This window comes from Pseudomonas sp. PDM22 (genome assembly GCF_014851965.1).
GTDB lineage: Bacteria > Pseudomonadota > Gammaproteobacteria > Pseudomonadales > Pseudomonadaceae > Pseudomonas.
The window spans coordinates 285,474-342,222 of the sequence record NZ_JACVAR010000005.1; the positions used below are offsets into that span (position 1 = coordinate 285,474).

The 56,749-nt window shown below is 65.1% G+C and carries 49 protein-coding genes and 1 pseudogene (2 of these 50 only partly in view); 26 read left to right on the plus strand and 24 right to left on the minus strand.

What is annotated here, in order from left to right:
- The 5 genes from IB255_RS19230 to pedF all read right to left on the minus strand — a co-directional run.
- A protein-coding gene (locus IB255_RS19230) for a methanol/ethanol family PQQ-dependent dehydrogenase (protein ID WP_081519749.1) crosses the window boundary here: on the minus strand, positions 1-614 show its start. It extends 1,159 nt beyond the left edge of the window; the window shows 614 of its 1,773 coding nt (coding positions 1-614); it begins with the start codon at positions 612-614; its stop codon lies beyond the left edge, outside the window.
- A 315-nt stretch (positions 615-929) separates the two neighbouring features.
- Positions 930-1,859, minus strand: coding sequence for a quinoprotein relay system zinc metallohydrolase 1 (locus tag IB255_RS19235; protein ID WP_081519748.1), 930 nt, complete (start codon positions 1,857-1,859; stop codon positions 930-932).
- Positions 1,860-1,901: 42 nt separating this feature from the next.
- Positions 1,902-2,654: a quinoprotein dehydrogenase-associated SoxYZ-like carrier gene (locus IB255_RS19240; protein WP_081519747.1), complete on the minus strand. Its 753-nt coding sequence runs from the start codon at positions 2,652-2,654 to the stop codon at positions 1,902-1,904.
- A 7-nt stretch (positions 2,655-2,661) separates the two neighbouring features.
- Positions 2,662-3,561 (minus strand): substrate-binding periplasmic protein, encoded by a 900-nt coding sequence (locus tag IB255_RS19245; protein WP_081519746.1) that lies wholly within the window; start codon positions 3,559-3,561, stop codon positions 2,662-2,664.
- 5 nt (positions 3,562-3,566) lie between these two features.
- Entirely contained in the window at positions 3,567-4,004 is a 438-nt protein-coding gene (gene pedF / locus IB255_RS19250; protein ID WP_081519745.1) for a cytochrome c-550 PedF, read from the minus strand.
- Positions 4,005-4,272: 268 nt separating this feature from the next.
- Here pedF and IB255_RS19255 point away from each other — a divergent pair, with 268 nt between their 5' ends.
- Positions 4,273-4,707, plus strand: a complete 435-nt coding sequence (locus tag IB255_RS19255; RefSeq protein ID WP_081519744.1) for a carboxymuconolactone decarboxylase family protein — start codon at positions 4,273-4,275, stop codon at positions 4,705-4,707.
- Positions 4,708-4,974: 267 nt separating this feature from the next.
- Here the strand turns inward: IB255_RS19255 and codA are convergent, their stop codons facing one another.
- The 3 genes from codA to codB are packed head-to-tail and all read right to left on the minus strand — an operon-like array spanning position 4,975 to position 8,715.
- Entirely contained in the window at positions 4,975-6,216 is a 1,242-nt protein-coding gene (gene codA, locus IB255_RS19260; protein ID WP_081519743.1) for a cytosine deaminase, read from the minus strand.
- A 22-nt stretch (positions 6,217-6,238) separates the two neighbouring features.
- Positions 6,239-7,459, minus strand: coding sequence for a PucR family transcriptional regulator (locus tag IB255_RS19265; protein ID WP_081519742.1), 1,221 nt, complete (start codon positions 7,457-7,459; stop codon positions 6,239-6,241).
- A complete protein-coding gene (gene codB, locus IB255_RS19270; protein ID WP_081519741.1) occupies positions 7,456-8,715 on the minus strand; it encodes a cytosine permease in 1,260 nt (419 codons plus the stop codon). Before codB ends, IB255_RS19265 begins: the two co-directional genes overlap by 4 nt.
- A 462-nt stretch (positions 8,716-9,177) precedes the next feature.
- Here codB and IB255_RS19275 point away from each other — a divergent pair, with 462 nt between their 5' ends.
- The 9 genes and pseudogenes from IB255_RS19275 to IB255_RS19315 all read left to right on the plus strand — a co-directional run bounded on the left by IB255_RS19275 (position 9,178) and on the right by IB255_RS19315 (position 22,980).
- Positions 9,178-10,323: an amine dehydrogenase large subunit gene (locus tag IB255_RS19275; protein ID WP_151186973.1), complete on the plus strand. Its 1,146-nt coding sequence runs from the start codon at positions 9,178-9,180 to the stop codon at positions 10,321-10,323.
- A 22-nt stretch (positions 10,324-10,345) separates the two neighbouring features.
- Positions 10,346-10,885 carry a MauE/DoxX family redox-associated membrane protein gene (locus IB255_RS19280; protein ID WP_081519739.1) on the plus strand — a complete coding sequence of 180 codons (540 nt, stop codon included), beginning with the start codon at positions 10,346-10,348 and terminating at the stop codon, positions 10,883-10,885.
- Between the two features lie 4 nt (positions 10,886-10,889).
- Complete coding sequence (gene mauD, locus IB255_RS19285) at positions 10,890-11,522, plus strand: methylamine dehydrogenase accessory protein MauD (protein WP_081519738.1); 633 nt, start codon at positions 10,890-10,892, stop codon at positions 11,520-11,522.
- 17 nt (positions 11,523-11,539) lie between these two features.
- Positions 11,540-12,061 (plus strand): methylamine dehydrogenase light chain, encoded by a 522-nt coding sequence (locus IB255_RS19290; protein WP_045217996.1) that lies wholly within the window; start codon positions 11,540-11,542, stop codon positions 12,059-12,061.
- 17 nt (positions 12,062-12,078) lie between these two features.
- Positions 12,079-12,606, plus strand: a complete 528-nt coding sequence (locus tag IB255_RS19295; protein ID WP_192210708.1) for a c-type cytochrome — start codon at positions 12,079-12,081, stop codon at positions 12,604-12,606.
- A gap of 161 nt (positions 12,607-12,767) precedes the next feature.
- Positions 12,768-14,674, plus strand: a pseudogene (locus IB255_RS19300) (AAA family ATPase).
- 1 nt (position 14,675) lies between these two features.
- On the plus strand, positions 14,676-15,320 hold the full coding sequence (locus tag IB255_RS19305) for a 4Fe-4S single cluster domain-containing protein (protein ID WP_192210709.1): 645 nt from the start codon (positions 14,676-14,678) through the stop codon (positions 15,318-15,320).
- Between the two features lie 14 nt (positions 15,321-15,334).
- Positions 15,335-21,631 (plus strand): AAA domain-containing protein, encoded by a 6,297-nt coding sequence (locus IB255_RS19310; RefSeq protein WP_081519735.1) that lies wholly within the window; start codon positions 15,335-15,337, stop codon positions 21,629-21,631.
- Entirely contained in the window at positions 21,628-22,980 is a 1,353-nt protein-coding gene (locus IB255_RS19315; RefSeq protein ID WP_081519734.1) for a hypothetical protein, read from the plus strand. The genes IB255_RS19310 and IB255_RS19315 overlap by 4 nt, the downstream gene beginning before the upstream one ends.
- Before the next feature lie 140 nt (positions 22,981-23,120).
- On the opposite strand, the gene IB255_RS19320 is transcribed toward IB255_RS19315, so the two are convergent.
- Complete coding sequence (locus tag IB255_RS19320; RefSeq protein ID WP_081519733.1) at positions 23,121-24,164, minus strand: LacI family DNA-binding transcriptional regulator; 1,044 nt, start codon at positions 24,162-24,164, stop codon at positions 23,121-23,123.
- Positions 24,165-24,382: 218 nt separating this feature from the next.
- Between IB255_RS19320 and IB255_RS19325 the strand changes: the two genes are divergently transcribed.
- The 4 genes from IB255_RS19325 (at position 24,383) to IB255_RS19340 (ending at position 30,307) form a co-directional block, all read left to right on the plus strand.
- Positions 24,383-24,904 (plus strand): gluconokinase, encoded by a 522-nt coding sequence (locus IB255_RS19325; RefSeq protein WP_081519732.1) that lies wholly within the window; start codon positions 24,383-24,385, stop codon positions 24,902-24,904.
- A 93-nt stretch (positions 24,905-24,997) separates the two neighbouring features.
- On the plus strand, positions 24,998-26,350 hold the full coding sequence (locus IB255_RS19330; RefSeq protein WP_081519731.1) for a GntP family permease: 1,353 nt from the start codon (positions 24,998-25,000) through the stop codon (positions 26,348-26,350).
- A gap of 552 nt (positions 26,351-26,902) precedes the next feature.
- Positions 26,903-28,528, plus strand: coding sequence for an NADP-dependent glyceraldehyde-3-phosphate dehydrogenase (locus tag IB255_RS19335; protein ID WP_081519730.1), 1,626 nt, complete (start codon positions 26,903-26,905; stop codon positions 28,526-28,528).
- Positions 28,529-29,035: 507 nt separating this feature from the next.
- Positions 29,036-30,307, plus strand: a complete 1,272-nt coding sequence (locus IB255_RS19340) for a RidA family protein (protein ID WP_192210710.1) — start codon at positions 29,036-29,038, stop codon at positions 30,305-30,307.
- 145 nt (positions 30,308-30,452) lie between these two features.
- On the opposite strand, the gene IB255_RS19345 is transcribed toward IB255_RS19340, so the two are convergent.
- A complete protein-coding gene (locus IB255_RS19345; RefSeq protein ID WP_192210711.1) occupies positions 30,453-30,926 on the minus strand; it encodes a Bro-N domain-containing protein in 474 nt (157 codons plus the stop codon).
- A gap of 413 nt (positions 30,927-31,339) precedes the next feature.
- On the opposite strand from IB255_RS19345, the gene IB255_RS19350 reads away from it, so the two are divergent.
- Positions 31,340-31,747 carry a hypothetical protein gene (locus IB255_RS19350; protein ID WP_192210712.1) on the plus strand — a complete coding sequence of 136 codons (408 nt, stop codon included), beginning with the start codon at positions 31,340-31,342 and terminating at the stop codon, positions 31,745-31,747.
- A gap of 198 nt (positions 31,748-31,945) precedes the next feature.
- Here the strand turns inward: IB255_RS19350 and IB255_RS19355 are convergent, their stop codons facing one another.
- Positions 31,946-32,332 carry a hypothetical protein gene (locus IB255_RS19355; RefSeq protein ID WP_192210713.1) on the minus strand — a complete coding sequence of 129 codons (387 nt, stop codon included), beginning with the start codon at positions 32,330-32,332 and terminating at the stop codon, positions 31,946-31,948.
- A 162-nt stretch (positions 32,333-32,494) separates the two neighbouring features.
- Positions 32,495-32,929: a DUF6678 family protein gene (locus IB255_RS19360; RefSeq protein WP_192210714.1), complete on the minus strand. Its 435-nt coding sequence runs from the start codon at positions 32,927-32,929 to the stop codon at positions 32,495-32,497.
- Positions 32,930-33,390: 461 nt separating this feature from the next.
- On the opposite strand from IB255_RS19360, the gene pstS reads away from it, so the two are divergent.
- The 7 genes from pstS (at position 33,391) to IB255_RS19395 (ending at position 39,948) form a co-directional block, all read left to right on the plus strand.
- A complete protein-coding gene (gene pstS, locus IB255_RS19365) occupies positions 33,391-34,422 on the plus strand; it encodes a phosphate ABC transporter substrate-binding protein PstS (protein WP_081519725.1) in 1,032 nt (343 codons plus the stop codon).
- A 74-nt stretch (positions 34,423-34,496) separates the two neighbouring features.
- Positions 34,497-35,462 carry a phosphate ABC transporter permease subunit PstC gene (gene pstC / locus IB255_RS19370; RefSeq protein WP_081519724.1) on the plus strand — a complete coding sequence of 322 codons (966 nt, stop codon included), beginning with the start codon at positions 34,497-34,499 and terminating at the stop codon, positions 35,460-35,462.
- Positions 35,462-36,355, plus strand: coding sequence for a phosphate ABC transporter permease PstA (gene pstA, locus IB255_RS19375; protein ID WP_081519723.1), 894 nt, complete (start codon positions 35,462-35,464; stop codon positions 36,353-36,355). Before pstC ends, pstA begins: the two co-directional genes overlap by 1 nt.
- Positions 36,356-36,431: 76 nt before the next feature.
- Complete coding sequence (pstB, locus tag IB255_RS19380; protein WP_054911197.1) at positions 36,432-37,193, plus strand: phosphate ABC transporter ATP-binding protein PstB; 762 nt, start codon at positions 36,432-36,434, stop codon at positions 37,191-37,193.
- A gap of 49 nt (positions 37,194-37,242) precedes the next feature.
- Positions 37,243-37,941 (plus strand): hypothetical protein, encoded by a 699-nt coding sequence (locus IB255_RS19385; protein ID WP_081519721.1) that lies wholly within the window; start codon positions 37,243-37,245, stop codon positions 37,939-37,941.
- Positions 37,942-38,000: 59 nt separating this feature from the next.
- Positions 38,001-38,546, plus strand: coding sequence for a hypothetical protein (locus tag IB255_RS19390; RefSeq protein WP_192210804.1), 546 nt, complete (start codon positions 38,001-38,003; stop codon positions 38,544-38,546).
- Positions 38,547-38,919: 373 nt separating this feature from the next.
- Positions 38,920-39,948 (plus strand): sterol desaturase family protein, encoded by a 1,029-nt coding sequence (locus IB255_RS19395; RefSeq protein ID WP_192210715.1) that lies wholly within the window; start codon positions 38,920-38,922, stop codon positions 39,946-39,948.
- A gap of 25 nt (positions 39,949-39,973) precedes the next feature.
- Here the strand turns inward: IB255_RS19395 and IB255_RS19400 are convergent, their stop codons facing one another.
- From IB255_RS19400 to IB255_RS19420, 5 genes are all read right to left on the minus strand, one after another.
- The gene (locus tag IB255_RS19400) at positions 39,974-40,258 is read right to left on the minus strand and encodes a type II toxin-antitoxin system RelE family toxin (protein WP_081519719.1); all 285 of its coding nucleotides are present in this window, start codon (positions 40,256-40,258) and stop codon (positions 39,974-39,976) included.
- A 10-nt stretch (positions 40,259-40,268) separates the two neighbouring features.
- Positions 40,269-40,550 carry a type II toxin-antitoxin system prevent-host-death family antitoxin gene (locus tag IB255_RS19405; RefSeq protein ID WP_081519718.1) on the minus strand — a complete coding sequence of 94 codons (282 nt, stop codon included), beginning with the start codon at positions 40,548-40,550 and terminating at the stop codon, positions 40,269-40,271.
- 187 nt (positions 40,551-40,737) lie between these two features.
- Positions 40,738-40,980, minus strand: coding sequence for a DUF2790 domain-containing protein (locus tag IB255_RS19410; protein WP_081519717.1), 243 nt, complete (start codon positions 40,978-40,980; stop codon positions 40,738-40,740).
- Positions 40,977-41,537, minus strand: a complete 561-nt coding sequence (locus IB255_RS19415) for a cytochrome b (RefSeq protein WP_218189950.1) — start codon at positions 41,535-41,537, stop codon at positions 40,977-40,979. The genes IB255_RS19410 and IB255_RS19415 overlap by 4 nt, the downstream gene beginning before the upstream one ends.
- A complete protein-coding gene (locus tag IB255_RS19420; RefSeq protein WP_081519715.1) occupies positions 41,537-42,583 on the minus strand; it encodes a catalase family peroxidase in 1,047 nt (348 codons plus the stop codon). The genes IB255_RS19415 and IB255_RS19420 overlap by 1 nt, the downstream gene beginning before the upstream one ends.
- A gap of 162 nt (positions 42,584-42,745) precedes the next feature.
- Here IB255_RS19420 and IB255_RS19425 point away from each other — a divergent pair, with 162 nt between their 5' ends.
- Together IB255_RS19425 and IB255_RS19430 are read left to right on the plus strand one after the other, a co-directional pair.
- Positions 42,746-43,255: a sigma-70 family RNA polymerase sigma factor gene (locus tag IB255_RS19425; RefSeq protein ID WP_081519714.1), complete on the plus strand. Its 510-nt coding sequence runs from the start codon at positions 42,746-42,748 to the stop codon at positions 43,253-43,255.
- Positions 43,252-44,010 carry an anti-sigma factor family protein gene (locus IB255_RS19430; RefSeq protein WP_081519713.1) on the plus strand — a complete coding sequence of 253 codons (759 nt, stop codon included), beginning with the start codon at positions 43,252-43,254 and terminating at the stop codon, positions 44,008-44,010. Before IB255_RS19425 ends, IB255_RS19430 begins: the two co-directional genes overlap by 4 nt.
- A gap of 157 nt (positions 44,011-44,167) precedes the next feature.
- On the opposite strand, the gene IB255_RS19435 is transcribed toward IB255_RS19430, so the two are convergent.
- Positions 44,168-45,079: a LysR substrate-binding domain-containing protein gene (locus IB255_RS19435; protein WP_081519712.1), complete on the minus strand. Its 912-nt coding sequence runs from the start codon at positions 45,077-45,079 to the stop codon at positions 44,168-44,170.
- Between the two features lie 215 nt (positions 45,080-45,294).
- Between IB255_RS19435 and IB255_RS19440 the strand changes: the two genes are divergently transcribed.
- Both IB255_RS19440 and IB255_RS19445 read left to right on the plus strand, forming a co-directional pair.
- The gene (locus IB255_RS19440) at positions 45,295-45,858 is read left to right on the plus strand and encodes an AraC family transcriptional regulator (RefSeq protein WP_081519711.1); all 564 of its coding nucleotides are present in this window, start codon (positions 45,295-45,297) and stop codon (positions 45,856-45,858) included.
- Between the two features lie 189 nt (positions 45,859-46,047).
- Complete coding sequence (locus IB255_RS19445; RefSeq protein ID WP_081519710.1) at positions 46,048-48,774, plus strand: cation-transporting P-type ATPase; 2,727 nt, start codon at positions 46,048-46,050, stop codon at positions 48,772-48,774.
- 194 nt (positions 48,775-48,968) lie between these two features.
- Here the strand turns inward: IB255_RS19445 and IB255_RS19450 are convergent, their stop codons facing one another.
- The 6 genes from IB255_RS19450 to IB255_RS19475 all read right to left on the minus strand — a co-directional run.
- Positions 48,969-50,336, minus strand: coding sequence for an OprD family porin (locus tag IB255_RS19450; RefSeq protein WP_081519709.1), 1,368 nt, complete (start codon positions 50,334-50,336; stop codon positions 48,969-48,971).
- 138 nt (positions 50,337-50,474) lie between these two features.
- On the minus strand, positions 50,475-52,031 hold the full coding sequence (gene garD / locus IB255_RS19455) for a galactarate dehydratase (RefSeq protein ID WP_081519708.1): 1,557 nt from the start codon (positions 52,029-52,031) through the stop codon (positions 50,475-50,477).
- A 32-nt stretch (positions 52,032-52,063) separates the two neighbouring features.
- Complete coding sequence (locus tag IB255_RS19460) at positions 52,064-53,428, minus strand: MFS transporter (protein WP_081519707.1); 1,365 nt, start codon at positions 53,426-53,428, stop codon at positions 52,064-52,066.
- A gap of 542 nt (positions 53,429-53,970) precedes the next feature.
- Entirely contained in the window at positions 53,971-55,410 is a 1,440-nt protein-coding gene (locus IB255_RS19465; RefSeq protein ID WP_081519706.1) for an aldehyde dehydrogenase family protein, read from the minus strand.
- 13 nt (positions 55,411-55,423) lie between these two features.
- Positions 55,424-56,335: a 5-dehydro-4-deoxyglucarate dehydratase gene (kdgD, locus tag IB255_RS19470; RefSeq protein ID WP_081519705.1), complete on the minus strand. Its 912-nt coding sequence runs from the start codon at positions 56,333-56,335 to the stop codon at positions 55,424-55,426.
- 138 nt (positions 56,336-56,473) lie between these two features.
- Positions 56,474-56,749 carry the 3' end of a FadR/GntR family transcriptional regulator gene (locus IB255_RS19475; protein WP_081519704.1) on the minus strand. It continues 465 nt past the right edge of the window, so 276 of the gene's 741 nt are visible here — the last part of the coding sequence; its start codon lies off the right edge, out of view — the gene reads right to left on this strand; its stop codon occupies positions 56,474-56,476.

Sequence of the window (56,749 nt, forward strand, 5' to 3'; positions counted from 1 at the left end):
TCGATCTTGCCGACCACGCCGAACTCGCCACCGGCCACGCCGGTGATCAGCTTGCCCTTGGCGATCAGCGGCGCGGCGGAGATGGAGTAGCCGGCCTTGTAGTCCGCCACGGTCTTCTTCCACACCACCTTGCCGGTGTCCTTGTTCAGCGCGACCAGCTTGGCGTCGAGGGTGCCGAAGATCACCAGGTCGCCGTACAGGGCCACGCCACGGTTGATCACGTCGCAGCAGGGCATGATGCCGTCGGGCAGGCGCGCGTCGTACTGCCAGAGCTTGCGACCGGTGCGCGCGTCGGCGGCGAACACCCGCGAGTAGGAGGCGGTGACGTACATCACGCCGTCCTTGATCAGCGGTTGTGCCTGCTGGCCGCGCTGCTTCTCACCACCGAAGGACAGCGCCCAGACCGGCCGCAGTTCTTTCACGTTGTCGCTGTTCAGGGTATTGAGCGGGCTGAAGCGCTGGCCCTGCTGGTTGATCCCGTTGACCACGACCTGGTCGGTACGCTTGGCGGAATCGCTGATGTCCTGGTCGGTCACCCCGGCGTGGGCGCCCAGGGAGGCCAGGCTGATGGCGGTGAACAGCACGGTGCGGGCGAAAGGTTGAAGCTGTCTCATGGCGGTGCGCCTCTGCGATTGTTGTTGTACCCGGGGAATTTCCCCGGTCTGTCGCAGATTCTTGGTTTGGTGGGCCGCACCAACAATTGAACGCAGTGCCGAATTTCCTAGTTCCTTGGTAGCAATACCGGGCCGCGAAGGCGCGGAAATAGCGGCGTGCGTAGGAGCGGACTTTGTCCACGATGGCATCCGGCGCGATGCGGACCTTTCGCGGAAGGAGTCCGCTCCTACGTTTCCGGAAAGCTGGGCATTTCCTGCAGGAACGGGCGGCCCCGCAGCGGAGTTGTCAGCGAGCGTATGGGTACGAAAGCGCCGTCACTGCTCGTCGACGCGCGGCAGCGCCTTCTGCTCGTAACGCGGATAGAGATGGCTGACGCTGCGGATCAGCTCGTAGCGCGTCAGGCTGACACCGGCGAAGCGCTCGGGGATGGGCGTGCGCAGGAGGTCGTTCATGTCGGCGCCCTGGGCGATGCCGTCGCGCATCACGCCATCGAGCCAGCCGAGGTAGTCGCGCATCTGCGCAAAGGGCGCCGCATCGGTGGCGACGGGGCCGTGACCGGGAACGATGAGCTTCCAGGGCAGTTCCTGCAGCGTGTCGATATCGCCCAGCCACACATCCAGCCCCGGACTGTTCGGCGTGGTCAGCGCGCGCTGGTAGAAAACGATATCGCCGGCGAACAGCACGCCGGTGGTCTCGTCGAGTATCGCCAGGTCCGCGCCGGTATGCCCGCGCAGGCCGACCAGCCGAAACCGGTGACTGCCCATCTGCACGATACCCGGCTCCACGGCCTCGGTGGGCAGCACCACCTCCGTGCCGCGCATCCAGTCGCCGACCAGGCGGTACATGTTCTCCGCCATGGCGTTGCCCTGCTCTTTCAGCAGCTTGCCGGTGCCGGCCAGCGCACCGATGGGTACATCGATGAAGGCCTGGTTGCCCAGCACGTGGTCGGGGTGGTGATGGGTGAGCAGCACGCGCCTCACCGGCTTGCCGGTGGTTTGCTGGATCAGCGCACGCAGGGCTTCGCCGTAGCGTTTCGACGGGCCGGTATCGATCACCAGTACGCCGTCGCCAGTGTCGATGAAGGCGACGTTGACGATGGCGCCACCGTTGTCCTTGGCGAAGTTGTCGGTACTGCCCTCCACCAGCCAGGTGCCTTCGGCGATCCGCCGGGGTTCGAGGTGGTACTGCAGGTCAGCGAGTGCCGGCAGGCACAGGCAGGCCAGGGCGAACAAGAGGAAACGCATGGGCACCTCGTCAGCACAGGGCGGCGGCAACTCGGTGCGGCGTCAGCGCAGAGCGGCCTGGAATTCGTTGCCGTTGTTGTCGTGCAGCCAGAGCTGCGTGTGCGGATGACCGCGCACCTCGAAGGTGAAGGTGGGGTTCTCGCTCACCGCCGGGAACAGGTCCAGGCGGGCGAAGATTTCCCCGTCCGGCCCACGCAGCTCGGCGTGATCCAGGTAGAACTCGGGGATGCCGCCGACCAGCCCGTTGTCCATCGGGTGCGAGACCGACAGGCGCACCCGGCTGTATTCGCCCCTGGCGAAGGACTCACCGTGCACCTGGCCGAGGCGGTCTTCCCAGCCCGGCTGCGCACGCACCACGCTGGGCGCGGTGCAGCCGCCACCGGCGGCATCGATCCAGGCCGAGCCGACATGCCAGACACCCTTCTCGTCCCGCAGCGCGGCGCGGATCGGCGTGGCCTGCTCGATGCGGATGCGCACCGCCAGCAACGGCTCCAGATGCTCGCCCGGATAGAGCGTCAGCACATGGGGAATCGGGTTCAGCTCGGCCCACAGCAGCAGCCGATCGAAGCGCCCCGGCAAGGCGCGGGCGTCCACTTCCACCGGTACCTGGCGGGCGTCCTCGGCGAACGGCGGCACGCCCAGTTTCACCCGCTCATCGAAGACGTAGGGTTCGCCATCGAGCAGACGCTTGTGGTGGTACTCCCACATCACCGAGGGCATCGGGTCGCCCTCCACCGCCGCCGCCAGCAGCGGCAGCGCGCAGATCCCGAGCAGCAGTTCGCGCCTGTGCATCATCTCTCCCTCACTGCACGTCCTGGTAGAGCCCCGGCAGTTCGTAACGCACGCCGTAGGCCGCGTAGAGCTTTTCCATCTCGCCGCTGCGCACCAGCTCCTCCAGCTCGCCGTCCAGGGCGTTGGAGAGCTGGCGGTTGCTTTCATGCACGGCCATGCCGATGTCCCACTCGGGCTGACCGAGGTTGGGATAGGTGTTTTCGGCGTTCTTCAGGTGCTCGTCGGCGGCCTGCGCGCGCATCCAGTCCAGTTCGCCACGCAGAGCCATGACTGCATCCACCTTGCCCGCGCGCATGCCGTCGAAAGCTGCCTGGGTACTGGGGAAGTGCACGGTCATGCGGCTGAGCTGACCGCCCAGCACCGAGGTCAGGTAGAAGGACGGCACGCTGTCCAGCTCGACGCCGATGGGGTGTTCGCGAAACGCCGCGATGGTGTCCACCTCAGGCAGCCGGCGATCGTCGCTGACCACCTGCCAGCGCTCGCGCTGGTAGGGGCCGAACATCACCACCTGTTCGTTGGCGAATTCGCCGACATCGTTGCGCCGGTTGGCGTACTGGCGGTCGTAGGGCACACGCAACATCACGTCGGCGACCACGCCGGGGCGCAGGTAGTGGCCCTTCCAGATGAAGTTGCGCAGGTCGTCATCCAGGCGCTCGCCGGGCGTGACCCAGAGGAACTCCGCGCGCAGTCCCAGGCCGCTGGCCAGGTGTTTTGCCAGGTCGATGTCGACCCCGCGCGGCTGCCCGCCCTGCATGAAGCTGTAGGGCGGGAAGTTCTCGTACACGGCCACCCGCAGCACGCCGCTGGTGACCATGTCCTCGTAGGGGCGAACCCCGGCCTGCGCCTGCCCCAGCAGCAGGCACAGGGCCAGGCTCAGGAGTGCGTCGATCAGCAGAGTGGGCAGGCGCATGGCGGTCACTCTTCCACGTGCACGCTGTCCAGGTAGGTGCGGATCGCCCAGAGGCCTTCCTGGCTGATGTAGTCGGCCATCTTCGGCATGTACACGGCGCCGTCGCGCACCGCGCCGTTGATCACCCGCTCCTTGAACCACTCATCCCCTTCGGCGCCGACGTCGAGCATGCGCAGGTCGGGGGCGATGCCGCCGGACTTGGCCTCCAGGCCGTGGCAGCGCGCACAGTTCTGGTTGTAGGCCGAGGCGCCGATCTCCACCGCCTTGGCGTGGTTGGCATAGGGCTCGCGGTAGGGGTTGGTGTCGCGCCATTCCTTGCCCAGCGGTTCCAGCCCCGAGGTATCCACTGCCTGGGGCGTCACATTGCCGTGGGACAGGGCCAGACCCGAAACACCCAGGCCGGCCACTAACAGCAGGCCACACAGCACGTTCTTGTTGTTCATCACTTCATCCTCTCATCGAGATGCTTGGCAAGGCACGGCGCCCGGAACGACGCCTGTGATGAGATGGTAAGAACGCGCGGCCGGCGGCCGAATCCTGCTTTGGATGCTCCCGCCTACTCCCTTGGTACTAGAACGGCGGTCGGCCATGACCGTTGAATGGCCGCCATTGGTCTGCCGCTATTGCCGGGAATTGGCTATTCGAAGGTAGCGGCGCGAGGGGTAACTTAGCTCCATTCCCGCACTAGCGCGGGCCCTACTGGAGATCGCCATGAGCGCACGAATCGAATGGCCCAAGGCCGCCCCTGACGCCTACAAGGCCATGCTCGGCCTGGAGCAGGCCCTGGCCAAGTCCGGGCTGGAAACCTCGCTGCTGGAGCTGGTGCGCCTGCGCGCCTCGCAGATCAACGGCTGCGCCTACTGCGTGAACATGCACGCCAATGACGCACGCAACGCCGGCGAGACCGAAGCGCGGCTGCAGACCCTGAGCGTCTGGGAGGAAACCCGCTTCTTCACCGAGCGCGAGCGCGCCGCGCTGGCCTGGGTGGAAAGCCTCACCCGTCTGCCGGAAAAACACGCCCCGCAGGACCAGTTCGACGCCCTGCGCGAGCAGTTCAGCGAAGCCGAGATCGTCAACCTGACCCTGGCGATTGCCACCATCAATGCGTGGAACCGCTTTGGCGTCGGCATGGCGATGGTGCCCTGAGCAAGTTCGTGCCACTGCTGTCCCTCACCCCCGCCCTCTCCCAGAGGGAGAGGGAGCTGTCCGTGCCGGCTGACGCCATGGCCTCACACTGCACCGGGCGGTCCCCTCTCCCCCTGGGAGAGGGTTAGGGTGAGGGCAGGCGCCGCGCAGGAATTCGTGAAGATTCCACGCTCGCATCGCGCGGTACGAACGGCGTTTCCCCTGTAGGAGCGGGCCATGCCCGCGATCGCGCCCATGGGGCGCTCCTACAGGGGAATCCGTCGCTTATCAGCCTTCGACCAGCTCCACCTGCTCCGGCTCGCGCTTCATCAGAACGCGGCCATTGCGGATCGAGTACAGCGCCTTGGTCTGCTGGCGCACCGCTTCGTAGTCACTCTCCACACCCAGCACCAGCAGGTTGGCCGGACGGCCGGCGGCGATGCCGTAGCGAGCACCCAGGTTCAGCGCACGGGCGCTGTTGTCGGTGACCAGGTCCAGCGCGCGCTGCAGGTCATCGAAGCCCATCATGTGGCAGATGTGCAGGCCGGCATCCAGCACGCGCAGGATATTGCCGTTGCCCAGCGGGTACCACGGGTCCTTGATCGAATCCTGGCCGAAGCAGACGTTCATGCCGGCGCGGTCGATCTCGGCCACGCGGGTCACGCCGCGGCGTTTCGGGAAGGTGTCGAAGCGGCCCTGCAGGTGGATGCTCTCGGTCGGGCAGGAGACGAAGTTGATGCCCGAACGCTTGAGCAGGCGGAACAGCTTGGAGCAGTACGCATTGTCGTAGGAGCCCATCGCCGTGGTGTGGCTGGCGGTGACGCGACCGCCCATGCCGCGCACGCGGGCTTCTTCGGCGAGCACTTCGAGGAAGCGAGAGTTCGGATCGTCGGTCTCGTCGCAGTGCACGTCCACCAGGCAGCCGGTGCGTTCGGCCAGGTCCATCAGGAACTTGATCGAGCTGACGCCCTGCTCGCGGGTGTTCTCGAAGTGCGGGATGCCGCCAACCACGTCGGCGCCCAGGCGGATCGCCTCTTCCATCAGCTCGCGGCCGCCCTCGTAGGACTCGATGCCCTCCTGCGGGAAGGCAACGATCTGCAGGTCCACCAGGTGCCGCGCTTCTTCACGTACCTCCACCATGGCCTTGAGCGCGGCCAGGGTCGCATCGGTCACGTCGACGTGGGTACGCACATGCTGGATGCCGTGGGCGGCCAGCATGCGGATGGTGGTGTGGGCACGGGACTTGGTGTCATCAAAGGTAATGGTTTCCTTGCGCTGGGCCCAGCGCTCGATGCCCTCGAACAGCGTGCCGCTCATGTTCCATTCCGGCTCGCCGGCGGTCAGGGTGGCGTCGAGGTGGATGTGCGGCTCCACCAGCGGGGCGATGGCCAGGTTGCCGCGTGCGTCGATGTCGTCGCCGCAGGCCTCCACGGTGCCGGCTTGCTGCACGACCTCGGCGATGACGTCGCCTTCGCAGCGGATGGTGAACAGGCCGGTCTGCTTGCGCAGCGAGGCGTTGATGATCTTCATGGGCTCGTAGGTCCTCTTCAGGCTATTCGTGGCGCGGCGCATTGGACATGCGCCAGATGAGCAGCGCCACGGAGGTATTCAGGCGGAACTGCGCGTCGTCCAGGGACTGGCCGCTCAGGGCCTCGATGCGCGCGATCCGCTGGTTCAGGGTATTGCGGTGGATGCCCAGGCGCTGTGCCGCCCGGAGCGCGTTGCCGCCTTCCTGGACGAGCGCGTCGAGCGTCTCGATCAGCAGGTGCGGCTGTTTGCGGCCCGCGTCATTGAGCGGGCCGAGGGTGTCCTTCATGAACTGCTCGACCACCGCACGATCGGGGATCGCCCGCAGCAGGCGCAGCACGCCCAGCTCACGGTAGTCGCAGAAGCCGGCGGGCGCCTGCATGCCTTCGGCGACGTCCAGCGCCTGGCGGGCCTCGAGCAGCGCGCGGGGAAACTCGGCGCAGGACTCGGCGCGGGCGGACAAACCGAGATAAGCACGCAACGGCGCGAGTTCCTGCTGCAAGCCGGCGGCCAGGGCGTGCAGTTCGGCGCGCTCGGCACTCCTGGAATCATCCAGCAGCAGGACGAACAGGTCACCCTGGATCACCACCGGCAGGCGCTCGGGGCGCTCCTGCTGCCAGTTCTCCAGGTGGTCGAGCAGGCGCTGGCGGGTCAGTTGCAGCGCGCGCTCGGCCTCCTCCGGTTCCTGCTGCTGGAACAGCGTGTCGACGCCAGACAGCCGCAACGCCACCAGGCGCCGTGGCGTCTCCACTGGCAGTTCCAGGTGCTGGGCGCGACGGCGGACGATCTCCAGGCTCGGGTAATCGCCGCTGAGCAGTTGGCCGAGGATGTCGCGGCGCGAGGTCTTCACCTGGGTCATCTGCACCAGCGCCGTGCCGATCAGGTGGGTGACGATGACCATCTTCAGCGCGTAGGGCTGCTCGATCAGCGGCAGCCCTTGAGTCTCGGCCAGATGAACCACAGACAGAGGGATGCGCTGGATGAACTCGTCGCCGGTGAGGATGACGATGCCGGCGATGCCGCTGGCGACGCCTTCGCGCACCAGCTGCAGCAGGTTGGCCTCGTCACGGCTGTGGTTGATGCCGGTGACGAACACCAGCTCGCCGCCCATCACCCAGTCGGCGATGCCGACGTTCTCCGCCACGTAGGACCAGCGCACGCTGCGATGCACATTGCGCGCGCCGGCCCGCAGCGCGAGGCTTTCCAGCCCCGGCAGACGGAGGATTTCCTCGACGCTCAGGCTCAAGCGCGCGGCTCGGTCACTGGCGCACGGGCGCGGGTGACTTCGGTGAGGACGATGTAGCAGATCGCGGAAGCGGCAATACCCACCAGCGGTGCGATCCACGGCGAGGCGCAGGCCAGGCCTGCTCCGACCGCGTAGGACACCAGGCCGGTGACGTTGAACGCCGGAATGTGGCTACCCACCAGCGCCGGGTATTCACCCCGGTTGCGGTACCAGTAGTCGGCCATGATCACGCCACCCAGCGGCGGGATGATCGAGCCCAGCAGCACCAGGAACGGGATCAGCCATTCGTACATGCCGCCGATGGCGAGGATGATGCCGATGCCGGCGGCCAGCAGGGTCATGGTGCGGCGACGCTCGCTGCGCACCAGGTGGCAGGCGGCGGCGGATACGTTGTAGATGGTCGGGCCCTGGATGGTCCACAGGTTCAGGCAGAGCATGATCACCGCAGCGAAGGACAGGCCCTGCAGCACCATCACTTCGACGATGTCGGCGTTCTGGTAGACGATGGCGCACCAGGCGCCGGCGACGATCATCAGGCCGTTGCCGATGAGGAACGCGACCACGCTGGCGATCACCGCGATGCGCCCGCTGCGGGCCATGCGGGTCCAGTTGGTGGCCTGGGTCGCGCCGCTGGCGAAGGTGCCGAAGACCATGGTCACGGCGGCGGAGAAGGTCAGGGTCTGGCTCGGCTCCTTCGCCAGCAGGCCGCTCCAGCCACCGGCGTGGTTGGTCGCGATGACCATCGATGCCACCAGCAGGATGAACATCAGCGGCACCGACACGCGGGACATGATGTCCAGGCCCTTGAAGCCGATGATCGCAGTGATCGAGAACAGCAGGCCGAAGACCACCATCAGCGGAATGTTCAGCCACTCCGGCAGGGACAGCATCTTCACCAGCACGATGGCCACGGTGGCGGTGCCCCAGGCGTACCAGCCCAGTTCGGCGAAGCCGAGGAGGAAATCGGACAGCTTGCTACCGCGCTCGCCGAAGCAGAAGCGCCCCATCAGCACGGTGTTCAGACCGCTGCGCGAGGCGATCAGGCCGAGGGCGGCGGCGTAGATGGCGAGCAGCACGTTACCGATGAAGGCGACCCAGAGCATGTCGACGAAGTCGAAGGCCATGCCGATCTTGCCGCCGGCGAACATGGTGCCGGTGAAGAAGGTGAAGCTGAACAGCACCATGGCGATGGGCAGCAGGCCTTTGCGCCCTTCCCTGGGCGTGGCGCTCAGGGGGAACTCACTGGGGGAACTCATCGAGGGGGGATCTCCGCGAGGATTGGTTGAGGACTCCCGGCACAACGCAAATAGCGGGCCGGAAAAGCCAATCAGGAACGACGCGGAAATTTTGAGCATGTCGAACATTGTGAACTGTTCACAATGCACACTTCCGGTGGGTGTTACGGCGTTTCAAGATAGCTCAAATGTGCATTGTGCGGATTTTCGGGGCACGATGCAGCTTTTTCGCACCAAAACCTGACGAAGCCTTGATCCATGTCTGTGCCGTTCGGCGGATTTCCCGCCTCCAAACGCAACGGCAGTCTGCACTTTCTCCCTGCGACACCCTGTCACCCCCAGACAAGGAAATGGCACGGACAACAAGTCCGCTGCAAACCGACGCAGGCAGACTCTCCTCAATGTTCCGTCCGCTGTCCGCCCCTGGCAGACGGCCCGATAACAACCGATAGCCCGCCAACAAGAAAAAGGGAGTACCCGCCAATGAGCGTCGCCAGGTTCCTCGCTCCATCGGTCCTCGCGCTGAGCACGTGCCTCGCGATGGGCGCAGCGCACGCCGAGCTGCCGACCGAGAGCATCGGTGAGACAGTCTTGCCGTTCCCGCCCTCGCCGCACCGCGCCTACATCGTCGACGTGGAGTTCGAGAACTTCATCGCCGGCCGCGTCACCGTGGTCGACCCCGAGCAGAAGAAGATGCTCGGCATGGTCAGCACCGGCTTCGTCGCTCCGTCCACCCTGAGCCACGATGCGAAGACCCTGTACTCGGCCGACACCTTCTACTCCCGCGGCACCCGCGGCGTGCGCACCGACGTGCTGACCGCCTGGGACACCTCGAACCTGCGTCCGAAGTGGGAAGTGGAAATCCCGGCCAAGCGCGCCTCGATCCTGACCCAGAAGTACGCCCTGGGCGCGAGCTCCGACGATCGCTTCGTCTACATCTACAACTTCACCCCGTCCACCTCGGTCACCGTGGTCGACACCCAGGAGAAGAAGGTCGCCAGCGAAATCGCCATCAGCGGCTGCGTGCTCAACTACCCGGTAGGCAAGCGCGCCTTCGCCTCGCTGTGCGGTGACGGCCAACTGCAGATCACCAAGATCGGTGACGACGGCAAGGAAACCGGCCGCAGCCAGACTCCGTTCTTCGACCCGAACAAGGAGAAGCTCAACGAACGCGGCCTGGCCGTGGGCGAGACCTACTTCTTCGTGACCACCGACGGCATGGTCAAGCCGGTGGACGTCTCCGGCGACAAGCCGAAGATGCTGCCGAGCTGGTCGCTGACCACCGACGAGGAACGCAAGAAGGGCTGGGGCACCGGCGGCTGGCAGCTGATGGCCGTAGCGCCCAAGCTCAACCGCATGTACGTGCTGATGCACGAAGAGCACAGCGCCGGCAAATGGGAAGACCCGAGCCCGTTCATCTGGGTCTACGACCTGAAGACGCAGAAGAAGATCGGCACCCTGGAAGCGCCCAAGCCGGTGTGGAGCCTGCATGCCACCACCGACGACAAGCCGCTGCTGCTGGGCACCGACATCGAAGGCGGCCTGCAGATCTTCGACCTGAAGACCGGCAAGTACAACGGCGCCATGGACAAGATCGCCAAGACGCCGATCCTGGTCCTGAGCCACTAAAACCACCCCGAGAGGTACGGATATGTTTTCCGATCCGATCCTGATCATCGCCAGTGCGGTGGCCGTTGCGGTGCTGCTCGCCAGCGCCGCCAGCCACAAGCTGCGCGCGCCGATGCGCTTCGCCCGCCAGGTCGAAGACTACGGCCTGCTGCCGGCCTCGCTGGTCGGCCCGGTGGCCCGCGTGCTGCCGGTGGTCGAAGGCATCGTCGCCTTCGCCCTGCTGGTGCCGGCGAGCCGCCACGGCGCGGCCCTGGTCGCCACGGCGCTGATCCTGTTCTATGCCGGCGCCATCGGCATCAACCTCTGGCGCGGGCGCCGCGACATCGACTGCGGCTGCTCCGGCCCCGGCCAGATGCAACCGCTGCGCCCGGTACTGCTGCTGCGCAACGCGATCATCGCCGCGCTCGCCCTGATCGCCTCCTGCGCTCCGCAGGCTCGCGAGATGGGCGTGTTCGACGCCTTCGTGATCCTCGCCGCCAGCGCTGTCGCCCTGCTCCTGTATGCCGCGGCCGATGGCCTGCTGGCCAATCATCCCCGCCTGCTCAAACTCATCGGAAGGTGAACAAATGGAAGGTCTGATCGTTTCCAACATTCTTCTCTGGGTGCTGCTCATCGCCCTCGCCTTCACCGTCATGGCGCTGGTGCGCCAGATCGGCGTCCTCCACGGCCGCATCGCGCCGGCCGGCGCGCTGATGGTCGACAAGGGCGTGGCGGTCAACGAGCCCGCGCCGAAAGTCACCGCCGCCGACCGTCATGGTCGTCCGGTCAACTTCGGTTATGAAGGCGAGCGCGGCCAGCTGCTGTTCTTCCTCTCGCCGACCTGCCCGATCTGCAAATCACTGCTGCCGGCGATCAAATCCATCGCCAAGGACAAGGCCGGCGAGCTGGAAGTGATCTACGTCAGCGACGGCGACATGGCCGCCCAGCAGGCGCTGATCGCCGAGCACGGCCTGGAGAAATCCGCCTACGTGGTCGGCCCGGAAGTCGGCATGACCTACCAGATCGGCAAGCTGCCCTACGCCGCGCTGATCGACAGCAAGGGCATCCTGCGCGCCAAGGGCCTGGTGAACTCCCGCGAGCACCTGGACAGCCTGTTCGAGGTCGAGCACCTGGGCAGCGCCACCCTGCAGCAGTACATGAATGGCCACAGCCACAACGGCGTGCACACCCACGACGCCAGCCACGGCCACAGCCACTGATCACGGAGAGAACAAGAATGAAATTCCTCGACAACCTGTTCGAGCGCTCCTCCCGCCAGGTGGCCAACGTCACTTCGCGGCGCAAGCTGCTGGGCCGCTTCGGCTCGCTGCTGGTGGCCGGCGCCGCCCTGCCGATCATCCTGCCGATCGACCGCACCTCCAAGGCCCTGGCCGCCGAGGCACCGAAGGCCGGCGATCCGGGTGACCCGAACAGCTGCGACTACTGGCGCTACTGCTCCATCGACGGCTTCCTCTGCACCTGCTGCGGCGGCACCACCACCTCCTGCCCGCCCGGCACCGATGCCTCGCAAGTGACCTGGATCGGCACCTGCCGCAACCCGGCGGACGGCAAGGACTACATCATTTCCTACAACGACTGCTGCGGTAAGCACAGCTGCTCCCAGTGCGCCTGTACCCGCAACGAGAGCGAGGAACCGCTGTACCGTCCGTTCAACAACAACGACGTCAACTGGTGCCTGGGTGCGGAATCGCGCATCTACAACTGCACCGTCACCATCATCCGCGGCGTCGCGGTCTGAAGTCGGGAGAAAAGCCCATGCGCAGTCTCGTTGTCGGCGCCCTGCTCTGCAGTCTGGTCGCCCCCATTGCCCAGGCCCGTGCGATCCCCGATCCGCACCAGCGACCGGCGCCCGGCAACGAGGAGGTGCAGAAGCCGATCTCCCAGCAGAGCTACAGCCCGGCCACCAACTACCAGCTGCAATGCGCCGGCTGCCATCTCACCGAAGGCAGCGGCAGCAAGGTCAACGACACGCCGCGCCTGCACGGCTTCGTCGGCAACTTCCTGAAGGTGGACGGTGGGCGGCAATTCCTCGTGCGCGTGCCGGGCATGTCCCAGTCCGCGCTGAACGACGCGCAACTGGCCGACCTGCTCAACTGGCTGCTGCGCAAGGAGGGCATGGCCGGCGACAGCATGCCCGCCGAGTTCAAGCCCTACACCGCCGAGGAAGTCAAAGCCACGCGCTACCAGGCCCTGCTCAACCTGCCGGGCACCCGCGCCGGGTTGATCCAGGAAATGCGCAAGCAGGGCATCACCATCACCGATGGGATGAGCGATGCGTATTGAGTGATTGCTTCGGCGGCCTGCCCGCCGGTACGAAGATTTGCCTCCGCGGCTATCCCGCGCACAACTGCCCGCTGCTCCTGCGGGCTTTTTTATGCGAGTAGGAAAACTGGCGCTGCGTATGACTCGTCGGCGCAGATTGACTGAACAGGCCCAATGCAGGAATTTTCCAGGTTGGAGACTTCGCCGTTTCGGCCATATGCTGGTGCGGTTAAGTAGGAATAGTGAGACGCCAACCATGCCAGGGACTGCAACTTTCGAAAAACCGCGCTGGTTACGAGATCTTCTGCGCTTCTTGCCGCTGAAGAGCCAGTTCGTCCTCTCCGGCAATATCCGCGACCTGCAAGCCTGCGAGATCGCTGCCGGTACGATCACCCCGCAAAGTTTCAACCAGAGCCTGGGCGATGCCCTGCTCGATGCCGGTTATGCGCATGTGCTGATCTGGGACCCTCTGGCCGGCTTTCGTACCCTGGGGCGTCCGGGCAGTGGCCCTGGCGCTGGCCAGCAGGTGCTCTCGGAACTCGGTTTGACCGTCGTGGAAGGTGCAGCCCCTGCTGGCATCGACCTGTTGAGCGCCACGCTGCGTCGCCTGGTGAACCGCGCCGGCGACCCCATCGCCCTGATCGTCGACTTCGCCTCGCGCCTGGCGGTACGCAATGACTCGCTGAGCGCCGCGGAACACCAGTTGTTCACCCAAGCCCTGGTGCTGTCCCACCAGGCCCGCAGCCGCCCTGCCGGCGAGCTGCGCAAACCGTTCTTCAACAGCGTGCTCTGGGTCGTAGAGAAGGAAGGCGACCTCCCTGACTGGCTGCTGGTGGATAATCCGCGCCTGCGCCACATCCCGGTCTCCAAACCCGACCAGATGGCCCGCCGCGCACTCGCCCCCGCCCTGATCAAGGGGCTGGCGGGCAGCCAGGACAACAGTGCCGTCACCCTGCAGGAGGCGGTGGCCACCTTTGTAGAGAATACCGAGGGCTTGCTGCTGCTCGATCTCAGCGCCATTGCGCAACTGGCGCGGGTAGAAGGCGTGGCCATGGAACGCATCGCCGATGCCGTGCGTCGCTACAAGATCGGCGTCACCGAGGACCCCTGGCTGAAGATCGACCGCCAGCGCATCCGCCAGGCGGAGGACTTCGTCCGCCGCCGGGTCAAAGGCCAGCAGCATGCAGTCACCCACATGCTCGATATCGTCAAGCGCGCGATGACCGGTGTGGGCGCCAGCCGCAAGGGCAACCGCCCCCGTGGCGTTGCTTTTCTCGCCGGCCCTACCGGGGTGGGCAAGACTGAACTGGCGAAGACCATCACCAGCCTGTTGTTCGTTGACGAAAGCGCTTATATCCGCTTCGACATGTCGGAATTCAGCGCCGAACATGCCGATCAGCGCCTGATCGGAGCACCACCGGGTTATGTCGGCTACGACGTCGGCGGCGAACTGACCAACGCCATCCGGGAGAAGCCCTTCAGCGTGGTGCTGTTCGACGAAATCGAGAAAGCCCACCCGCGCATTCTCGACAAGTTCCTGCAAATCCTCGACGACGGCGTGCTCACCTCCGGCCGCGGCGACCGGGTGTACTTCTCCGAGGCGCTCATCGTCTTCACTTCCAACCTGGGGATATACCGGCAAGGCGAGAACGGCGAACGCATGGCCAACGTGCTGCCGGGCGAACCCTTCGATGCTGTGCAGGGCAAGGTCCGCAGCGAAATCGACCGCTACTTCAAGCTGGTGCTCAACCGTCCGGAAATCCTCAACCGAATCGGCGAGAACATCATCGTGTTCGACTTCATCCGCGAGGACGTCGCCGAGCAGATATTCACACAGATGGTCGACGGCACCCTGGCCGACCTGCGCGAACAGCAGCTGACTCTCGAGATCGCTCCCACTGCGCGACAAGTCCTTCACGATCTATGTCTTGCCGATCTGTCCAATGGCGGGCGCGGCATTCGCAACCAGCTCGAGGCCCGTTTACTCAACCCGCTGTCACGGGCGTTGTTCGACCAGGACGCACAGCCTGGTGAACGGTTCCTGATTACCGAACTGCATACCAGCGGGCTGATCCTGGAACGCCGCTGATATGAAGCTGAGCCTTTCCCGCGTGCACTTCCCGGTCACCACCCTGGGGCCAGGGCAACGCCTGGGCATCTGGTTCCAGGGATGCAGTATCCGCTGCCCTGGCTGCATCTCCGCCGACACCTGGGGGCCGGGCCAACAGCGCATTGCGCTGGAGCAACTGCTTGCCGACATCCAGCCCTGGCTGAACGAGGCGCAAGGCATCACTCTGTCCGGCGGCGAACCGTTCGATCAGTTCGACGCCCTGTTGTTGTTGCTGCGCGAACTGCGCCAGCGCAGCCAGGCCGACATCCTGGTGTACAGCGGCTATCCGCTGGAACAGCTCGAAGCGCAGCTGCAGGCCGCGAACGGCCTGATCGACGTACTGATCAGCGACCCTTACCAGCAACACACCGAGCAATCACTGGCCCTGCGCGGCAGCGACAACCAGCGCCTGAACCTGCTGACCGATCTGGGCCGAGCGCGCCTGGCCAGCTATCAACGCTCGCTGGCCGCCACCGACAAGGCCCTGGACCTGATGTTCGACGCCGACGGCAGCGTATGGATGGCCGGCATACCCCGGCGTGACGACCTGCTGCGCCTTCAGGATCTGCTGCGTGAGCAGGGCCACCAACTTCAAGTCAGCGCCCACCGGCCGCGACCTCGCTGAATGGATCGATAGCGATGATACGTTTCTGCCCCAACTGCCAGAGTGAACGTCCTCTTTCGGAAATATTCTGCGAAGGATCGGTCCAGGGCCAACCATGCAACTGGGACCTCTCTGCCGAGGCTATCCACCCCAGCGGATGGCGCCCCCAACCTGTGGTGACCCAGGCCGCCATCGCCGAGCCCTCTGCCACCGCAACCAGTGCCAGCCCCGTCTGCACCCAGGGCCACCCGATGGACCCTGGCGACCTGATGTGCCTGGAGTGCGGTAGCCCACCTGCCGACGGCAACGATATGGCCACTGTTGACGCAGCGGCTACGCCAGAGACCGAGACGGAAACGCTGATCGATGGCTGGCGGTTGCTGCGCCAGATCAGCAATACCGGCGGCGTCCGTGAGCGTTACCTGGCCGAGCAGGAGCAAACCCATCGGCGTGCGGTGCTCACGCTCTATCGCCCCGGTGCCGAGCCGGACCCGGCGATCTATGACGTGATCCGCCGGCTGCCGCGTGAGCACGTGCCCGAGATCATCGCCACCGGGCGCTGGGACGAGCGCGCCTACGAAGTGGCCGAGGAGCTCACCGGCGGCACCCTCGCCGAACTCGGCATCGTGGTCAGCGACGAACAGACAGTGCGCCATGTGGTCCGCGAGCTGGGCCAGGCGCTGCATGCATTCAATGAAGCAGGCCTGCGACATCGCGACCTGCGCCCCGCCACCCTGCTGGTGCGCAGCCGAGAGCCGCTGGACCTGGTGATCAGTGGCTTCGGTTCGGCGCGGCTGTCGGAATTCGACCTGGACATCGTCTCGCCGCTGGAGACCAGCCGCTACATGGCACCCGAGGCGATTGCCGGCGGTGTGGCTGCAGCCTCCGACTGGTGGAGCCTGGGCATGATCCTGCTGGAGCAGATCACCCAAGGCGCCTGCTTCGAGAATGTTCACGCCAACGCGTTCCTTATCCACGTCCTCGCCAACGGCGTGCCCCTGCCCGATGACCTCGACCCGCAGCTGAACCTGCTGCTGCGCGGCTTGCTGGCCCGCGATCGCCACCAGCGCTGGCAGTGGCCGCAGGTGCAGGCGTGGCTCAACGGTGAAGCCGTGGAGGCACCCGCCTCTGCCAGTGGCGAGAAGGATGATGACGAAGGCGCCAGCATCGCCCTGGGCAATCAACGCTTCCGCAAGCCCTCGGTGTTCGCCCTCGCTGCTGCGCAGGCGGAACACTGGGCCCAAGCACTGGATCACCTGCTGCGCGGGGTGATAGTCACCTGGGCCGAACAGATCGGCCTGCCCCCTCGCCTGCTCGCAGGCTTGCGCCAGGTTGCGCAGCATGAAGGGCTGGAGGACGACTTCCGACTGATGCTGGCGCTCAAGCTGCTCAACCCGGAAATCCCCCTGATCCAGCGCGGCGAAATCGTCACTCCCGGTTGGCTGCTGGAGCACCCGCTGGAAGGCTACCGCCTGATCAGCGGCTCGGTACCCGACCTGCTCGAACAGCTGCAGACCGAAAGCTGGCTGTCACGCCTGAAATCCCGCGCCGAGAACGTCCGGCAGCGCGCGCTGCACCAGCACATCGAGCTGGTCGAGGAACAATTGCGCATTTTCCTGCTGTCCACCTCACGGGCCAGGCTGGCGGCGCAGTGGCAGGAGCGTCAGCGCCTGCTGCCGGACACCGAGCATCCGGGCCTGCTGGCCCTGTCCGAGCGCCGGGTGATTGCAGAAGAGGACCTCATCGTCCTGCTCAGCGCCAACCTCACCCAGTTCCGTTCGGCCGACAGCATCCTCGCGGAAGCGGCCCAGTTGGCCAAGGACGCCGATGTCCAATGGTTCGATGCCGACTCGGCCAGCAACCTGTTGCAGCACGCGAGGCAGGAGCTATACCGCAGCGTCGACGAGCGCATCAGCGGCTTTGCACGCAGCGGCGTTGCCAGGGTGGATGAATGGGCAGAGCAGTTTCGCCTGGAGCGCCGCATGCCGCTGGCCCAAGTGCTGGTCCTGCTGGCCATCCCGCCCGAGCAGTGGCTGGAACCGCAGAAGCAGCAGTACGTCTCGCAGATCCTCGATTTCTTCGAAAAACGTGTGGTGACCGCCGTGATGCGCGGCCCGCTGGTTCGCATGAGCATCGGCAAGACCACCGCGCGCATCGACCTGAACGAACTGAACAACGATCGCCGCCCTGCCGAAGCACTGCTGGATCACCTGCTGCAGCGCAATGCCCGTTCGGTGAGCCTGGACCCGGCCAGCTTCCTGGCCAACCCTCAGCTTGAGGGGCGCCTCAACTCACTCAACCGGCAAAGCACCCTCTACAAGCGCGATACCGGTATCGACGGCTTGTACCTGGGCTTCCCCTTCCTGCTCAACAAAGACCCACGCGGCAACACCAGGACCCGCATCGTTCCCCTGCTGCTCTGGCCGGTGAAGCTGCTGCAGGAAGTCGGAAATCGCGGGCAGGTGGCGCTGGCCTTCGATGGCGAGCGCGAGGAAGTCCGCCTCAACCCGGCGCTGGAAAGCGTGCTTGGAGCCGAAGCCTGCAAGCGCTGGCGCGGTACCGCCGACGAACTGCTGGGCCGCTCCGCCATTCGCGCTGCGGACGTCATGGATGCCTTCGGCACGCTCGCCACTGCCCGCTCACGCGTGCTCAGCGCGCTGCCACCAACCTCTACCGAAGTCATCCCCTTCCAGGACGAACTGGCCTGCGCCGCCGTGCTGTTCCACGTCACCTTCATGGGCCAGGCGATTGGCGAAGACCTGCGCCAGCTGAAGACCCTGCCGCCGTCGGGCACCGGCCTGGAAACAGCGCTGCGGCTGCGCGAGACCGATGCTACCGGCAGCCCCGAAAACGCCCCCGAATTGCAACGTTTCTTCACCGTGGCCAGCGACCCCTCCCAGGAAGCCGCCGTGCTCCAGGCTCGGCAAAGCCCAGGCCTGCTGGTAGAGGGCCCCCCCGGCACCGGCAAGAGTCAGACCATCGTCAACATGGTCGCCGACGCCATCGGCCGCCAGCGCAGCCTGCTGATCATCTGCCAGAAGCACGCCGCCCTGGAGGTGGTGCACAAGCGCCTGGTGGCCGAAGGCCTGGGCCAGCGGATCGTCATGCTCAATGACGTCAACCGCGACCGCGAGCCGGTGATCCGTACGATCCGCGAGCAGCTCGAATCACTCTTCCTCGCTGGCAGCAGCACCCAGGGCTGGGAACGCCAGCGCGAGCGGCTGGCGGCGCGCATCGAGTCCCTGGAAGGCGAGCTGGACCGCTTCCACCAGAGCCTGCATCGCCAGGACGAGGCTACTGGCCTGAGCTATCGAAGCCTGCTGGGCGAGCTGATCGAGCTGGAAAAAGGCCCGGCCCCGCTGGAGTTCCCCGCGCTGCGGCAACGCCTGGCGAACCTCGATATCGCCAGCCTCACGCGCCTGGAAGAGAACTGCGCACCGCTGATCCGGCTCTGGCTGCCGGCCCGCTACGAAGACAGCCCGCTGGCCCAGCTGCAACCATTCGCCGCCGACCAAGCGACCCTGCAGGCCTTTGCCCAGAGCCTGAAAGACTTTGCCGAAGCAGAGATCGCGCGCAACAAGACCCTGGAGCAACACCCGAGCAGCTTCGAAGTCGAGGACCCCACGCCCTTCCGCGAGTGGCTGACCAGCCAGGTTGGCACCTTGCTCAGCCTCACGCAGGAACAGCGCCAGCGCCTGGCGCATTGGCTGCCACTATTTCGCGGCAACGAACCGGGACAGCAAGTCCAAGGTGATTCGCTGCTGGCGGAATACGCGAGCCTGGACCAGCAACTGGGCCAGCTGCCGACAGTCCACCCAGCACCACTTCTGTCCCTCGCACTCAGCAAGCTCGATGAAGCAGCCCTGCGGCGCTATCAGACACAGGCACAGCAGGTCCTGTCGGCGAAGTCCTGGCTGGCGCGCATCAACCCGCTGCACCTGTTACGCCGCAGCCGTCTGCACAGCTTCCTGAAAGCTCACGGCGAGGCAGCCGATGACGCCCGTCTGACGGCCTTGCTTGCCGCCACCGGCCTTGAGCACCAATGGCGGCCGCTACGCCAACGATTGGCGGTAGTGCATCAATCCCTTGGCCTTGGCGAAGTCGCCAGCGATGCCGGCCCGGAGCTGGCGGCACTGACCAGCAGTGGCCTTCAGCACCTGCGCGAGACACAGCATCTCGCCCGCGCGCTGGCTCAGGCACCGCGAGCCGGGCAATTGGACGCGGTGATCCTCACGGGCGAAAAGCAACGTTTCGAAGCCCTGCTGGGTGACATCGATGCCGCGCTGATTCGCCATACCGCTCGCCAACTCAGCTTCGACAAGCTCAAGACCCTGGCCGATTGGCTGGGCAACGAACTGCTGGAGCAGCTGCACAAGGCCGTCGCCGATAACCAGAGCAATCTGCCGGTACTCGGTCGTTTGCGCGATGCATTCCCACACCTGGCCGCTTACCAGCGCTTCCGTGGGCGTGCCGCTCAACTCCAGCCAGCAGATCTGAAGCTCCTCGCCCTGCTACGCCAGCTGGAAAGAACCCTGGACGCCATCCCTGCCGAGCAACTCGAAGCCACCGTTCGCCGCCTGCTCAATCGCGAAGCACGCTTGGGCTGGAAGCACCGCCTTGAACAGGCAACCCCGGAATTGCTGTTCAGCCAGGACGAAGCCCAGGCCAGGATCGCCAGCCTCGCCGACGCCGACGTGCAAATGCGCAAGCTCAACCGCGAACTGCTGGGCCAGGGCATCGACACCTCACGCCTGGGTAGCCGCAAGCAATGGGAAGACGTCACCCGCCTGACCGGCAAGCGCTCGCGACGCCTGCGCGAGTTCATCGAGATGGGCGCCGCACTGGGCCTGATGAGCCTGCGCCCGGTCTGGCTGATGAACCCCGACGTTGCCAGCCGCGTGCTGCCACTCAAGTCCGGCCTGTTCGACATCGTCATCTATGACGAAGCCTCGCAGATGCCGGTGGAGTTCGCCTTGCCCACGCTCTATCGCGGCCGGGTGACTGTCGTCAGTGGTGATGAAAAGCAGATGCCGCCGACAGCGTTCTTCTCCAGCAAGATCGAAAGCGACGAAGCCGAACTCTTCGATGGGGAAGCACCAGACAAGGACGCCGACGAAGAACAGCGCGAAGCCTTCGAAGACACCTGGAACCGCCGCGAGATCAAGGACTGTCCGGACTTGCTGCAACTGGCGCGAAATGCCCTGCCCAGCACCACCCTGCAGATTCACTATCGCTCGGCCTATCGCGAACTGATCGGCTTTTCCAACGCCTCCTTCTACGGCAACCGTCTGAGCGTGCCGGTACGCCACCCCCAGGCCAACCTCCTGCGGATCAAACCGCTGGAACTGATCCAGGTGAATGGCCTGTACCAGAACCAGAGCAACGAGCAGGAAGCCGAACGGGTCGTCGACTACCTGGCGGAGCTCTGGCAACGCCCCTACGCGGAGCGCCCTTCAGTGGGCGTAGTTACCTTCAACCGCAAGCAGGCCGACCTCATCGAGGAACGCCTGGAACTGCGCGCCGAGCAGGATGACGCCTTCCGCGCGGCCTACAGCGAGGAGCGCGACCGCGACGAGGATGGCGAGAACATGGCGGTGTTCGTCAAGAACGTGGAGAACGTACAGGGCGATGAGCGCGACATCATCGTTTTCTCCTCTACCTTCGGCCGCAACGGCCAAGGTACCTTCCGGCGCAACTTCGGCGTACTCGGGCAAAAAGGTGGTGAGCGGCGCCTGAACGTGGCCGTCACCCGTGCGCGGCGGAAAGTGGTGATGATCACCTCGATGCCGATCGCCGATATCTCCGACATGCTCAACACCCAACGCTCCCCCAGCAGTCCACGTGACTATCTGCAAGGCTATCTGGAGTATGCGCGCGCACTGTCGGCCGGCGAGTTTGGCGGCACTCACAACCTGCTGGACCGCCTGCAAACCGACCGAAGTGATAATCGCCGGCAGCAATACCTGCAGCGCGACGGTTTTACCGAGATCGTCGGCGAGTACATTCGCTCGCTGGGCTGGAACGCAGCTCCTGCCAGCGAGGGTGATGCCTTCGGCCTCGATTTCGCCATCGAAGACCCCAGCACCGGCCTCTATGCCATCGGCATCGAGTGCGACGCGCCGTGCCACCCCCTGCTCAGCAGTGCCCGCGCACGGGAGATTTGGCGCCCGTCGGTGCTACGACGCGCCATCCCCTGCATCCATCGGGTCTCCTCGCAAGGCTGGTACCACGATGGCGACAACGAACGCGCACTGCTTCGCGCCGCCATCGAGAGGGCACTGGTTCCTGCCAGGGAAACCCTATCGACAGCTTCAGTGGAAACCTCGCCATGAGCGGCCCGAAAGTCGTACGCATCGTCACCCGGGAAGAAGTCCTCGCCCTCTGCGAGCGAGATCTGCAACGACTGCAGACCGCCATCCAGCATTGGCAGGAGCAAGCCCACGCCATTGGTGAGCTCGACGCCAGCGAGCTGGCCGCAACGCTGGCCCGCCGCGACCGGTTGCGGGCATTGATCGGCGAGGACCGCCTGGTCCAGCTGCAGAAGGAAGTCGTCATAGAAATCGACTTCCTCAAACGCGACCTGCGCGAGCGCGAAGAGCGGGCCATCGCTCGTCTAGCCCGGGCTCGTCAGCAGCAGCGGCGCCTCAAGGAAAACGCCACTACCCTGCTCCGAGCGCTACGGGAAAGAGATGACCTCGCTAACACAGAATTGCTGGACGCCATTGCCCAGCTTGCCAATGGCGGTCAGCGGGAAAATGCCGAGGCCCTGCTGGCCCAAGGCTTTGCTGCCCTCTCCCAGGCGCCGGCAGCGGAAGCACTCAGCGACACCCAACAGGCGCTCGCCCAAAGCCTCAGAACCGATGAGGTGTTACCCACCCTCCAACAGTGGACCGCCGCCCAGCAGCAGGACGCTCCACGCGAGGAGCGACTCGCGCGAATCGACCGGCACATTGCCGAACTGCACTTGCTGCAAGGCGCGGGCAGCACGCACGAATTCCTCGAGAAACTGGCCCGGGCCGAAGCCGAGCAGCGCGCGCCTCAACGCAACCTCCTGCTGGATAGCCTGGTCCTCGACCTGGCGGATGCCACGCGCGCCTACCAGCAACAGCGATCGCGCCTGCAGGCATTGCAGGATCTCTCCACCGAAGTGGCTGCCCTGGAGCGTTCCGAGCACGCCGAGCTGCTCCAGAGCATCGCCGCCTGCGCGATCACCACAATCGCCCAGGAGCTCACCGAGCTAACCGAACAGTGCAACGCCATCCTCGCAGCGCACCTGCAACAGCAGGCTGCTCTGGCGCGCCGCCAGGCCGTGCTCCAGGGGCTCGCCAGCCTCGGCTACGAAGTTCGCGAGGGCATGGCCACCGCCTGGGCAGACACCGGCAAGGTCGTACTGCGCAAAACGGCCACTCCCGGGTACGGCGTGGAAGTTGGCGGCAAGGCCGACAATGGGCGCTTGCAGGTGAGAGCGGTCGCCCTCAGCCCAGATCGTGACACTCAGCGAGATCGCGACATCGAGACCATCTGGTGTGGCGAGTTCAAGCGTCTGCAGGCATTGCTCAAGGACAACGGCGGGGAACTCATCATCGAGCAGGCCCTGGCAGTGGGTGCAGTGCCACTCAAGGAAGTAGCGGCCGAGAGCACCTTGCAAAGGCCTGAAGCGACCTCGACCAGGACCCTCTGAGAAGGAATGACAGACTTACATGTAGGAGCGCCGGAGCCCCGCCCCGTAGGGCGCATAACCTGGAACAGGTTATCCGCAGCTGACCTCCGATGGCGGATAACGCTGGCGCGTTATGCGCCCTACGATCCTTGCGGCGTGCGTCAGCTGCTCTCGCGAACCATCAACTCGAACCCCAGGTCCATCACCGGCGCATTCACCGGTTTGTCGTTGATCAGGTCCAGCAGCCGCTCGGCCGCATGGGTACCGATGGCCTTGCGCGGGGTGCGGATGCTGGAGAGGCGCGGGACCATGAACTCGGAGCTGGGCAGGTCGTTGAAGCCGAGCACTGCCACCTGTTCGGGGATGCGGATGCCGTGGCGCATGGCCTCCAGCAAGGCGCCGTGGGCGAGGTCGTCGTTACCGAAGAAGATGCCTTCCACCTGCGGATGGCTGGCCAGCAGTTGGCGGAACAGCTCGCCGCCGAGGCCCACTGAGGATGGGCGCGGCGTGAGGACTTCCAGCGCCGGGTCGTAGCAGCCGGCCTGCTGCAGCGCGCGGCGGTAGCCCTCGCCGCGCAGCAGGGTGCGCTGGTCCAGTTGCGCGCCAATGTACGCCAGGCGCTTGCGCCCGCTCTTGAGCAGGTGCCTGGCTGCCGCCTCCCCCGCGCGAATCTGCGAGAAGCCCACGCAATGCAGCCCCGCGCCGGGGTCCAGGTCCATCATGTAGACCGCCGGCACGCCGCTGCCCTCGATCATGCGTCGGGCGCTCTCGGTACGGTCGAAGCCGGTCAGCAGCAGCCCGCGCGGCTGGTACGCGAGGTAGTTGCGCAGCAGGTTCTCTTCTTCGTCACGGGAGTAGTGGTAGTTGCCGATCAGCACTTCCAGGCCGCGCGGGTGCATCACGGCATGGATGGCTTCGAGGGTTTCGATGAACAGCTGGTTCGCCAGCGAAGGCACCAGCACCACGATGTTGTGGCTCTGCTTGGAAGCCAGCGCGCGGGCGGCGGGGTTGGCCACGTAGCCCAGGTCGGCGGCGGCCTGGCGGACCTTTTCCGCCAGTTCCTCGGCTACCGTGCTCACTCCGCGCAGGGCGCGCGAGGCCGTGATGGGGCTGACGCCAGCACTGCGTGCCACGTCGTTGAGGGTGGGTTTGCCGGTGGTGCGAGAGCTTCTGTCGTTTTTCTTATCGTTCTTCTGAGCGGTCATCGGGCGGCTTGCCAAACAAAAATCGAGGCACTAAGGTAGCGCTGTCTCGCAGCCAGGGCAATTGCCTGAGGCCGGCTCCCGCCGCCCCTCGCCCGCCGGTGAAACATACTCACCGAGAGCACCGGGACACACCGACTAGAATGACAAGAATACGGAGGCAGCCGATGCTTTTCGTTACGCCCACCAAAGATAGCGCTGTCTCAACACCGAGGCCCTGCATGCTCCCCGCCATCGATGCCGTGCTCATCATGGGTGTCGCCGGATGCGGCAAGTCCAGCGTCAGCGAGGCCCTGTGTCTGCGCAGCGGCGCGTTCGCCATTGAAGGCGACTCCTTCCACCCCGAAGCCAACATCCAGAAGATGAGCGCCGGCATCCCGCTGACCGACGAGGACCGCGCCGGCTGGCTCGACACCCTCGCCGCCCAGCTGCAGAAAGCCATCGCCGCCGGCCAGCGCCCCGTGCTCACCTGCTCCGCGCTCAAGCTCATCTACCGCGAACGCCTGCGCCGCGCCGTGCCCGGCCTGGGCGTGGTGTTCCTGGAACTCACCCCGGAAACCGCCGCCCAGCGCGTCGCCACCCGCCCCGGCCACTTCATGCCGGCCAGCCTGATCGACAGCCAGTTCGCCGCCCTCGAAGTGCCGACCAGCGAACCGCTGACCCTGCGCCTGGACGCCACCCGCCCGCTCGACGAACTGGCGGAAGCCGCACACCTCTGGTGGCGACAGCACTCCAACGACTGACGCAATAGCGCCTGCCATCGAAAGATAGCGCTATCTCGATTAATCCAAGAAAGAAGAGCCGCTCCGGCACAAAGACAAAAACAGGAGAGACCCATGCTCGGCATGTCCCACAACACCTATCTGCTGCTGGACGCGGTGGTCACCATCATCGGCCTGATCCTGCTGATCACCCGCTTCAAGATTCACCCCTTCGTTGCCCTGATCATCGCCGCCGGCTTCCTCGGCCTCACCTCCGGCATGCCCGTGGCGACCATCGTCAAATCCTTCCAGGACGGTTTCGGCGGCGTGCTCGGCTTCGTCGGCATCATCCTTGCCCTGGGCACCATGCTCGGCAAGATGATGGCCGAGTCCGGCGGCGCGGATCAGATCGCCCGTACCCTGATCCGCGCCTTCGGCAAGGAACGCGTGCACTGGGCCATGATGCTCGCCGCCTTCCTGGTCGGCATCCCGCTGTTCTTCGAGATCGGCTTCATCCTGCTGGTGCCGCTGGTGTTCATCGTTGCCCGCCGCAGCGGCGTCTCGCTAATCAAGATCGGCATCCCGCTGCTCGCCGGCCTCTCCGCCGTACACGGTCTGGTGCCGCCGCACCCGGGCCCGCTGCTGGCCATCGGCGTGTTCGGCGCGGACATCGGCAAGACCATCTTCTACGGCCTGCTGGTCGCCCTGCCCACCGCCGCCATCGCCGGTCCGATCTTCGGCAAGTTCATCGCCCAGTACATTCCCGGCCAGCCCAATGAAGAGCTGGTGGCGCAGATCGCCCACGAGCCGGACACCAGCAACCTGCCCAGCTTCGGCGTCACCCTGCTGACCGTGCTGCTGCCGGTGTTCCTGATGCTGCTCAAGACCTTCGCCGACGTCATGCTCGCCGACGGCCACGTGATCCGCGCCTGGCTGGACATGATCGGCCACCCGATCACCGCCCTGCTGCTGGCCCTGCTGCTGTCGCTGTACACCTTCGGCCACGCCCGCGGCTTCGATTCGAAGAAGATCCTCAAGCTGCTCGACCAGAGCCTCGCGCCCACTGCCGCCATCGTGATGATCATCGGCGCCGGCGGCGGCTTCAAACAGATGCTGGTCGCCAGCGGCGTGGGCGACGTGATCGGCCACATGGCGGTGCAGGCACAGATCTCGCCGATCCTCCTGGCCTGGCTGGTCGCCGCAGTGATCCGCATCGCCACCGGCTCCGCCACCGTCGCCACCATCACCGGCGCCGGCATCGTGGTACCGGTCATCGACCTGATCCCCGGCGTCAACCGCGAACTGCTGGTCCTCGCCACCGGTGCTGGCTCGCTGATCCTGTCCCACGTCAACGACGCCGGTTTCTGGCTGGTGAAGCAGTACTTCAACATGAGCGTGATGGAGACCTTCAAGACCTGGACGGCGATGGAAACCATCCTCTCGGTGGTCGGCCTGCTGTTCATCCTGCTGCTGTCGCTGTTCGTCTGATGCATTAGCCGATGGGTATCGCTGCGCTCCACCCATCCTACGAACTGCCCTGCCTGGGAGCCCCCGTAGGATGGCGTGGAGCGCAGCGATACCCATCAAGCCCAGCGCCCGATTACCCGGCGAGCATCACCAACCGCCCGCCCCGGATTCCTGCAACGAGGTATCGCCCGTGACTTCCTCCGCAACTCCGAAAGCCCCCACCCAGCCCGCCTGGCCCCGTGATTTCGACATCCGCGCCCGCTACGCCGAGCAGCAGGAACTCCTGCAGCCCGCTCCAACACCACAGCCACCCTCGCACCCGTAGGGCGCATAACCCGGAACGGGTTATCCGCCGCTGCCACCCGCCCCCCATGAAGCCGGCGGATAACCGCAAGCGGTTATCCGCCCTACGCACTGACCTTCAGCATTCATCTGTAGGAGCGCGCCATGCGCGCGATCGCGGGCATGGCCCGCTCCTACAGGACCTGTCGCACCATTTGCTGAATCGATTAATCTGAAGACAGCTACGATCTAAAACAGACCAGTCGCCCACCTTCCCCCGAGGGATGAGTCATGCCCGACAACAACAAGCTCGACCATCTGTTCCCCCGCCTCACCGACATCCCCGACGCCTGGCGCCCCGACGCGCCCGTCGAGCAGCGCGAGTACCTGGTCAACGGCGAACTGCGCCGCTGGGACGGCCCGCTCGCGCCGGTACGCAGCCCGATCTTCCTCGCCACCGACCAGGGCGATGAACAGGTCATCCTCGGCAGCACGCCGCTGCTGGATGCCGACGCCGCCCTCGCCGCGCTGGACGCCGCCGTGGCCGCCTATGACAACGGCCAGGGTGCGTGGCCGAACCTCCGCGTAGCCGAACGCATTGCCCACGTCGAGCGCTTCCTCGCCCGCATGCGCGAGCAGCGCACCGCCGTGGTCAAGCTGCTGATGTGGGAGATCGGCAAGAACCTCAAGGACTCGGAGAAGGAGTTCGACCGCACCTGCGACTACATCGTCGACACCATCCAGGCGCTCAAGGAACTGGACCGCCGCTCCAGCCGCTTCGAGCTGGAACAGGGCACCCTCGGGCAGATTCGCCGCGTGCCGCTGGGCGTGGCGCTGTGCATGGGCCCGTACAACTACCCGCTGAACGAGACCTTCACCACCCTGATCCCGGCGCTGATCATGGGCAACACGGTGGTCTTCAAGCCCGCCAAGTTCGGTGTGCTGCTGATCCGCCCGCTGCTCGAAGCCTTCCGCGACAGCTTCCCGCCGGGCGTCATCAACGTCATCTACGGGCGCGGCCGCGAGACCGTCAGCGCGCTGATGGCCAGCGGCAAGGTCGACGTCTTCGCCTTCATCGGCACCCACTCCGGCGCCGCCGACCTGAAGAAACTCCACCCACGCCCGCACCGCCTGCGCGCCGCCCTCGGGCTGGACGCCAAGAACCCCGGCATCGTCCTGCCCAGCGTCGACCTCGACAACGCGGTCAGCGAAGCCATCACCGGCGCCCTCTCGTTCAATGGCCAGCGTTGCACCGCGCTGAAGATCCTCTTCGTCCACGAAGACGTGCTGGACAGCTTCCTCGCCAGGTTCAGCGCCAAGCTTGCCGAACTCAAACCCGGCATGCCCTGGGAATCCGGCGTGGCGCTCACCCCGCTGCCCGAGCCGGGCAAGGTCGACTACCTCAACGGCCTGCTTGAAGATGCGCTGGCCAAGGGCGCCAGGGTCATCAACCCCGGCGGCGGCGAGAGCCGCGAAAGCTTCTTCTACCCCGCGTTGCTCAGCCCGGTGCGCGCCGACATGCGGCTGTACAACGAGGAGCAGTTCGGCCCGCTGGTGCCGGTGGTGCCCTACCGCGAGCTGGACGAGGTGATCGACTACGTCCTGCAGTCCGACTACGGCCAGCAGCTCAGCCTGTTCGGCGACGACCCCGAGCAGATCGGCCCGCTGGTGGACGCCTTCGTCAACCAGGTCGGCCGCATCAACATCAACGCCCAGTGCCAGCGCGGCCCGGACAGCTACCCCTTCAACGGCCGCAAGAACTCCGCAGAAGGCACCCTCTCGGTCCACGACGCCCTGCGCACCTTCTCCATCCGCACCCTGGTGGCCACGCGCTTCACCGACGCCAACAAGGCGCTGATCAGCCAGATCATCCGCGACCGCGATTCGAGCTTCCTGACCACTGACTACATATTCTGATAGGCGGCCGGAAAGCGCCCTCTCCCTGACCCTCTCCCTGAAGGGAGAGGGGACCGTTCGGCGCAAGGAGAACCCACATTTTCAGCCGGCACAATCGGCTCCCTCCCCCTTCGGAGCAGGGCGCGCAGCCAGGGCTGGGGAGAGGGTCCTACAGGATAAAACCAAACTGCCAGCCGGCACAGACTGCCCCCTCTCCCTCTGGGAGAGGGCTGGGGTGAGGGAAAGCCCAGGCACCGGACCTCCACAAAAACCACCACCCCCACTTTCAGAAATCCCTTTCGCAATATCCCGACACCCTCCCATCGCCAATTGAAACAACCCGGTAAGAAGACCCCACTACGCTTGCCTTAAGTCAAAGGGGTCACCCTTCAAGACTCGATAGTCTGCGCGCCTCTCGACGAGCTTGATATCCGTCGTCTGAACCGATAGTGGCAACGACCGATATCGCAATGGACGAAGCGTTTGCCACCCAATCCACGGATTCCCAGCGAACAAGGGAGCACCAATATGAGTGGCTACAACGCAGTTCTGGCACGTAATACCGACAAGGCCCCGCAAAACCTCGGCCCCTATGCCCAAACCGTCGCCTTCTCCCACTACAACAACCTTTCCGCCCAGCTTCCGGTCGACCCGAGCAGCGGCAAGCTGGTGGCCGGTGGCGCCAAGGAACAGGCCGAACAGTGCTACAGGAACCTCAAGGCCGTCGTCGAAAGCATCGGCCACAGCCTGAACGACACTGTCCGCATCTCCATCTTCCTGACCAACATCGCTGACGCCGAAGCCGTCGCCAAGGTGCACGCGGCCTTCTTCCCCGACTACCTGCCGACGCTCACCACCGTCGGCGTGGCAGCCCTGCCGCTGGGTGCCCAGGTGCAGGTCGAGGCACTCATCACCTGCGGCGAAGGCACCATCCCCAACGCCCCGCAGGCCGGCGACCTGATCAAGGTCGAACGCAACACCGAGAGCGCGCCGCTGAGCCCGCTGTCCACCCAGACCGTCGCCTTCTCCCACTACAACAACCTCAGCGCCCAGCTGCCCATCGACCCGCGCACCGGGAAGCTGGTGGCCGGCGGCGTCGAGGAACAGACCCGGCAGTGCCTGCGCAACATCAAGACCATCCTCGAAAGCATCGACGTGCCCTTCGATGACATCGTGCGCATCACCGTCTTCGTCAAGAACCTCGCCGACATGCAGGCCGTGAACCAGGTCTACACCACCTTCTTCCCCGACTCGGCCATCGCCCGCGCCGTCGGCTACGTGCCGGCACGCACCGTGGTGCAGGCGCAAGCCCTGCCGATGGATGCCCTGGTGCAGGTCGAAGCCGTGGTCTCCCACGGCGACGGCACGCCCCCGCAGGCCGTCGAAGACCGCCACGGCATCGTCATCAAGGCCCACAACACCGACGCCGCGCCGAAGTGCCCCTACTCCACCCAGACCGTCGCCTTCTCCCACTACAACCACATCTCCGCCCAGCTGCCGCTGGACGTGAAGACCGGTGAGCTGGTGGCCGGCGGCATCAAGGAACAGGCCGGCCAGTGCTTCAAGCACCTCAAGGCCATTGTCGAAAGCATCGACCACGCCCTGGCCGATGTGGTGAAGGTCAACCTCTACCTGAAGAACATCGACGACATTGCCGCCGTCGATGAGGTGTACGCCAGCTACTTCCCCGGCGGCGTCCCCGCCCGCCGGACCGTAGCCGTAGGCGCATTGCCCAAGGGCGCGCTGATCCAGATCGACGCCGTGGTCGCCAACGCCGAAGGCACCCCGCCGGCTGCTTGATTGGCAAACGCCAATCAAGCCCTATCCGGCTAACACCACTGCATGACTCACACCTGACGGTCCCCTCTCCCGCTCGCGGGAGAGGGGCTCTTGCTCTATGTAGGAGCGAGCTTGCTCGCGAACCCGCCCCACTCCAAACCAACAATCACTCCCTCCGCCACCATCTCCCGCGCCTTTCCTCACGCATCAACCTCGGCACCTCCCCCATCGGCACCCAGTACTCCCCCTGCCAATCCAGCACCGCCAGCGACCGCCCCTCGCCTTTCGCCAGCATCCGCCTCGGCAACCCTGCCGCCACCCGCTCCTGATCCCTGAGCGTTGGCAGCACATGGCCGGTGATCCACATCCGCAACTGCCGATGCTCCGGATCGCGATAACGGTGCAGCACATGGAAGGTGCCGAAGTCATTCACCAGCAACACGTCCTCCTCGCCGCCACCCGTCACCAGGCGCGCCTCGCGAAAGAGGTCCTCATCCAATCGAAGAACATAAGCATCGACCCGCTCGCGGATCAGATAACCCAGCTCGCGGGCGACCAACCAGGGCTGGTTGTCGATCAACACGCCGCGCAGGGAACGGTTGTAGCGGTGGAAAACGGTGGGAACGTAGATGTCGTCCATGGAAGCTGACCCAGATGGTTGTGTATGGAAACCTCCTCATCCGTCGCCAAACGGATTGGGAGGCGAAACCGTGCAGGGTTGGCGAACCGGCAACCATCACCCGGCAGACCCGAAGGTCTCCCTGCACGGCCCGCCATAGCACGGCACTGCGGCCGCAAAGGTACGGCGCAGAGCCTGACAACGCAGGTCGCGTGATTGGTTGAGGTGGGTCGCCAAACCCTTGCCCTGTCGCTTTCACAGGGGCGTCGGGAGGTTATGGGGAAGAGTTACAGCGGTCAAGCTAGGCCGGTTGGTAAATGCAAATTACGTTGCTGTCGATGGCAGCTACCGACTCATAGCGGACGCCTAATGAGTGCTTTCAGATCAATGCCGTAAGATATGATTTCTATTTTCGCGTGTATGGAAGGCAGGAAATGGAGGGATTTTCAGACCTGTTATGGCAATGGTACGGCGCTGAGCAGGAGGGGAAAATTGCTGCAATTTCCAGACTCGTTGGTGCGCTTGAGTTTCTTGCAGCGGACGCAGCGGCGCAGAGAGATATTATTCCCGATTGCCCCGTATGTGAGGCATGGTCGTCGCACATGTTGCTCATTCAAGATGCGATCAGTATCTGTGGAGCTACTTTGCCCGACGAGATCAGGAGTGAACTCGATCGAGTCTGGGAACTGTGCTCCGCGATACACGAGCTAAACCTCCCCTGCCATGATCGAGATGTCTTTGAGCAGCAGCCATGGCAGCCGTTACGTGCGGCGGCCGGTTACATGCTTCTCTCGATGGGGGCGGTTGAAGTAAAAAAATGTCTGGCCGAATTGTCCCCGTGATCTTTCAGTCTATCGGTGGATGATCGTGTGTTTAGACGTCCGCTTCTGGCAGGTTGCTGCCCCTGGCGAGAGGCCGCTACCGACCCATTGCAGACGTTCGCTGAGAGAGGTCGTGGGTAGTCCAATTTGGTGTGCTTTACCCGTTACACTGCACTCCATCCATGAGCAACGTTCGATGCTCCAACAGAACACAGGACCTTATGCACGGTGCAGGCCCAGGGCGTCACGCCAAAACAAGGTGCTCTCATATTGGAAGGACAGGATGAAGTACGATGAGCAAACGTCTGCAATAGACTCGGCTATTTTCTCCAACTCGCTCATCGATGACTCACCCTCTGGCTCTGGGCCTTTTATTCTGATGTAGCACCGCATACTGACCTTAAAATCAAGCCCCTTTTTATCTTCGGCATACAAAGTGAAATCCGTATCTTCAGCGTCCGCGCTCAACCGCATCCCAGAAGCAAAGTGAGCCTCTACCGTATCCTTTACAGAATCGATTTCAATTGCACCGCTCCTTTGCAGCGCGATGCTCAGTGCCGCAGATGTCAAGCCATCATCGGCTTCTATGTGGAGATCGAGACTCACTCAATACCTCGCCTACGCTGCTAATCAAGCTTTAGTCTCAAGCATATCAGGGAGCCAGATCCGACCGGTTGAATCCACAACCCATAGCGGACGTTCAAGAAGCAAGGCCGAATATCCAGATCAGCCGAGCAAACAGACTGCCATGCAGTCACTCTCTACTTGTTATACAGGTGGAAAGTCTTCGTACGATTTTGGGAGGTATCCCCAGACTCTTAGTACGTCAGCGCGCACTTCAAACTCGAATCCAATCTGTGCGATGACCTCCGAAATTTCGTCCGTATGGTCAACGGTTGTTTGTGGCAGCAGACGTCCACCAGACGGAGCGACTTCTGACAAGCCAATATCGAACCATTCGACCGACGCAAATGGATACGGTAGGTGATAGAACCACTCGACATCCCAGCCTGAGACATTTCCAGTGACAGACTTGGACCGATAGGATGGACGCCAGCCTTGGCGTTTTCGGAAATGATCAATCAACTCATTCCACTTGGTATCGTTCGATGCACTTGCCAGGTTTCTCGCAACGACTGCGGCATGGATTTTCTTACGAGTCGCATCATCATGGCCGGCGCCGGCCCCAGGCAATTCATTCATGTTCAGCTCTTCGATTTCTGACATCCAAAATTAAGCGATCGCTCTTCGCCGATGTGTGCCGGTCATGACCGATTTTCCGGTTGGACAGTGTCTCCTAACGAGCGAGCGATATCCGCTCTTGGCCGATAGCACTCCCTGGCGATTGGCCGCGCCCCGACAATTCATTGGCGGCAACCGAACGCATCTGCATCCCTTGGCACTGCCGAGTGACCGTAACTATTTATTGCGCAGCGTGCTCATCGAGTAGGCGGGAGATCCCCCGCCCTGAACCTCCGCCCCTGCCCCGAAATCGCCGCCAGCCAAGGCGCGCAGCCGCGGCAAATTAACCTGACGCGCATCGCAGAAGCCCGGAGATAGACCAGTCGAGCCGGCGAGCCAGAGCGCTTGCCACCGCGCTGTCATAAAAATTTCACAGGACCCGATCACAGTATGGCAGCCCGATATCAAAAGGATTGCCCTCGATGAAAAGCTTTGTGAAATCTGCTGCGATCGCCGTAACGCTGTCCATGTGTGCCTCTTCCGTCGTCTTTGCCGACGAGAGCGTCCGCCTGACCGGCTCTGGCGCCAGCTTCCCCGCTCCGATCTACCTGACCTGGTTCAAGGACTTCAGCAAGAAGACCGCTGGCGTCACCGTGGATTACCAGTCCAAGGGTAGCGGTGCGGGTGTACAGGATTTCCTCAACAAGACCGTCGACTTCGCGGCCAGTGACTCGGCCATGAAAGACGAGGACATCGCCAAGGTTGCCGAAGGCGTGCAACTGCTGCCGATGACCGCCGGCGAAATCGTCCTGGCGTACAACCTGCCGGGCAGCCCCAAGGGTCTGAAACTGCCGCGCGACGTTTACTCCAACATCTTCCTGGGCAAGATCACTCAGTGGAACGACCCGCAGATCGTCGCGGCCAACCCTGAGCTGAAGCTGCCGGCCCTGCCGATCACCGTTGTCGTGCGTGCGGATTCCAGCGGCACCACCGCTGTGTTCACCAAGCACATGTCGACCATCAACCCGGAGTTCAAGACTGCCCTGGGTGAAGGCAACACCGTCAACTGGCCGGCCAGCGACAAGTTCATCAAGTCGCCGAAGAACGATGGCGTGACCGCTACCGTGCGCCAGACCCCGGGCGCCATCGGCTACATCGAGTACGGCTTCGCCAAGCTGGCCAAGGTCGACTTCGCCCAGCTGCAGAACAAGGCCGGCCAGTACGTCGTGCCGAACGCAGAAAGCGGTGCCGCGGCGCTGGCTGCCGTGAAGTTCCCGGAGAACCTGGTGGCCTGGCTGCCCGATCCGGACGGTGCCCAGTCCTACCCGATCACTTCCTACACCTGGATGATCTTCCGCAAGCACAACGAGAACCCGGCCAAGGCCAAGGCCATGCGTGAAATGGTCGAGTACGGCCTGACCGAAGGGCAGAAGATCGCTGATTCGATGGGCTACATCCCGCTGCCGCAAGCAGTCGTCGATCAGGTTCGCAAAGCTTCCGCCAACATCCAGTAACGCCTGCGAGTCTTCATCCGGCGGGGGCTGTCGGCCACGCCGGATGAGATTTCCACCTGTTCCGGAACTCTCCCATGACCCAACCTTTTGTCGTACCGGTAAATCCGGACTCTGCCTGCCAACCGCCATCCGCGAAGGATTTCCTGGTTGACCGGACCTTCCGTGCCATTGCACGCCTGGGTGTGGTCCTGATTCTGGTGCTGGTCGTTGCCCTCGTGTTCGAAGTCGGCCGCAAGGCCTTTCCGGGCATGGAGAAACATGGCCTGGACGTTCTCCTGGGTTCGGTCTGGGACGTCAACCAGGGCAAGTACGGCATTCTGCCGGCCATCTGGGGCACGCTCTACAGCGCACTGATCGCGCTGCTGATCGCCGGCCTGTTCGGCGTCAGCATGGCGATCTTCCTGACCCAGGATTTCCTCCCCGCCAGGCTTGCGGCGGTGTTCCGTACCATCGTCGAACTGCTCGCCGCGATCCCCAGCGTCGTTTACGGCCTGTGGGGGATCTACGTGGTGATCCCGGCCATTCGCCCGCTGACTGCGTGGCTGAACAGCGAGCTCGGCTGGATACCCTTTTTCGGCACATCGTTGAGCGGGCCTGGGTTGCTGCCCGCCTCTCTGGTGCTCGCCATCATGATTCTGCCCACCATTGCGGCGGTCTCGCAGGACGCTCTCGCCAGCGTGCCGATGAAGACCAAGCAGGCCGCCTACGGCATGGGCACCACCCATTGGGAAGCGATCCTCAAGGTGATGGTGCCCTCCGCTGCCACCGGCATCTTCGGCTCCCTGGTGCTGGGCCTGGGCCGCGCCCTGGGTGAAACCATGGCCCTGGCCATGCTGGTCGGCAACGCGAACACCATTTCCCTGTCGCTGTTCGCACCGGCCAACACGCTGGCCGCCTTGCTGGCGCTGAACTTCCCCGAAGCCGGGCCGAACGAGGTTGAAGTGCTGATGTATGCCGCACTGGTGCTGATGTTCATCACGCTGATCGTGAACGTACTCGGCTCCATGATCATGCTTTACGCCCAGCGGGGGACCAAGTAATGACCAGCCTCACTCCCACCGTTTCTGCCCTGCCGAGCCTGCAGCGCAAGCTTGAGGGCCGCGCCCTGCGCAGCCTGGTGCTGACCACGCTGGTCTGGCTGGGCGCCCTGCTGGCCAGCGTGCCGCTGATCTCCGTGCTCTACATGCTGATCACCCGCGGGGGTGCGCGCCTGAGCCTGGAGGTCTTCACCGAACTGCCGCCGACCGGATTCGAGACGGGCGGCGGCTTCGGCAACGCGCTGGCCGGTACCTTCGTCATGGTCGGTATCGCCGCCGCCATTGCCGTTCCGGTTGGCATCATGGCCGCCGTCTTCCTGGCTGAACTGGGGCCGGACAGCAAGCTGGCGAGCGCCGCGCGCTTTGCCGCCAAGACGCTCACCGGCCTGCCCTCCATCCTGGCCGGCGTCTTCGCCTACGCCCTGGTGGTGATGACCACTGGTACCTACTCGGCACCGGCGGGTGGCGTGGCACTGGCCGTGCTGATGCTGCCGATCGTCGTGCTCACGGCCGAAGAGTCGATGAAGATGGTGCCCAAGATCATGAAGGATGCCGCCTACGGCATGGGCTGCACCCGCGCCCAGGTCATCTGGAAGATCGTACTGCCCACCGGCCTGCCGGCGATCCTCACCGGCGTCATGCTGGCCGTGGCGCGCGCCGCTGGCGAGACCGCGCCGTTGCTGTTCACCGCGCTGTTCAGCAACTACTGGATCTACCACGACGGCAGCCTGGCCGTGATGAACCCCACGGCCTCGCTTTCCGTGCTGATCTACAACTTCTCCGGCATGCCCTTCGACAACCAGCTCGAGCTCGCGTGGGCCGCATCGCTGGTGCTGGTGATGATCGTGCTGATCGTGAACGTCATCAGCCGCATTTTTGGCAAGCCCAAGTTTTGAGATACGGAGCATCCGAATCGTGAACACAGCTACTGCACAGAAAGTTGCCCCGGTTGGCGCCGAGACCCAGGTGGTCATGGACTGCAAACTGGACAAGATTTTCTACGGCAACTTCATGGCGGTACGTGACAGCCACGTGCCGATCGAAAAGAACAAGATCACCGGTTTCATCGGCCCTTCCGGCTGCGGCAAGAGCACCGTGCTGCGCAGCCTGAACCGGATGAACGACCTGGTGCGCGGCTTCCGCTTCGAGGGCCATGTGCATTTCCTCGGGCAGGACGTCTACGGCAAGGGCGTGGACCCTGTCGTGGTGCGCCGCTACATCGGCATGGTGTTCCAGCAGCCGAACCCGTTTTCGATGAGCATCTTCGACAACGTCGCGTTTGGCCTGCGCCTCAATCGCTACAAGGGCGACATCGGCGACCGGGTCAAGCATGCCCTGCAGGGCGCCGCGCTGTGGGATGAAGTGAAGGACAAGCTGAAGGTGAGCGGCCTGTCGCTCTCCGGTGGCCAGCAGCAACGCCTGTGCATCGCTCGCGCCATCGCCACCGAGCCGGAAGTCCTGTTGCTGGACGAGCCGTGCTCGGCACTCGACCCGATCGCTACCCGCCGTGTCGAGGAGCTGATGGTCGAGCTGAAGAAGGACTACACCATCGCGCTGGTCACCCACAACATGCAGCAGGCCATCCGTGTCGCTGACACGACGGCGTTCTTCTCGGTGGACATTTCCCAGGGCACCCGCACGGGCTACCTGGTCGAAATGGGCGCGACGAAGCAGATCTTCGAAAGCCCGCGGGAAAAAATGACCGAGGACTACATCAGCGGCAAGTTCAGCTGAGTCGAACCTGCATCGTATGAAGCCACACACCTCTTTGTCAGGGTTGCCCATGCCTGCCACGCGCCGTCTTGATCTGCGAGCGATTGAACGTGCGCTGCGTGAGGTGCAAGGCCGTTTCGGCGAGCTCAGCCAGTGCTTTACCGAGCCGCGTGATCCGTTCACCGATGAAGTGCTGCACAACGTGCTGGAAGGTTACGCCCTGATCGACGACTACGTCGCACGGGGCGTCGACCTGTTCGATCTGCAGCAGGTCAACCTGATGCTGGAGATCAACGCCACCGTGCTTTGCGGCCGGGACCCTGCCCGTCGGCTGGAATTCGCGCCGCACTTGGCGGCCACCGAGGCGCACTTCTTCAACAACGTCGAAGGCGGCATCAAGGACCTGTACAACTGGTACTGCGCGTATCACAGCGAATCGGTGTGGAAGCGCGCTGCCGGTGTCTACGTGCGGATTCTGAGCAAACCGCAGTTGTTCATCGAAGGCAACCATCGCAGCGGCTCGCTGATCGTCAGCTATCTGCTGATACGCGCCGGGCTGCCGCCGTTCGTGCTGACCCTGGACAACGCCAAGGGTTACTACAACCCGTCATCGGTCATCCGCAACTCCGCCAAGCATGGCGTAAAGGCGCTATTCGAATTGCCCAAGATCAAGAAAAAGTACGCCGCCTTCCTCGAAGATCATTCACCGGATCCGGACCGTTTTTTCCTTGGCGAGAAGCACGCCTCCGCCTGTCAGGGAGGTGCCTGATGAGTACGCAACCCATGCTCGCCACCTGCCTGGCCATCAAGGATCAGCTGTGGGACGCCATGAAGGGTTCCCTTGCGCCTTATCGCTTCGGACGCCCGCGCATTCGGATTTCGTTCGATATCGATGACACCCTGGCCTGCCTCCCCCACCACAGTGACGTCGAACCCAGCAGGCTGCCGGTGTTCATTCATCGCTGGCTTGGCGAACCGCTGCGTATCGGCACCCGCTCCCTGACCCGGGAACTGCGCCGCCAGGGCTGCAGCATCTGGGTCTACACGTCCTCCGGCCGCACACCCTCCTATATCAGGCGCTGGCTGCTGCTGTACGGCATCCACGTCGATGGCGTGGTCAACAGCGTTCGGCACAACCAGGCGCTGACCGAGCGCGGGCTGGCGAACGCCCCCTCGAAACTTCCGCCGGCATTCGATATCGACCTGCATGTCGATGATTCCGAAGGCGTGAAGAGCGAAGGCCATGACCACGGCTTCCGCGTCGTTGTCGTGCGTCCGGACGATGATCGCTGGGCGCAGCGAGTCCTGGATTCAGTGGCTGAACTCCAGGAAACGCTGGATCGACAGCAGCAGCCATTGGCTACAGCAGCCTGAGCCGTCAACCACGCGGCTCGTTGCTGACTGGCAGACGTCTCCACCCTGCCCGTCGCCCGGAACCTGCAGCTTCGCGGATGTCGCTCCTTTGCCGACTCCCTCAAGGTTGCGCCCCGGCTTAATGCACCGTGCGGGCGCCCCCCCACTTCATCGATGCCCCCGCTTCAGGCCAATCCAGTCGCCTCCGCACATCAGGCTGCTGACGACCCCCTGTCGAATTGCTCCGCCCCGGCACCGCTGGACTTTGACAGCGTGATCCCCCAGGTTCCATGCTGAGCGAACGCGTAACACCCCATGAGTCGCTGGCTCCTCAGCGCCGTGGGCGGTCACTCGACGTAGAAGCCTGTTCACCTGACTCCCGGCGCCAGCGCCCATGCCTGACCTCTCGCACCTCCACCGCCACTTCACCGAGTGGGTGATCAACCCCATCACCCATCAGGTCGCCGGCCTCTTCGACCTCAGCGGCCGCGTCGGCGTGGTGTTCCTGCTGTGCTCCTATGCCATCGCCTACGCGCTGTTCCGCTTCCGCCGGCAGCGCGGGCTGACGCAGGCGGCGTCGTTCTGGCAGTTCATTGGTGGCAGCCGGGTGAACCTGCATCGCTCGGCGCTGCTGGATTACCGCTACTACCTGGTGCGCGGCATCCTCAATGTGGCGTTGCTGGTGCCCATCGTCGGGCTGGTCGATCCCTACATCCTGCGCTCGGGCGACTACATCGCCTTCTTCACCAATCTCTGGGGCGCGCGGCCGCAGGTGGGGACGAACCTCGGCCTGTCGCTGCTCTACGGGCTGGGGGTGTTCCTGGTCAGCGACTTCAAGAACTACTGGGTACACCGCGCCTTCCATTCGCGCTGGCTGTGGGCGTTCCACAAGGTGCATCACTCGGCGGCGGTGCTGACGCCGATCACCGCGAGCCGCGTGCACTTCGTGGAGAAACTGGCGGCGCAGCTGGCCGGCGCCTTCGCCCTGGGCGCCTATGCCGGCGCCTTCTGGTACCTCTGCGGCGGAGAGATCAGCGCCTACACGCTGTTCGGCGTGACCTACATGATCCTGCTGTTCAACGTGCCGGCGACGAACCTGCGCCACAGCCACGTGTGGCTGTCGTTCGGCCCGGTGGTCGAGCATGTGCTGAACAGCCCCGCCCAGCACCAGATCCACCACAGCGACGCGCCCCGCCACTTCAACAAGAACTTCGGCATCAACCTGTCGCTGTGGGACTGGATGTTCGGCACGCTCTACGTCACCCAGCGCGCGCCGGAGCCGATCCAGTTCGGCGCCGGGGAGCAGGATGACGAGAAGTATTCTTCGCTGTGGAGCCTGATCGTTACACCGTTTGTGGAGACGGTGCGGAAGGTGCGGAGTCACGCCGCAGTTCCAGCGAGTTCCCAAACACGGGCTAAATGAAAACCCCGCCGAAGCGGGGTCAGGGTCAGACTCGGCGGGTCGCGGCCACATAAACCTCGTCGTCACGGCGGGCACCGATGCAAAGGACAAGCACGATCTCGGTGCCATTGATCCGGTAGACGATACGCACATCACCAGTCCGAATCCTGCGCAGGCCCGCCAGGGCCCCGCGCAACGGTTTGCCGATCTTGTCCGGCTCACCTTCGGCAACGCGCTGGCGGATGACTTTCAGCACCCGAAGTGCTTCGGCACTTCCCAGTAGCCTGAGATCGTTCTCGACCTCAGGGTGAAACCGAACGCTCCATTTCATGGCTTGACGCCTAGCTGAAGCGAGCCTCCATGTCCTCGAGGCTCACGGTGGTTTTTTCATCCAGGGTGGACAGCCGCTCGATGGCCAGCCTCTCGGCACGCAGGTCTTCAAGCTCGTCCTGCAGCGCCTGGTAGGCCTCTACGCCCACCAGCACCGCGGCCGGCTCGTTGTCCTTGAAGATGACCAGGTGGGTGACTTCCCCACTGCTGACCTCCTTCAGTCGCGCCCCGAAATTACGAACCATGGCGGTAGCGGACACTGCCTGTTCAGCCCGGTTTAGGAGTGCACTCATTTCGCAGCTACCTCAAATGTTCGCCGTGGATTTAGCACATCCGGAGCGTTCAACGGCCACACTGAAAATGAAGGCCCTGATGATGGTCAGATGTGTGCAGTGGTGGTCAGATGCAGATTGGCTACCTAACCAGTATTACGCACCATAATACGCAAAACAATACACACCATTAAGCACAATAATCGCCTCAATTCTCATTCCCACACCCCTGCCCCCAAACCGGATACCGCAACGTATGCCGCTGCCCGGTGCTGTCCTCGTAGGTCATCTCCACCTCGCGAATTCCGCAGAAATCCAGGTCCGGCTGTTGCACCACGCGCTTGATGTCGAGCTTCTGGCCGTAGTGGTAGTCCTGCACCGGAGGAACCTCCTGCGCGGCGAGGGCCGCGCAGGAGGTGAAGAGGCAGGCAGCAGCGAGCAAGCGCTTCATGGCCGTTCTCCGTTGGAGCTACGCGGCATGGGCGCGCCGGTCATGCTCGGGAGGACTTCGTCGCGGCGGATGAGCCCGTGGAACAGCGCGGCGGCGAGGTGCAGGAGGATGGCTGCCAGTAGCGCGTAGGCGATGAAGGTGTGGGCGCTACGCAGGATTGCGTGGAGCTGTACCGAGGGTGAGACCAGCGCGGGCAGTTCGAAGCCGCCCCAGAGCACGACGGGGTAGCCGCCGGCGGATTGCATGGTCCAGCCCACGAGCGGTTGCGCCAGCAGCAGGCCGTAGAGCGCCAGGTGCGAGAGGTGCGCGGCGCTGCGTTGCCAGCCGGGCATGTCGCTGGGCAGTGCGGGGATGCGCTGGGTCAGGCGCACAACGATGCGCAGCAGTACGAGTACCAGCAGCGCCGCGCCCAGGGGTTTGTGGATGGCAACCAGCGCGGCATGGCGCGGGGAGACGCTGGCGACCATGCCCAGGCCGATCAGCAGCATGGCAAGCACCAGCACGGCCATCAGCCAGTGCAGCACACGCAGGGAGAGCGGGAAGTAAGTCGGTTTCATCAGTGGGTCTCCTGGGCCTGCTCGCGGGTACGACGGTTGAAAGATTCCGAGTAGGCGGCCGAGCGAGCGCTGAGCAGAGGGTCGTCGGAGGCACGGATGCCGTCGGGGAGGATCAGCGGGTCGTAGTTGACGTCGCGGCAGTCGCCGCCGATTTCCGGTTGCAGGCGTTCGATCACCAGTTCGCCGGCATCCACGGTGCGGCGGCTATCGGGCCAGGCCTGGGTGGGGTCGACGGTGCTGTCGCCGGGTTCGCCGAGGGTGAACTGCAGGCGCCAGCGCAGCGGGCCGGCGGCGATGCGCTGGGCCAGTTCGGCGGCGAGGAAGTCGGCGTCGCCGCGCTTGTTGGCGGACAGCGGCTCGACCGGCGCTTCGGGCTGCACGGACCAGCGCACCGGCTGCTCCTTGCCTTCCTTGTTCACCAGATAGAACGCGTTGAGGCTGTAGTAAGCGCTGTTGGCGTAGCTGGAGGACGGCGTGGAGGACTTGGCCCACTTGAGGAAGGCCTGGGTCTCGGGGTGCGACTTGAAGAAGGCGCCGGCCTTTTCCGGGTCGGGTTTGCCGGTGCCCGGCTGTGGCGCGGTGGCCTGTTGCAGGGCGTAGAAGCTGGCAACGTCACGCACGACGAAGACCGGCATGGCGTTCATACCGGTGCGCCATTCCTGGCCGTCGGCCGGCTGGAAGCGCAGGGCCAGGCTGCGGATCGGCGCGGCGCCGTCGCTGGCCTTGGGATTGCCGCCGGGGATGGCGAGGCGCCCTACCACCGGTACGCGGCCGACGGAGAACAGGCTGGCGCGGGACAGGCCGGCAGCGCCGCCATTGCTGTCGAAGTGGCCGATCACGCACAGGCCCTTGGCGTGGTTGCGCCGGTAGCCGGGGTAGACGCCGCTGTTGTGTTCCAGGGTGTTGATCACGCCGGCCGGGGTGAGCCGCTGCGGGTCGAGCCAGCCAGCGACGTAGGCGAATATGGCGGCCACGCCGAGCACCACGGCGCCGATGGCGGCCAGGCGCAGGGGCACGTTGGGTGCGGTGGGCGGTGTTTCTGTCATTTCCAGCTCCTCAGGCTTAGGCTGAATGCGTTGAGCCGGTACGACGCACCGTGCGACGGGTTATTCCCGCCGATGGCGAATAAATTATTTTTTCCCGCGAAGGGAATAGATCGCCGCAGTATTCGTCTTTCTCGCTCGAACCCACCCACTCCTGGCGCCCCGATGCACTCACTGGACGACCATTCACTGCGCGAACTGCTGCCCCGGCTGCGGCGCTTCGCGCTATCGCTGACCCGCAGCGCGAGCAGCGCCGACGACCTGGTCCAGGCGACCCTGGAGAAGGCGCTGTCGGCCTGGACCGGCCGCCGCGACGACGGCGACCTGCGCGCCTGGCTGTTCTCGATCCTCTACCGGCACTTCATCGACGGGCAGCGCCGGGCGAAACGCTATGCGCGCCTGCTCAGTCTGTTCGGTGCGGACAGCGCGGTGAGCGCATCGCCCGAGGACATCGTCAGCGCCCGCTCGACACTGGAGGCCTTCGAGCGCCTGCCCGCCGAGCAGCGTGCGTTGCTGACGCTGGTCAGCGTCGAGGGCCTGAGCTACCGCGAGGTGGCCGAGACTCTGGATATTCCCATGGGCACCGTCATGTCCCGCCTGTCGCGCGCCCGCACGGCGCTGCGCGCGCTGAGCGAAGGACAGGCGGCGACTCCTTCTTTGCGGGTACTGAAATGAACGAACGCATTCCCGACGGCACTCCCCAGGAACAGGATCTGCACGCCTACATCGACGATCAGCTGGAGCCGGCGCGCCGCCAATGGGTGGAAGCCTGGCTGGCCGCCCACCCGGACGACGCCCGTCGCGTGGAAGGCTGGCGGCAGGACGCCCAGCAACTGCGCGCGGCCTTTGCCGGGCAGGCCCGTGGTGCGCTGCCCGAGCAGCTCGATCCGGCGCGGATTCGCCGGCAGATCCAGCAGCGGCGGCGCTCGCGCCTCGCCACCGCGGCGGCCCTGCTGATCGCGCTGGGCGTCGGCGGCATGGGCGGCTGGCAGATGCGCGGCGACGCGATGATGCGCGGCATGGTGCCGATGCAGGACGCGGTGCAGGCTTACCGCTTGTTTGCCGATGCCAACCAGAACGGCCTGGACTTGCGTGATGGCGGCGACCTGCGCGGCTGGCTGGCTCGCTACCTGAAAGACGCCCCGCCACCGCCGGCGCTGGAGCAGGTTGGCCTGAAGACGGTTGGCGCCCGTTTGCTCGCGACCGAACAGGGCGCGGCGGCGCTGGTGATCTACGAGGATGGTCAGGGGCGGCGGTTGACCTTCTTCATCCGCCCGCCGGGCCCGCGCCACGAGATGTTGCCGCAGGGACAGCGCACGGATGGCGACCTGCTGGCGCGCTACTGGAGCCAGGGCGGCTACAACTACGCGCTGGTGAGTCGCAGCGATGACCCGCAGGCGCAGGCCGTGGGGCAGTTGGTGGGGTTCTGAGCGCGGGCATCAGGGTAAGCGCATGGTCAGCCTGCAGGAGCTGGCCATGCCTGCGACAGACCCCGCGCCGGAACAACACGGACTCAGTCCGCTGGCACGCACGTAGGATAGGTGGAGCGCAGGCTCCACCCATCCTACAAAGGCCGAAACTCGGGCCTCAGGGCACCGGCGCGCTCATGTACTCGACCATCCGCTCGCGCAGCCAGCGCTCGGCCGGGTCGTTGTCGTGGGCGGCGCTCCAGACCAGCGAGAGCTCCGCGGGCTTGATCTCCAGCGGCGGGTCATCGGCACGCAGGCAGCTGTCTTCCACCAGCGCGCAGGCGGCGTAGTCAGGGACGGTGGCGATCATCTCGGTGTTGCGCAGCAGAGCGCGCAGGCTGCCGAACTGCGGCACGGCCAGCACCACGCGACGGCGGCGGTCGATGCGCTCCAGGTCCAGGTCGATGGCGCCGTTCAGATCGCCGGAGAAGGACACCATCACATGCGGTCGCGAGCAGTATTCGTCGAGGCTCAGCGGGCCGGGACGATCGTCGCCGCGCAGCACCTTCACGCCAATATCGCGCAGTTTGCGGCGCTTGGCGTTGGCCGGCAGGTCGGTGGTGTAGCTGACGCCGGCGGTGATTTCGCCGGAAGACAGCAGCGCCGGCATCAGCAGGAAGTTGGCGCGGCGCACCACCACGGTGATGTTCGGCGCTTCCAGCTGAAGGCGTGCCAGCAGCGCGGGGAACAGGCCGAACTCGGCGTCGTCGGAAAGCCCCAGGCGGAAGATATTGCAGCTGCTCTCCGGCTCGAAGGTCTTGGCGCGGCTGACCGCGGCGGAGATCACGTCCATCGCCGGGCGCAGCTCCTCGAAGATGTGCAGCGCCCGGCTGGTGGGTTCCATGGCGCGGCCGGCGCGCACCAGCAGCGGGTCGTCGAACAGGTCGCGCAAGCGCGCCAGGGCGGCGCTGACGGTGGACTGGGTGATGAACAGCTTCTCGCCGACGCGGGTGAGGTTCCGCTCCAGCATCAGGGATTCGAAGATCACCAGCAGGTTCATGTCCAGGCGGCGCAGGTCGTTTCGGTTCATGGCTGGTCGCTCGGGGCTGTGGGAGTCGGCATCTTTGCACAAGACACGGGACGCGCCAGTCGATCATGAAACTGGGCTTTTTTCTTGGACGTGTGTGCTCATTCGCGTACCGTTTGGCTTAATCCGATTGAGCATCGGATCACCTTGATTTACCTTGAATTTTTTACATTCCGGAGCGGCATTTCGGCCGCCATTAGAACGAGAAGAGAGACGCCATGCCCGCACCTGCCCACCAGGTAGCGACCATGCTCGCCCCCCAGACCCATCGCCTCGTCCGGCAGCTCATGGAGGAGCTGGAAAGCCAGGGCGACGGCGTACAGCAAGCCAGCCAGCGCCTTTGCCAGCATCTGCTGGAACACTACAGGGTGCCCGAGCCCTGCAACGATGGTGCGGACACGGGTGAACGCCTCGCCCTCGCCCCCTGGCAGGAGCGCAAGGCCAAGGACATTCTCGCCGGCAGCCTGCTCAGCCGCCTGTACATCGCCGATGTCGCCGAGCAATGCGGCATGTCACGCAGCCATTTTTCCCGCGCCTTCAAGCAGGCCACCGGGCTTGCGCCACGGGAATGGGCGCTGCGCCTGCGCATCGACCGCGCCCGCGAGTTGCTGGCCAGCGGCGATGCGCCGATCTCCCAGGTCGGCCAGGAATGCGGCTTCGCCGACCAGTCGCACTTCTGCCGCAGCTTCCGCAAGCTGGTGGGCTGCACGCCGAACCGCTGGCGGCAGGCCAGTCGGGTGGGTGGGACGGAGGATATGGCGGCGGATTCTGCGCCGGCTTGATGCGCGGACCTTGTCCGCGGTCGCGGGCATGGCCCGCTCCTACCGGTTTCCGAGCAATTCCTACGCCGTTCAGGAAGCGTTCAGCTAGGAATCGAAGAACTTTGAGGTATGACAGTTCCGGTGCAATTCCCGCGGTCTAGTCTGGGGGCAGTCCCACTTTCCCAACAGGCAGGAGCCGGGAGTCGAAGCATGACTGCACCGCAAACCACCGACGGCAAACCGCAAGACACCGAACCCAAAGGCACCGACTGGTACCGCAAGAGCGTCGACCAGACCCTGGCCGACCTGCAGACCAGCGCGCAAGGCCTTTCCCCCGACGAAGCCGAGGCGCGGCTGCTGCGCGTTGGTCCCAATGCCTTGCCGGCCAAGGAAGTCGACCCGCTCTGGCTGCGCTTCGCCCGGCACTTCAACGACGTGCTGATCTACATCCTCCTGGCCGCCGCCGTGGCCACCGCGCTGATGGGCCACTGGACCGACACCCTCGTCATCCTGCTGGTAGCGGTGATCAACGCGGGCATCGGCTTCTTCCAGGAAAACAAGGCGGAGAAATCCCTCGCCGCCCTGCGCGGCATGCTCAGCAGCACCGCCCATGTGGTGCGCAACGGCAAGAAGATCGAGATGGACGCCGCCCAGCTGGTGCCCGGCGACATCGTCATCCTGCGCCCCGGCGACAAGATTCCCGCCGATGTGCGCCTGTTCGACGTGCACCACCTGCAGGTCGAGGAATCCATGCTCACGGGTGAATCCCTCACCGTGGGCAAACACGCCGACGCACTGGACAAGGAAGCGCTGCTGGCCGACCGCACCAACCTCGGTTTCTCCGGCACCAACGTCAGCGCCGGCAACGCGCGCGGCGTGGTGATCGAGACCGGACCGGCCACCGAGCTTGGGCGCATCAACAAGCTGATCGCCAACGTCGACGAGGGCGAAACCCCGCTGCTGCGACAGATCGCCGAACTGGGCAAGCGCATCTTCCAGCTGATCATCGGCATGATGGTGGTGTTGTTCGTCATCGGCTTCTTCTGGCACGACTACCCCTTCGGCGAGCTGCTGCTGTCGCTGATCAGCCTGGCGGTGGCCTCGGTGCCCGAGGGACTGCCGGCGATCGTCTCGATCATCCTGTCGCTGGGCGTGCAGCGCATGGCGCAGAACAAGGCGATCATCCGCAAGCTGCCCACCGTGGAAACCCTGGGCGCCATGAGCGTGATCTGCTCGGACAAGACCGGCACCCTGACCATGAACGAGATGACCGTGAAGAGCGTGCTGCTCGCCAACGGTCTCTACGCGGTGGAGGGCCAGAGCTACGAGCCCAAGGGCCGCATCACCTTCGGCAGCACCAGCGATGAGCTGGACTGGTCGCAACACGCCGCGCTGGCCGACTTCATCCGCGCGGTGGACATCTGCAACGACAGCAGCCTGCAACTCAACGAGGAAGGACGCTGGGGCGTGGTCGGCGGCCCCACCGAGGGCGCGCTGAAGGTCCTGGCGCGCAAGGCGAACCTGCCGGAGATCGAGTTCCAGAAGTTCGGCAAGATTCCCTTCGACTCCGCCTACAAGTACATGGCGCGGCGCTGCGACGTTGCCGGGCAGAGCCTGGTCTACCTCAAGGGCGCACCCGACGTGCTGTTGCGCATGTGCCAGCAACAGCTCGGCGCCAACGGCGTGGAGCCGCTGGACCGCGAGTACTGGGAGCGCGAGATGAGCTTCATAGCCGGGCAGGGCCTGCGAATGCTTGCCGCCGCGTACAAGCCGGTGCAGCCCGATGACGGCGTGATCGACCACGAGGACGTGCAGGCGGGCATGATCTTCCTCGGCGTCGCCGGCCTGCTCGACCCGCCGCGCCCAGAGGCCATCGAGGCCATCGCGCTGTGCAAGCGCGCCGGCATCCAGGTGAAGATGATCACCGGCGACCACCCGGATACCGCCGTGGCCATCGCCGGCATGCTCGGCATGGGCAACGACCTGCGCGCCATGACCGGCCAGGAGCTGGAGCAGGCCGATGACTCGCAACTGAAAGCCCTCGCCATGCAGTACTCGGTGTTCGCCCGCACCAGCCCCGAACACAAGCTGCGCCTGGTGCGCGCGCTGCAGGCCAATGAGGAAGTGGTCGGCATGACCGGCGACGGGGTCAACGACGCCCCGGCGCTGAAGCAGGCCGACGTCGGCATCGCCATGGGCATCAAGGGCACCGAGGTGACCAAGGAAGCCGCCGACATGGTGCTCACCGATGACAACTTCTCCACCATTGCCGGTGCCGTTCGCGAAGGCCGCCGGGTCTACGACAACCTGAAGAAGACCGTACTGTTCATCCTGCCGACCAACATGGCGCAGGGTCTGCTGATCGTCATGGCGATCCTCGCCGGCGCGGTGATCCCGCTGGCGCCGCTGCAGATCCTCTGGATGAACATGGCGACCTCCACCACCCTGTCCTTCGCCCTGGCCTTCGAGCCTGGCGAGCCGGGGATGATGCGCCGCCCGCCGCGCAACGCGAAGGAGTCGATCCTCAACGGCTTCGCGGTCTGGCGGGTGCTCTACGTGGGTGGCCTGCTGACCGCCGCGGCCTTCCTGCTGGAAGCCTGGATGGTCAGCAACGGCCAGGACACCGACCACATCCGCACCATGATCCTGCACACCCTGGTCACGGCGCAGTGGGCCTACCTGTTCAACTGCCGCCTGCAGGAGGAGTTCTCGCTGAACACCGCGCTGCTGCGCAACGGCGCGCTGCTCACCGTGACCCTGGCGCTGATCCTGCTGCAGTGCTTCGTGATCTACGTGCCCTTCATGCAGACCGCCTTCCACACCGTCGCCCTGCCCTTCAGCGGCTGGCTGATCTCGTTAGGGATAGGTATCGCGGTGTTCTTCGCGGTGGAACTGGAGAAGCTGGTGATCCGTCGCTGGAAGGCTTCGCGCGGATGATGCAACTGACGTAGGGGCAGACTTCGTCCGCGAAAAGGCCCCTCGCCAATCCGGCGAGGGGCCTTTTTTCTTGCCCCTTGGAAGCTCGTCGCGGGGATCTCGCGGGCATGGCCCGCTCCTGCAAGAGCACCGTGCACCCTGTAGGAGCAGGCCATGCCCGCGAACGGCGGACAAGGTCCGCCGCCGGCCCGGACTCAGAACAGCGGCAAGGTGTAGCTGACGATCAGCCGGTTCTCATCCTGGTCGCGCTGGGTCGGGGTGCCGGAGCCGCTGGCGGGCAGGCCGCTGCGCAGCATGGCGTTGCGCCAGGAGAAGCCCAGGCCCTTGAGGGTGCCTTCGGGGATCACGTAGGACAGCGTCAGGTCGCGCTCCCATTCGCCCTGGTCGCCGCTGGCGGTCCTGATGTCGTCGCCCTTGAGGTAGATTGCCGCGAAGGTCAGGCCCGGCAGGCCGGCCTGGGCGAAGTCGTAGCCGTAGCGCGCCACCCAGGTGCGTTCGCCTGCGTGCAGGAACTTGCCGATCTGCACGTCGGTGATCAGGTAGGCGCTGCCGCTGGCGCCGTCGCCGCGGTTCAGGTAGGGGAAGTCGCTGTCGCCGTTCATGACCTGGTAGCCGGCGCCAAGGCTGTGCCCGGACAGGCTGTAGGTGAACATCCCGCTGTAGGCGCGGTTGTCCACTTCGCCCTTGGTCACGCGATTGCCGTAGTAGCCGCTGGAGAGGTAGCCGTCGGCGCGTCCGGAGGTGCTGCCGTTCTTGCCGTCGGAGTCGCTGTCGAAGGCGCGCAGGTCGGTCTTCAGCACGCCGGGGCCGAGGTTCAGGCTGTGCTGCAGGCCGAGGAAGTGCTGCTGGTAGAACTCGCTGAGCTGGCCGTAGTAGTACTGCAGCGTCAGGTCCTTGCTCAGCTTGTAGTCGCCGCCGGCGTAGTAGAACTCGTTGCTGTCGCGGGCCGTGGCGCCGCTGTTGGCGCCCTGGATCGACATGCCGCGCCAGTCGCTGGAGTTGCGCCCACGGGTGTGCTCCAGCTTGCCGGCCACCAGGCTGAGGTTGTCGATATCGGCGCTGGTCACCTGCCCGCCCTCGAAGGTGCCCGGCAGCAGTCGACCGTCGTTGTAGGTCACCACTGGCAGCTTGGGCATCAGGGTGCCGTAGCGCAGTTCGGTGCTGGAAATCTTCGCCTTCAGGGTCGGGCCGAAGCTGCTGAAGTCGTTCACCGCCTCGCCGTTGCTTTTCGACGGAAACACCGTGCCGGCCTGCTGGCTGGCCGATTCGTAATGGGTGCCACCGCCGCTGTCGAGGCGGATGCCGAGCAGGCCGATGGCGTCGACGCCCAGCCCAACCGTGCCCTGGGTGTAGCCCGAGGCGTAGTTGAGGATGAAGCCCTGGCCCCACTCTTCCTGGCGGCTCGGCTCGGCCGTGCCGTTGCGGTTGTCGCTGTTGATGTAGAAGTTGCGCAGGGTCAGGCTGGCCTTGCTGTCTTCGATGAAGCCGGCAGCCTGGGCGGCGGGCACGAGAAGGCCGAGGGCGGCGCAGGCGATGGCAGCGCCCAGGGTGGAGTTTTTCATTGTTGTCTCCGGTTCGTGGATTTCAGGGTGAGCGCCACCCGTCCCAGTGGTGCGGGCAGGCGCGGGATTTCAGGCAAAGGGAGTCCGGCGGCGCCGGGAGGCGCCGTCGATTAGGGGTGGATCAGCCCAGCGGTTGCATCAGGTCACGGGGGCCGGGTTGAACAGCACCAGGTCGTTGTGCAGGTGATGCCGCTCGGCCCAGGTGTGGACCTTGCCGCTGGCCACGTCGAGGTAGAGCTGGAAGATTTCCCAGCCCAGCTCGTCCAGGGTCATGCGCCCGGACGTGACGCGGCCGGCGTCGACGTCGATCAGGTCCGGCCAGCGCTCGGCCAGTTCGGTGCGGGTGGCCACCTTGATCACCGGCGCCATGGCCAGCCCGTAGGGCGTGCCGCGGCCGGTGGTGAAGATGTGCAGGTTCATCCCGGCGGCCAGTTGCAGGGTGCCGCAGATGAAGTCGCTGGCCGGGGTGGCGCAGTACTGCAGGCCCCTGCCCTTCACCCGCGCACCTGGTGGGATCACGCCGGCGATGGCGCTGCTGCCGGACTTGGCGATGGAACCCATGGCCTTCTCGACGATGTTGTTCAGCCCGCCCTTCTTGTTGCCCGGCGTGGTGTTGGCGCTGCGGTCGGCCATGCCGCGGGCGAGGTAGCGGTCGTACCAGTCCATCTCGGCGACCAGTTGCTCGGCCACCTCGCGGTTGACAGCGCGGGCGGTGAGCAGGTGGATGCCATCGCGCACCTCGGTGTTCTCGGAGAACATCACCGTGGCGCCGGCCCGCACCAGCAGGTCGGCAGCGACGCCCAGCGCGGGGTTGGCGGTGACGCCGGAGAAGGCGTCACTGCCGCCGCACTGCATGCCCACCACCAGTTCCGAGGCCGGCACCGTCTCGCGGCGGCGTTGGTCGAGGACCACCAGACGCTCCTCGATCAGCTCCAGTATCTGCGTGACCATGCCCTGGAAGCCGTTGCCGGATTCCTGCAGGCGGTACAGCCACTGTGCCTCGTCCTGCCCGGCGGTGAGTGCGTCGCCGTCCATCAGCTGCACCGGCTGCAATTTCTCGCAGCCCAGACCGATGACCAGCGCCTGGCCACCGAGGTTGGGGTTGCGCGCCAGGTTGTACAGCGTACGGATCGGGATGATGGCGTCCGGCGCATTGATCGCCACGCCACAGCCATAACTGTGGGTCAGCGCCACCACGTCATCGACGTGCGGGTACTTGGGCAGCAGTTCGCGACGGGCGCGCTCCACGCAGTGATCCAGCACGCCAGTCACGCACTGCACCGTGGTGCTGACGCCCAGCAGGTTGCGCGTGCCGACGCTGCCGTCGGCATTGCGGTAACCCTCGAAGCTGTAGCCGGTGAGCGGCTCGGCAGTGGGCGGCACCTCGGTGGCCAGTGGCAGCGCATCCAGCTCCGGCGGTTCCGGCAGGCTGAGCAACTGCTCGGTCACCCAGCGCCCCTTGGCGATGGGCGCCAGGGCGTAGCCGATCACCGTGCCATAGCGCAGCACCGGTGCGCCTTCGGCGATGTCCACAAGCGCCACCTTGTGGCTCTGCGGGATCGACTCGGCGGCCACCAGCTCATCCGGGAAGCGACCGCCAGCGGCGACGCCCTGGTCGTTGACGACGATGGCGACGTTATCGTCCGCGTGCAATTTCACGTAACGCGGCGAGTCCTGGTGCGGGATCAACTGCATGACACTCATCTCCGAAATACCCCCGGAACTGCTCAGGAATTGGCCGGGGCCAGACGTTTTTCAGGTACCTGGCGACCCTTTGGGTCTTCTTCGCGCAGCTCCACACGCTCGATGCGGCCGACGATGAACAGGTAGCTCAGCACGGCCACCAGCGCGTTGGCGCCGACGAACACCAGGGCCCACTTGAACGAGCCGGTGGCGCTGATCAGGTAGCCGATGACGATCGGCGTGGTGATCGAGGCGAGGTTGCCGAAGGTGTTGAACAGGCCGCCGGAAAGACCGGCGATCTGCTTGGGCGAGGTGTCCGCCACCACCGCCCAGCCCAGCGCGCCCAGGCCCTTGCCGAAGAACGCCAGGGTCATGAAGCCGACCACCATCCACTCGGCGTCAACGTAGTTGCAGAACACCATGGTGGTGGACAGCAGCAGGCCGCAGACGATCGGCAGCTTGCGGGCGAAGGTCAGCGAATGGCCGCGACGCAGCAGGTAGTCGGAGATGATCCCGCCCAGCACGCCGCCGAGGAAGCCCATCAGCGCGGGCAGCGAGGCGATGAAGCCGGCCTTGAGGATCGACATGCCGCGCTCCTGCACCAGGTACACCGGGAACCAGGTGAGGAAGAAGTAGGTGATGGCGTTGATGCAGTACTGGCCCAGGTACACGCCCAGCAGCATGCGGCTGCGCAGCAGTTGGCTGACGTAGTGCCATTTCGGGCCGTCGCTGGCGCGTTTCTGGTCCATGTCGACCATGCCGCCGCCGGCTTCGATGGCGGCGATTTCAGCGGCGTTGGTGCGCGGGTGTTCCTTGGGGTTGTAGATGGTCTTCATCCAGATACCGGCGAAGACCATGCCCAGCACGCCCATCACCACGAACACGTGCTCCCAGCCGAAGTGGAAGACGATCCAGCCCATGATCGGTGCGAACAGCGCGGTGGCGAAGTACTGCGCGGAATTGAAGATGGCCGAGGCCGTGCCGCGCTCGGCGGTGGGGAACCAGGCGGCGACGATGCGCGCATTGCCCGGGAAGGACGGCGCCTCGGCGAAGCCCACCATGAAGCGCAGCAGGAACAGTGCGATCACCGCGCTGGCCACGGGGAGGTAGCCGACGAAGCCCTGCAGGAAGGTGAACAGCGACCAGATGAAGATGCCCGCGGCGTAGACCTTCTTCGAGCCGAAGCGGTCGAGCAGCCAGCCGCCGGGAATCTGCCCGGCCACGTAGGCCCAGCCGAAGGCGGAGAAGATGTAGCCCAGGGTGACCGCGTCGATGCCCAGGTCCTTCTGCAGGCTGGAGCCGGCGATGGAGATGGTGGCGCGGTCGGCGTAGTTGATGGTGGTTACCAGGAACAGCATCAGCAGGATCAGGTAACGCACATGCGTCGGTTTGGCGGTTGCTTGGCTCATCGATTGCGTCTCGTGTCTTGTTGTTATGGGAGCGACCGGCGCAGGCCGGCCAGATTATCAGCCGGCCCGTCGTGGCGAGCCGTTACCGCCTCCTTGCCGACGTACGGCGGGCGCGGCCGGTACGTCCGTTCCGACTCGCACGCAGGACACAGCGGCGAGCGACACAGCAGATAGCGCGCCATGGCCGGCAGGCAGCCGGATGGCGTACAGCGAGAGAGCGTGGAGCGAAGAAAAGGGCCCTGCCGGACGCCTGGCGGGCAGGCGAGACGACACGGCGCGGCCAGGGAACTGGCGCGGGGAAAGCCGGCGCACGGTGGCGCGGCGATGTGAGATCGGACGGTTCTGCATGACGACCTACCTGCGAAGTTGAGCGGAGTGGGACAGCTCGGGGCGCGGTCAGCGCCTGGGTTCGCGGGTACGTGTCGACGGCGGGCAGTCGATGGTCATGGTATTTCCCCTGCTTTGTTCTTGTGTCGGGGTTCGGGTCATGTCTTGTGCAGCGGATGGCGCTGGCAGGCGCCACCCGCGGGTACTGCTATCGGTCAGGCACCGACGTAGGCGGTCTTCACCGTGGTGTAGAACTCCTGGGCGTAGCGGCCCTGCTCGCGCGGCCCGTAGGACGAGCCTTTGCGACCGCCGAACGGCACGTGGTAATCCACGCCGGCGGTGGGCAGGTTGACCATCACCATCCCGGCCTGGGCGTGCCGCTTGAAGTGCGCGGCATGCTTGAGCGAGGTGGTGGCGATGCCGGCGGACAGGCCGAACTCGGTGGCATTGGCCTGGGCCAGCGCTTCGTCGTAGTCCTTCACCTTGAGGATGCTGGCCACGGGGCCGAAGATTTCCTCGCGGTTGATGCGCATGTCGGGGGTGGTCTCGTCGAACAGCGCCGGGGCCATGTAGTAGCCCTCGGTGGCCAGCGACAGGCGCTCGCCGCCGAACAGCAGGCGTGCGCCTTCGTTGCGGCCGATCTCGACGTAGTCCAGGTCCTGGCGCAACTGCGCTTCGGAAACCACCGGGCCGATGTCGATGCCGTCCTGCAGCGCATTGCCTACCTTGATCCGGCGCATGCGCTCGACCATGGCTTCGACGAAACGCGGGTAGATGCCTTCGGTGACGATCAGCCGGCTCGACGCGGTGCAGCGCTGGCCGGTGGAGTAGTAGGCGCTTTGCACCGACAGCTCCACGGCGCTGGCGAGGTCCGCATCATCGAGGACGATCTGCGGGTTCTTGCCACCCATCTCCAGCTGCACCTTGGCGCCACGGGCCACGCACTGCGCGGCGATGCGCCGGCCGACGCCGACCGAGCCGGTGAAGCTCACGGCGTCCACCTGCGGGTGGTTGACCAGGGCCTCGCCGATCACGCTGCCACGGCCCATCACCAGGTTGAACACGCCGTTGGGGAAGCCGGCGCGGGAGATGATTTCCGCCAGCGCCCAGGCACTGCCGGGCACCAGGTCGGCAGGCTTGATCACCACGCAGTTGCCGTAGGCCAGGGCCGGGGCGATCTTCCACGCCGGGATGGCGATGGGGAAGTTCCACGGGGTGATCAGGCCGACCACGCCCACCGCTTCACGGGTCACCTCGACGCTGACGCCGGGGCGCACCGAGGGCAGCAGGTCGCCGGCCAGGCGCAGGCATTCACCGGCGAAGAACTTGAAGATGTTCCCCGCGCGGCCGACTTCGCCGATGGCTTCGGGAAGGGTCTTGCCCTCCTCCCGCGCCAGCAGCGCGCCCAGCTCGGCGCGGCGGGCGAGGATCTCGCTGCCGACCTTGTCCAGCGCGTCGGCGCGGGCCTGCACGTTGCTGTTGGACCAGGCCGGGAAAGCAGCGCGGGCCGCCTCCACTGCCTGGTTGACCAGCGCGGCGTCGCCCAGCGCGTAGTCGCCGACCACGTCGGACAGGTCCGACGGGTTGCGGTTCGGGGTTGCGTCGGTAACGGCCAGCCACTGGCCGTCGACGTAGTGCGAATACTGTTGAGCCACGGGAACCTCCGGCTTACTGCGGGCCGAGTTTCTTGATCAGCGCGTCGAGCATCTCGACTTCTTCGCCGGTGAGGTCGGTCAGCGGTGCGCGCACCGGGCCCGCGTCATGGCCGACCAGCTTGGCGCCAGCCTTGATGATGCTCACGCCGTAGCCTTCGCAGCGGTTGCGGATGGCCAGGTACGGCAGGAAGAAATCGTCGATCAGGCGGTTGACCGTGGCGTGGTCGTCGCTGGCGATGGCGTTGTAGAAATCGATGGCGGTCTTCGGGATGAAGTTGAAGACGGCGGAGGAGTACACCGGCACGCCCAGCGCCTTGTAGGCCGCTGCGTAGACCTCGGCGGTCGGCAGGCCGCCGAGGTAGGTCAGGCGCTCGCCCAGGCGGCGGCGGATGGCGACCATCGGCTCGATCTCGCCGATGCCGTCCTTGAAGCCGATCAGGTTCGGGCAGCGGTCGGCCAGCTTTTCCAGGCTGTCGGCGTTGAGGCGGCAGACGTTGCGGTTGTAGACCACCACACCGAAGTCCACCGAGCGGCAGACCTGCTCGACGTGGGCCACCAGGCCTTCCTGGCTGGCTTCGGTCAGGTAGTGCGGCAGCAGCAGGATACCGGCGGCGCCCTGCTTCTCGGCTTCCTGGGCGTAGGCGATGGCCTGACGGGTCGGGCCGCCGGCGCCGGCGAGGATCGGTACCTGGCCACGGCAGGTATCCACCGCGGTCTTGATGATCGAGGAGAACTCGTTGGGCTCCAGCGAGAAGAACTCGCCGGTGCCGCCGGCCGCGAAGAGTGCACTGGCTCCGTAAGGGGCCAGCCACTCCAGGCGGCGGGCGTAGGTGTCCGCGCGGAAGTTGCCCTGGGTATCGAAGTCCGTCACGGGGAACGACAGCAGACCGGACGAAAGGGTGGACTTCAGTTCTTGTGGATTCATTGGCGATCACCCTGCAAAGCGAATTTTTATAGGAAGAGGTGCAACGACAATCGGCTTATGGCGTCATGTTGTCGGTCATCGTACAACTACAAACAAAAGCCGACAAGTCGTCAGACAACCTTTTCTTCCGTCCGCTCGTCAGCCGAGTTTTTCCTCGGCCGATTCATGGGCGCGGCGCAGGCGTTCGCGGGAGTTGGTGAGGTGCAGGCGCATGGCGGCGCGGGCGGCGTCGGTGTCGCCGCGGGCGATGGCGTCGAAGATATCTTCGTGCTCGCGGTTGACCCGCGCCAGGTAGTGGCTCTGGTCGTCATGGGCCAGGCGCGCCGAGTTGAGGCGGGTGCGCGGGATGATGCTCGCCCCCAGGTGGCTCATGATGTCGGTGAAGTAGCGGTTGCCCGTGGCTTCGGCGATGCG

What these genes read in the sequence shown, in the direction of transcription:
- IB255_RS19235 (WP_081519748.1), bottom strand. Translation starts at nt 1,859, where the DNA reads ATGCGTTTCCTCTTGTTCGCCCTGGCCTGCCTGTGCCTGCCGGCACTC.
- IB255_RS19240 (WP_081519747.1), bottom strand. Translation starts at nt 2,654, where the DNA reads ATGATGCACAGGCGCGAACTGCTGCTCGGGATCTGCGCGCTGCCGCTG.
- IB255_RS19245 (WP_081519746.1), bottom strand. Translation starts at nt 3,561, where the DNA reads ATGCGCCTGCCCACTCTGCTGATCGACGCACTCCTGAGCCTGGCCCTG.
- pedF (WP_081519745.1), bottom strand. Translation starts at nt 4,004, where the DNA reads ATGAACAACAAGAACGTGCTGTGTGGCCTGCTGTTAGTGGCCGGCCTG.
- IB255_RS19255 (WP_081519744.1), top strand. Translation starts at nt 4,273, where the DNA reads ATGAGCGCACGAATCGAATGGCCCAAGGCCGCCCCTGACGCCTACAAG.
- codA (WP_081519743.1), bottom strand. Translation starts at nt 6,216, where the DNA reads ATGAAGATCATCAACGCCTCGCTGCGCAAGCAGACCGGCCTGTTCACC.
- codB (WP_081519741.1), bottom strand. Translation starts at nt 8,715, where the DNA reads ATGAGTTCCCCCAGTGAGTTCCCCCTGAGCGCCACGCCCAGGGAAGGG.
- IB255_RS19275 (WP_151186973.1), top strand. Translation starts at nt 9,178, where the DNA reads ATGAGCGTCGCCAGGTTCCTCGCTCCATCGGTCCTCGCGCTGAGCACG.
- IB255_RS19280 (WP_081519739.1), top strand. Translation starts at nt 10,346, where the DNA reads ATGTTTTCCGATCCGATCCTGATCATCGCCAGTGCGGTGGCCGTTGCG.
- mauD (WP_081519738.1), top strand. Translation starts at nt 10,890, where the DNA reads ATGGAAGGTCTGATCGTTTCCAACATTCTTCTCTGGGTGCTGCTCATC.
- IB255_RS19290 (WP_045217996.1), top strand. Translation starts at nt 11,540, where the DNA reads ATGAAATTCCTCGACAACCTGTTCGAGCGCTCCTCCCGCCAGGTGGCC.
- IB255_RS19295 (WP_192210708.1), top strand. Translation starts at nt 12,079, where the DNA reads ATGCGCAGTCTCGTTGTCGGCGCCCTGCTCTGCAGTCTGGTCGCCCCC.
- IB255_RS19305 (WP_192210709.1), top strand. Translation starts at nt 14,676, where the DNA reads ATGAAGCTGAGCCTTTCCCGCGTGCACTTCCCGGTCACCACCCTGGGG.
- IB255_RS19310 (WP_081519735.1), top strand. Translation starts at nt 15,335, where the DNA reads ATGATACGTTTCTGCCCCAACTGCCAGAGTGAACGTCCTCTTTCGGAA.
- IB255_RS19315 (WP_081519734.1), top strand. Translation starts at nt 21,628, where the DNA reads ATGAGCGGCCCGAAAGTCGTACGCATCGTCACCCGGGAAGAAGTCCTC.
- IB255_RS19320 (WP_081519733.1), bottom strand. Translation starts at nt 24,164, where the DNA reads ATGACCGCTCAGAAGAACGATAAGAAAAACGACAGAAGCTCTCGCACC.
- IB255_RS19325 (WP_081519732.1), top strand. Translation starts at nt 24,383, where the DNA reads ATGCTCCCCGCCATCGATGCCGTGCTCATCATGGGTGTCGCCGGATGC.
- IB255_RS19330 (WP_081519731.1), top strand. Translation starts at nt 24,998, where the DNA reads ATGCTCGGCATGTCCCACAACACCTATCTGCTGCTGGACGCGGTGGTC.
- IB255_RS19335 (WP_081519730.1), top strand. Translation starts at nt 26,903, where the DNA reads ATGCCCGACAACAACAAGCTCGACCATCTGTTCCCCCGCCTCACCGAC.
- IB255_RS19340 (WP_192210710.1), top strand. Translation starts at nt 29,036, where the DNA reads ATGAGTGGCTACAACGCAGTTCTGGCACGTAATACCGACAAGGCCCCG.
- IB255_RS19345 (WP_192210711.1), bottom strand. Translation starts at nt 30,926, where the DNA reads ATGGACGACATCTACGTTCCCACCGTTTTCCACCGCTACAACCGTTCC.
- IB255_RS19350 (WP_192210712.1), top strand. Translation starts at nt 31,340, where the DNA reads ATGGAGGGATTTTCAGACCTGTTATGGCAATGGTACGGCGCTGAGCAG.
- IB255_RS19360 (WP_192210714.1), bottom strand. Translation starts at nt 32,929, where the DNA reads ATGAATGAATTGCCTGGGGCCGGCGCCGGCCATGATGATGCGACTCGT.
- pstS (WP_081519725.1), top strand. Translation starts at nt 33,391, where the DNA reads ATGAAAAGCTTTGTGAAATCTGCTGCGATCGCCGTAACGCTGTCCATG.
- pstC (WP_081519724.1), top strand. Translation starts at nt 34,497, where the DNA reads ATGACCCAACCTTTTGTCGTACCGGTAAATCCGGACTCTGCCTGCCAA.
- pstA (WP_081519723.1), top strand. Translation starts at nt 35,462, where the DNA reads ATGACCAGCCTCACTCCCACCGTTTCTGCCCTGCCGAGCCTGCAGCGC.
- pstB (WP_054911197.1), top strand. Translation starts at nt 36,432, where the DNA reads ATGGACTGCAAACTGGACAAGATTTTCTACGGCAACTTCATGGCGGTA.
- IB255_RS19385 (WP_081519721.1), top strand. Translation starts at nt 37,243, where the DNA reads ATGCCTGCCACGCGCCGTCTTGATCTGCGAGCGATTGAACGTGCGCTG.
- IB255_RS19390 (WP_192210804.1), top strand. Translation starts at nt 38,001, where the DNA reads ATGAAGGGTTCCCTTGCGCCTTATCGCTTCGGACGCCCGCGCATTCGG.
- IB255_RS19395 (WP_192210715.1), top strand. Translation starts at nt 38,920, where the DNA reads ATGCCTGACCTCTCGCACCTCCACCGCCACTTCACCGAGTGGGTGATC.
- IB255_RS19400 (WP_081519719.1), bottom strand. Translation starts at nt 40,258, where the DNA reads ATGAAATGGAGCGTTCGGTTTCACCCTGAGGTCGAGAACGATCTCAGG.
- IB255_RS19405 (WP_081519718.1), bottom strand. Translation starts at nt 40,550, where the DNA reads ATGAGTGCACTCCTAAACCGGGCTGAACAGGCAGTGTCCGCTACCGCC.
- IB255_RS19410 (WP_081519717.1), bottom strand. Translation starts at nt 40,980, where the DNA reads ATGAAGCGCTTGCTCGCTGCTGCCTGCCTCTTCACCTCCTGCGCGGCC.
- IB255_RS19415 (WP_218189950.1), bottom strand. Translation starts at nt 41,537, where the DNA reads ATGAAACCGACTTACTTCCCGCTCTCCCTGCGTGTGCTGCACTGGCTG.
- IB255_RS19420 (WP_081519715.1), bottom strand. Translation starts at nt 42,583, where the DNA reads ATGACAGAAACACCGCCCACCGCACCCAACGTGCCCCTGCGCCTGGCC.
- IB255_RS19425 (WP_081519714.1), top strand. Translation starts at nt 42,746, where the DNA reads ATGCACTCACTGGACGACCATTCACTGCGCGAACTGCTGCCCCGGCTG.
- IB255_RS19430 (WP_081519713.1), top strand. Translation starts at nt 43,252, where the DNA reads ATGAACGAACGCATTCCCGACGGCACTCCCCAGGAACAGGATCTGCAC.
- IB255_RS19435 (WP_081519712.1), bottom strand. Translation starts at nt 45,079, where the DNA reads ATGAACCGAAACGACCTGCGCCGCCTGGACATGAACCTGCTGGTGATC.
- IB255_RS19440 (WP_081519711.1), top strand. Translation starts at nt 45,295, where the DNA reads ATGCCCGCACCTGCCCACCAGGTAGCGACCATGCTCGCCCCCCAGACC.
- IB255_RS19445 (WP_081519710.1), top strand. Translation starts at nt 46,048, where the DNA reads ATGACTGCACCGCAAACCACCGACGGCAAACCGCAAGACACCGAACCC.
- IB255_RS19450 (WP_081519709.1), bottom strand. Translation starts at nt 50,336, where the DNA reads ATGAAAAACTCCACCCTGGGCGCTGCCATCGCCTGCGCCGCCCTCGGC.
- garD (WP_081519708.1), bottom strand. Translation starts at nt 52,031, where the DNA reads ATGCAGTTGATCCCGCACCAGGACTCGCCGCGTTACGTGAAATTGCAC.
- IB255_RS19460 (WP_081519707.1), bottom strand. Translation starts at nt 53,428, where the DNA reads ATGAGCCAAGCAACCGCCAAACCGACGCATGTGCGTTACCTGATCCTG.
- kdgD (WP_081519705.1), bottom strand. Translation starts at nt 56,335, where the DNA reads ATGAATCCACAAGAACTGAAGTCCACCCTTTCGTCCGGTCTGCTGTCG.